This is a genomic window from Methylocystis sp. IM3, from assembly GCF_038070105.1.
Taxonomy (GTDB): Bacteria; Pseudomonadota; Alphaproteobacteria; order Rhizobiales; family Beijerinckiaceae; genus Methylocystis.
The window spans coordinates 2724799-2767500 of record NZ_JBBPBZ010000002.1 but is presented as its reverse complement, the minus strand read 5'-3'; the positions used below and the strand labels follow the sequence as shown (position 1 = coordinate 2767500).

General features: G+C 66.7%; 38 protein-coding genes, 1 tRNA gene, 2 rRNA genes, 1 other RNA gene and 1 riboswitch (2 of these 43 cut by a window edge). Of the genes, 23 read left to right on the top strand and 19 right to left on the bottom strand.

All coding sequences use genetic code 11. The annotated features are described in order from the left end of the window. The 3 genes from WOC76_RS15435 to WOC76_RS15425 form a co-directional block, all read left to right on the top strand. Positions 1-823, top strand: a 23S ribosomal RNA gene (locus WOC76_RS15435); it begins 2029 nt to the left of the window's first position. Between the two features lie 76 nt (positions 824-899). Further along, a 5S ribosomal RNA gene (rrf, locus tag WOC76_RS15430) occupies positions 900-1015 on the top strand. A gap of 86 nt (positions 1016-1101) precedes the next feature. Beyond that, positions 1102-1178: transfer RNA gene (locus WOC76_RS15425), tRNA-Met, on the top strand. Positions 1179-1390: 212 nt separating this feature from the next. Here the strand turns inward: WOC76_RS15425 and WOC76_RS15420 are convergent. Genes WOC76_RS15420 through WOC76_RS15365 form a run of 12 tightly spaced genes read right to left on the bottom strand, consistent with a single transcriptional unit; the run spans position 1391 to position 13671 of the window. After that, positions 1391-2695, bottom strand: coding sequence for a cobyrinate a,c-diamide synthase (locus WOC76_RS15420; protein ID WP_341108751.1), 1305 nt, complete (start codon positions 2693-2695; stop codon positions 1391-1393). Further along, positions 2689-3453 carry a precorrin-4 C(11)-methyltransferase gene (gene cobM / locus WOC76_RS15415; protein ID WP_341105624.1) on the bottom strand — a complete coding sequence of 255 codons (765 nt, stop codon included), beginning with the start codon at positions 3451-3453 and terminating at the stop codon, positions 2689-2691. The genes WOC76_RS15420 and cobM overlap by 7 nt, the downstream gene beginning before the upstream one ends. After that, entirely contained in the window at positions 3450-3863 is a 414-nt protein-coding gene (locus tag WOC76_RS15410; protein WP_341105626.1) for a cobalamin biosynthesis protein, read from the bottom strand. Before WOC76_RS15410 ends, cobM begins: the two co-directional genes overlap by 4 nt. After that, positions 3842-5044, bottom strand: a complete 1203-nt coding sequence (gene cbiE / locus WOC76_RS15405; protein ID WP_341105628.1) for a precorrin-6y C5,15-methyltransferase (decarboxylating) subunit CbiE — start codon at positions 5042-5044, stop codon at positions 3842-3844. Before cbiE ends, WOC76_RS15410 begins: the two co-directional genes overlap by 22 nt. 1 nt (position 5045) lies before the next feature. Then, on the bottom strand, positions 5046-5798 hold the full coding sequence (gene cobJ, locus WOC76_RS15400) for a precorrin-3B C(17)-methyltransferase (RefSeq protein ID WP_341105630.1): 753 nt from the start codon (positions 5796-5798) through the stop codon (positions 5046-5048). Continuing rightward, positions 5795-6559 carry a precorrin-2 C(20)-methyltransferase gene (locus tag WOC76_RS15395; protein WP_341105632.1) on the bottom strand — a complete coding sequence of 255 codons (765 nt, stop codon included), beginning with the start codon at positions 6557-6559 and terminating at the stop codon, positions 5795-5797. The genes cobJ and WOC76_RS15395 overlap by 4 nt, the downstream gene beginning before the upstream one ends. Next, positions 6556-7185, bottom strand: coding sequence for a precorrin-8X methylmutase (locus WOC76_RS15390; protein ID WP_341105634.1), 630 nt, complete (start codon positions 7183-7185; stop codon positions 6556-6558). Before WOC76_RS15390 ends, WOC76_RS15395 begins: the two co-directional genes overlap by 4 nt. Further along, entirely contained in the window at positions 7170-8477 is a 1308-nt protein-coding gene (gene cobG / locus WOC76_RS15385; RefSeq protein WP_341105635.1) for a precorrin-3B synthase, read from the bottom strand. The genes WOC76_RS15390 and cobG overlap by 16 nt, the downstream gene beginning before the upstream one ends. Next, positions 8461-11763: a cobaltochelatase subunit CobN gene (gene cobN, locus WOC76_RS15380; protein ID WP_341431483.1), complete on the bottom strand. Its 3303-nt coding sequence runs from the start codon at positions 11761-11763 to the stop codon at positions 8461-8463. The genes cobG and cobN overlap by 17 nt, the downstream gene beginning before the upstream one ends. Before the next feature lie 6 nt (positions 11764-11769). Further along, entirely contained in the window at positions 11770-12804 is a 1035-nt protein-coding gene (gene cobW / locus WOC76_RS15375) for a cobalamin biosynthesis protein CobW (protein WP_341105640.1), read from the bottom strand. Further along, on the bottom strand, positions 12801-13469 hold the full coding sequence (locus WOC76_RS15370) for a CbtA family protein (RefSeq protein ID WP_341431482.1): 669 nt from the start codon (positions 13467-13469) through the stop codon (positions 12801-12803). Before WOC76_RS15370 ends, cobW begins: the two co-directional genes overlap by 4 nt. Positions 13470-13488: 19 nt before the next feature. Continuing rightward, the gene (locus tag WOC76_RS15365) at positions 13489-13671 is read right to left on the bottom strand and encodes a CbtB domain-containing protein (RefSeq protein ID WP_341388911.1); all 183 of its coding nucleotides are present in this window, start codon (positions 13669-13671) and stop codon (positions 13489-13491) included. 49 nt (positions 13672-13720) lie between these two features. Further along, a riboswitch (cobalamin riboswitch) is annotated at positions 13721-13914 on the bottom strand. Positions 13915-13948: 34 nt separating this feature from the next. Between WOC76_RS15365 and cobO the strand changes: the two genes are divergently transcribed. Continuing rightward, positions 13949-14563: a cob(I)yrinic acid a,c-diamide adenosyltransferase gene (cobO, locus tag WOC76_RS15360; RefSeq protein ID WP_341105643.1), complete on the top strand. Its 615-nt coding sequence runs from the start codon at positions 13949-13951 to the stop codon at positions 14561-14563. 6 nt (positions 14564-14569) lie between these two features. Here the strand turns inward: cobO and WOC76_RS15355 are convergent, their stop codons facing one another. Both WOC76_RS15355 and WOC76_RS15350 read right to left on the bottom strand, forming a co-directional pair. Beyond that, the gene (locus WOC76_RS15355) at positions 14570-15613 is read right to left on the bottom strand and encodes a sterol desaturase family protein (RefSeq protein ID WP_341105645.1); all 1044 of its coding nucleotides are present in this window, start codon (positions 15611-15613) and stop codon (positions 14570-14572) included. A gap of 322 nt (positions 15614-15935) precedes the next feature. Further along, complete coding sequence (locus WOC76_RS15350; RefSeq protein WP_341105647.1) at positions 15936-16130, bottom strand: hypothetical protein; 195 nt, start codon at positions 16128-16130, stop codon at positions 15936-15938. A 409-nt stretch (positions 16131-16539) separates the two neighbouring features. Between WOC76_RS15350 and WOC76_RS15345 the strand changes: the two genes are divergently transcribed. The 18 genes from WOC76_RS15345 (at position 16540) to WOC76_RS15260 (ending at position 36777) form a co-directional block, all read left to right on the top strand. Then, entirely contained in the window at positions 16540-17550 is a 1011-nt protein-coding gene (locus WOC76_RS15345; protein WP_341105649.1) for a 30S ribosomal protein S2, read from the top strand. Between the two features lie 128 nt (positions 17551-17678). After that, positions 17679-18605: a translation elongation factor Ts gene (tsf, locus tag WOC76_RS15340; RefSeq protein ID WP_341105651.1), complete on the top strand. Its 927-nt coding sequence runs from the start codon at positions 17679-17681 to the stop codon at positions 18603-18605. Positions 18606-18755: 150 nt separating this feature from the next. Then, the gene (locus WOC76_RS15335) at positions 18756-19739 is read left to right on the top strand and encodes an SDR family oxidoreductase (RefSeq protein WP_341105653.1); all 984 of its coding nucleotides are present in this window, start codon (positions 18756-18758) and stop codon (positions 19737-19739) included. A gap of 81 nt (positions 19740-19820) precedes the next feature. Next, positions 19821-20546: a UMP kinase gene (gene pyrH, locus WOC76_RS15330; RefSeq protein ID WP_341388909.1), complete on the top strand. Its 726-nt coding sequence runs from the start codon at positions 19821-19823 to the stop codon at positions 20544-20546. Positions 20547-20703: 157 nt separating this feature from the next. Next, positions 20704-21264, top strand: a complete 561-nt coding sequence (frr, locus tag WOC76_RS15325) for a ribosome recycling factor (RefSeq protein ID WP_341105654.1) — start codon at positions 20704-20706, stop codon at positions 21262-21264. 76 nt (positions 21265-21340) lie between these two features. Next, positions 21341-22123: an isoprenyl transferase gene (locus WOC76_RS15320; protein ID WP_341105655.1), complete on the top strand. Its 783-nt coding sequence runs from the start codon at positions 21341-21343 to the stop codon at positions 22121-22123. A gap of 10 nt (positions 22124-22133) precedes the next feature. Then, positions 22134-22988, top strand: coding sequence for a phosphatidate cytidylyltransferase (locus WOC76_RS15315; protein WP_341105656.1), 855 nt, complete (start codon positions 22134-22136; stop codon positions 22986-22988). Further along, the gene (gene dxr / locus WOC76_RS15310) at positions 22988-24229 is read left to right on the top strand and encodes a 1-deoxy-D-xylulose-5-phosphate reductoisomerase (RefSeq protein WP_445928475.1); all 1242 of its coding nucleotides are present in this window, start codon (positions 22988-22990) and stop codon (positions 24227-24229) included. Before WOC76_RS15315 ends, dxr begins: the two co-directional genes overlap by 1 nt. Before the next feature lie 60 nt (positions 24230-24289). After that, the gene (locus WOC76_RS15305) at positions 24290-25435 is read left to right on the top strand and encodes a M50 family metallopeptidase (protein ID WP_341105658.1); all 1146 of its coding nucleotides are present in this window, start codon (positions 24290-24292) and stop codon (positions 25433-25435) included. 276 nt (positions 25436-25711) lie between these two features. Then, positions 25712-28207 carry an outer membrane protein assembly factor BamA gene (bamA, locus tag WOC76_RS15300; protein WP_341388906.1) on the top strand — a complete coding sequence of 832 codons (2496 nt, stop codon included), beginning with the start codon at positions 25712-25714 and terminating at the stop codon, positions 28205-28207. 73 nt (positions 28208-28280) lie between these two features. Next, positions 28281-29342, top strand: a complete 1062-nt coding sequence (gene lpxD / locus WOC76_RS15295) for a UDP-3-O-(3-hydroxymyristoyl)glucosamine N-acyltransferase (RefSeq protein WP_341105661.1) — start codon at positions 28281-28283, stop codon at positions 29340-29342. A gap of 49 nt (positions 29343-29391) precedes the next feature. Continuing rightward, a complete protein-coding gene (gene fabZ, locus WOC76_RS15290) occupies positions 29392-29856 on the top strand; it encodes a 3-hydroxyacyl-ACP dehydratase FabZ (protein WP_341105663.1) in 465 nt (154 codons plus the stop codon). Positions 29857-29867: 11 nt separating this feature from the next. Continuing rightward, positions 29868-30671, top strand: a complete 804-nt coding sequence (gene lpxA / locus WOC76_RS15285) for an acyl-ACP--UDP-N-acetylglucosamine O-acyltransferase (RefSeq protein ID WP_341388903.1) — start codon at positions 29868-29870, stop codon at positions 30669-30671. A gap of 5 nt (positions 30672-30676) precedes the next feature. After that, positions 30677-31798 carry a lipid-A-disaccharide synthase gene (gene lpxB / locus WOC76_RS15280; protein WP_341108753.1) on the top strand — a complete coding sequence of 374 codons (1122 nt, stop codon included), beginning with the start codon at positions 30677-30679 and terminating at the stop codon, positions 31796-31798. 119 nt (positions 31799-31917) lie between these two features. Beyond that, entirely contained in the window at positions 31918-33363 is a 1446-nt protein-coding gene (locus tag WOC76_RS15275; protein WP_341105664.1) for an amino acid permease, read from the top strand. 14 nt (positions 33364-33377) lie between these two features. After that, positions 33378-34808: a cryptochrome/photolyase family protein gene (locus WOC76_RS15270; RefSeq protein ID WP_341105666.1), complete on the top strand. Its 1431-nt coding sequence runs from the start codon at positions 33378-33380 to the stop codon at positions 34806-34808. Positions 34809-34884: 76 nt separating this feature from the next. Next, a complete protein-coding gene (gene cobT / locus WOC76_RS15265; protein WP_445730617.1) occupies positions 34885-35907 on the top strand; it encodes a nicotinate-nucleotide--dimethylbenzimidazole phosphoribosyltransferase in 1023 nt (340 codons plus the stop codon). Positions 35908-35937: 30 nt separating this feature from the next. Next, positions 35938-36777 (top strand): LysM peptidoglycan-binding domain-containing protein, encoded by an 840-nt coding sequence (locus tag WOC76_RS15260; protein WP_341105672.1) that lies wholly within the window; start codon positions 35938-35940, stop codon positions 36775-36777. Here WOC76_RS15260 and WOC76_RS15255 read toward each other — a convergent pair. The 4 genes from WOC76_RS15255 to mnmA form a co-directional block, all read right to left on the bottom strand. Continuing rightward, positions 36767-37366, bottom strand: a complete 600-nt coding sequence (locus WOC76_RS15255) for a 5-formyltetrahydrofolate cyclo-ligase (protein ID WP_341388899.1) — start codon at positions 37364-37366, stop codon at positions 36767-36769. The genes WOC76_RS15260 and WOC76_RS15255 overlap by 11 nt on opposite strands. Before the next feature lie 33 nt (positions 37367-37399). Beyond that, a non-coding RNA gene (gene ssrS, locus WOC76_RS15250) (6S RNA) lies at positions 37400-37553 on the bottom strand. 42 nt (positions 37554-37595) lie between these two features. Further along, on the bottom strand, positions 37596-38318 hold the full coding sequence (locus tag WOC76_RS15245; protein ID WP_341105676.1) for a class I SAM-dependent methyltransferase: 723 nt from the start codon (positions 38316-38318) through the stop codon (positions 37596-37598). Then, positions 38315-39556: a tRNA 2-thiouridine(34) synthase MnmA gene (gene mnmA / locus WOC76_RS15240; RefSeq protein WP_341105678.1), complete on the bottom strand. Its 1242-nt coding sequence runs from the start codon at positions 39554-39556 to the stop codon at positions 38315-38317. Before mnmA ends, WOC76_RS15245 begins: the two co-directional genes overlap by 4 nt. Before the next feature lie 248 nt (positions 39557-39804). Here mnmA and WOC76_RS15235 point away from each other — a divergent pair, with 248 nt between their 5' ends. After that, entirely contained in the window at positions 39805-40746 is a 942-nt protein-coding gene (locus tag WOC76_RS15235) for a ribose-phosphate pyrophosphokinase (RefSeq protein WP_341105680.1), read from the top strand. Positions 40747-40788: 42 nt separating this feature from the next. Here WOC76_RS15235 and WOC76_RS15230 read toward each other — a convergent pair whose 3' ends face one another. Further along, a protein-coding gene (locus WOC76_RS15230) for an acyltransferase family protein (protein ID WP_341105682.1) crosses the window boundary here: on the bottom strand, positions 40789-42702 show its 3' portion. It continues 93 nt past the right edge of the window; the window shows 1914 of its 2007 coding nt (coding positions 94-2007); its start codon lies off the right edge, out of view — the gene reads right to left on this strand; it ends in the stop codon at positions 40789-40791.

Sequence of the window (42702 nt, the reverse complement as noted above, 5' to 3'; positions counted from 1 at the left end):
CCGTGCACCTTTACTGTAACTTTGCATTGGCATTCGTGTCGGCATGTGTAGGATAGGTGGTAGGCTTTGAAGCATGGGCGCCAGCTCGTGTGGAGCCACCCTTGAAATACCACCCTTATCGTCATGGATGTCTAACCGAGGCCCGTCATCCGGGTCCGGGACAATGCATGGTAGGCAGTTTGACTGGGGCGGTCGCCTCCCAAAGAGTAACGGAGGCGCGCGATGGTGGGCTCAGAGCGGTCGGAAATCGCTCGTCGAGTGCAATGGCATAAGCCTGCCTGACTGCGAGACAGACAAGTCGAGCAGAGACGAAAGTCGGTCATAGTGATCCGGTGGTCCCTCGTGGAAGGGCCATCGCTCAACGGATAAAAGGTACGCCGGGGATAACAGGCTGATAACCCCCAAGAGTCCATATCGACGGGGTTGTTTGGCACCTCGATGTCGGCTCATCACATCCTGGGGCTGGAGAAGGTCCCAAGGGTTCGGCTGTTCGCCGATTAAAGTGGTACGTGAGCTGGGTTCAGAACGTCGTGAGACAGTTCGGTCCCTATCTGCCGTGGGTGTAGGAGAATTGAGAGGATTTGTCCCTAGTACGAGAGGACCGGGATGAACATACCTCTGGTGGACCTGTTGTGGCGCCAGCCGCAGTGCAGGGTAGCTATGTATGGACGGGATAACCGCTGAATGCATCTAAGCGGGAAACCCACCTCAAAACGAGTTCTCCCTCGAGAGCCGTGGAAGACGACCACGTTGATAGGCCGGGTGTGGAAGCGCGGCGACGCGCGTAGCTTACCGGTACTAATAGCTCGATCGGCTTGATCGCTCTCATTTATCAACGCCCATCCTCATAACAGTGAGGACGGCTGGAAAGACCCTTGCTTCAATATGTGTTTCGCCGGCCTGGTGGCCTTCGGCGAAGCGATCAGACCCGATCCCATCCCGAACTCGGCCGTCAAACGCTTCCGCGCCAATGGTACTATGTCTCAAGACCTGGGAGAGTAGGTCGTCGCCAGGCCTGCCAAACACATAAATCAGCCTCTTCCGATCCAAACATAAAAGCGCCGCCCACTTCCGCGGCGCTTTTTAGCGTCAGTCCCTCGGCGCGGGGTGGAGCAGCCCGGTAGCTCGTCAGGCTCATAACCTGAAGGTCGCAGGTTCAAATCCTGCCCCCGCATCCAAGGACTTCAAAAATTAGCAAAAAATCGAAAATAGACGGCTCGACCTGTGAGTGGTTGCGATGCAGCAAAAATCCTCTTGACACTTGTGCATTGCAGCATTACAAAAGAAACACGCAGCGAGATTGATCTCGCTTCGTAGCCCTCCTTGGGCGTTTCCTCCCTTGACTTGGGCCGCTGGACCTCCGGCGGCCCCTTTTTTTGCTCAGGGAGCATCAGCCGATCACATGGAAGAAAGAGCCGGAAACGTGCTCCTGTCGGAGGCCCTCGCGCATTTCGCTGTCGCTATAGGCGTCTCTGGCCATAACGAACGGTTCGCCTGATTGTCTGACGACCGAGGCGTAGTGAAATTCGTGGCCGCGTATGATTTTACCTTTCGGCCCGAGGCAATGGTCGGCAGGGAGGCGCGCAATGCGGTAGCCGAGATGAAGTTTGCGCGTCGCAAAACTGGTTTCGAGATCGAGCAGCCCGGCCATTGGATGCGCGTCGCCGGTCGCGTCGACGAGCGTGCGGCCGAGAACCATGAAACCTCCACATTCACCGTGAACGGGACGCGTTCGAGCGAAATCGCGCAGGCCAGCGAGGAAGGTCGAGGCCTGCGCGAGACGTCCCGCATGCAACTCGGGATAGCCGCCGGGTAGCCAGCACAGCTCACAGTGCTGGGGAGGCGCTTCGTCGGCTAGCGGCGAGAAAGGGAAGAGCTCGGCTCCGGCAGCCCGCCAACCGCGGGCAAGATGAGGATAAAAGAACGAAAATGCTTCATCTCGGGCGATGGCGATTCGTTGGGCGGGCGGCTTTATCGAAAAGTTCGGCGCAGGTAGCGAGGGGGCGACGGCGGCCGCTTGGGCGACTGCATCGAGATCGATGTGAGCTTCGGCGAAATCGGCAAGCGCATTCAGGCGCTCATGGAGCTGTGCGGTCTCTCCGGCCTGCACGAGTCCGAGATGACGCTCCGGCAGGCCGACCGCCTCGTTGCGGGGCAGGGCGCCGAAAAGGGGCAAACCCAAAGCGGCCACCCCGTCCGCGACCAATCGCCGGTGGCGCGCGCTGCCGATGCGATTGGCGATGACGCCCGCGATCGTCAGCCGGGAGTCGTGAGACGCCAGACCGCGAATGACGGCTGCGGCCGTCTGGGCCTGTCCCGAAACATCCTGCACGAGCAGAACCGGCCAACCCAGCATCGCGGCGATGTCCGCGCTCGCGCCCACGCCCGACGCGCCGCCCGGGGCGCCGTCGAAAAGACCCATGGCGCCTTCGGCGACGATGAGGTCTGCGCCCGCGCTCGCCAGCTCAGCGAGCGCGCCGATCGTCGGGGCGCTCATGGCCCAGGAGTCGAGGTTGAGGCTGTCGCGCCCGGTCGCGGCGGCGTGAAAGGCGGGATCGATATAATCGGGGCCGCATTTGACGGCGCTCACGCGCAGGCCGCGCCGCGTCAGCGCCCGCATGAGGCCAAGCGCCAGCGTCGTCTTCCCCGAGCCGGAGCGGGCGGCGGCAATCAGAAGACCAGGCGCCGTCACAATTCCCCTCGCGGCCGGAAGCGACGATCATAGCCCGCGTTATAAAGCGCGCTTTCTCGGAAATCCTCAGCGCCAAGGGCGGGACCGACGAGGATCAGCGCGGTGCGCTCCATGGGCGTCTCGGCGGCGCGGCTCTCGATGTCTGCGAGTGCGCCCCTGACGATCTTCTCATCGGGCCAGGAGGCGCGATAGACGAGCGCAACGGGGCACTCGGGGCCGTAGAAGGGCATGAGCTCCTCGACGACGCGCGGGAGCACATGGATCGAAAGATGAATCGCGAGCGTCGCGCCGGATTGCGCAAAGGTCGCGAGCTTTTCGCGCGCCGGCATGGCCGAGGCGCGGCCCGAGGTGCGCGTCAGGACGACGGACTGCGCGAGTTCCGGCAACGTCAGCTCGCGTTGCAGGGCGGCGGCGGCGGCGGCGAAGGCCGGGACGCCCGGCGTCATCGTATAGGGAATGCCGAGCGCGCGCAGGCGGCGCGTCTGTTCGCCGACGGCGCTCCAGATGGAGAGATCGCCCGAATGCAGCCGCGCCACCTCGAGGCCGGCTTCATGGGCCGCTGTCATTTCCGCGATGATGTCGTCGAGCGACAGGGGCGCCGTATCGACGATGCGCGCGCCCTTCGGGCAATGCGCCAGAACGCCCGCCGGCACGAGAGACCCCGCATAGAGACACACCGGGCAGCGCGCGATGAGATCGCGGCCGCGCAGCGTCAGGAGATCAGCCGCGCCGGGGCCGGCGCCGATGAAATGGACGGTCATTGTTCATCCTCTTCGCCGATGGCCAGCGCGCAGGCGACGGTGGGCGTCGCGACGCGGGGCGCGAGCAACCGGCTGTTGGGTCCGGCCCCGACGAGCGCGGCGGCTTCGGCGACGCTGCCCACGCCGAACATGGCCTGCACCCGCGGGGAGTGGGTGGGCGCCGCGCCCCTTCGCGCCTTGAGCGCCTCCAGCGGCAGGAAAAGGAGGCCGACGCCGAGCGTCTGGGCCGCTTCATGCAGTCCCGCTTCGTCGGCCTTGCTTTCGAGCGTGCAGAGCGTCACGCGCGAGAGCGGCGCCCCGTGCCGCGATGCGACTTCGCGCACGAGATCGACGATCGGTTGGGCGGCGACGCCCCGGCGCGCGCCGAGACCGGCGGCGTATCGCACGCTCATGGCTTCACCACGCGCCATTGCAGCACGCCCATGCCGGGATCGAGCGCGTGAAAGCGGCCGACCGGGCGCGCCCGCGCGATTTGCAGATGGATGAGATCGCCGCCTTTTTGCTCGAAGGCTTGCGCGAGCAGCGTCTGCGTTTCGAGCGTCACGGCGTTGACGACAAGGCGGCCGGACGACGGAAGCGCGCGCCAGGCGGCCTTCAGCGTCTCGGCGTTGGCGCCGCCGCCGATGAAGATGGCGTCGGGCGTTTGCAAAGTCTCCAGCGCCTGTGGCGCGGCGCCGGTGACGATCGCGAGATCGGGGACGCCGAGCGCATGCGCGTTGCGCGCGATGCGCGTCGCGCGGAGGGCGTCGCGTTCGATGGCGATGGCGCGATTGGCGGAATCGCAGAGCATCCATTCGATGCAGACGGAGCCCGAGCCCGCGCCAATGTCCCAGAGCGTCTCTCCCTTGCGCGGCGCGAGCGCGGAAAGCGTGACGGCGCGAATCTCGCGCTTGGTCAGCTGGCCGTCGTTTTCGAACCAGTCGTCGGGCAGGCCCGGCGCGCGCGGGACGATGCGCGCGCTTGCGTCGGCGACGACCTCGATGGCGACCGTGTTGAGCGTCGCAATGTCGTCGAGAGAAAAAGCGTCGGCGCGCGTCTCGCGGATGCGCTCCTGCGGGCCGTCGAGCCGTTCGAGAACGATGAGCCGCGAGGCGCCCATGCCGTTTGCCGCCAGATGCGCGGCGATGCGCGCGGGCGTGGTTTCGTCCCAGGAGAGCGCAATGATGCGCGCGCGCGGCTGCAGATGCGGCGCGATGCGCTCGAAGGCGCGCCCGTGCAGGGAGACGAGCGCGCAATCCTGCTGGCTCCAGCCGAGCCGCGCGGCGGCGAGCGAGAACGCCGAAGGCGCGGGAACGACGAAGATTTCGTCTCCCGGAACATGCCGGCTGATGAGCTCGCCGACGCCATAGAAGAAGGGATCGCCCGAGGCGAGCACGACAGTCGGTCGGCCGCGTTGGGCCATGAGGCGCGGAATGGCCTCCATGAGCGGCGTGGGCCAGGGAAGCTTTTCGGCGCGCACGTCGCCGATGAGCGACAGATGCCGCGCGCCGCCGACGATGAGCGTGGCATTGGCGACGAGCGCGCGCGCGGCGGGCGTCAAAGCCTCGAGGCCGCCTTCGCCGATGCCGATGATGGAGAGCCATTTCTCCACTCTAGAGCGCCTTTCGCGAGCTATAGACCCAGTCGCGCGCGCCCTCCCGCGCGATGCGCTTCGTGCCGCTCGCGCCGATGAGGACGAGCGTCGACATGTCGACTTGCGTCGGGTCGACCTCGTCGAGCCGGGTGAAGAGGATGTCTTCCTTCTCACGTCCAACGGATTTCGCGAGGGCGACGAAGGTCTCGCCGGGAAGGAAGCGCCGCAGCAGGGCGAAGGCGTCCGCGATGCGCGTCGGGCGGGCGCGCGAGGCCGGATTGTAAAGTGCGATGACGAAGTCGCCGCGCGCGGCGTGCTCCAGTCGCTTCTCGATGATGTCCCAGGGCTTGAGATTATCGGAAAGCGAGATGGCGCAGAAATCATGGCCGAGGGGCGCGCCGAGCCGCGCGGCGGCGGCCTGCATGGCCGAAACGCCGGGCAACACGCGAATGTCGAGATCGCGCCATTCGAGCGGCCCATGATCCACCGCCTCGAACACGGCCGCCGCCATGGCGAAGACGCCGGGATCGCCGCCTGAAACCACCGCGACGATGCGGCCCGCCTGCGTGCGGATCAGCGCCTCGCGCGCGCGGTCGAGTTCGACGCGATTGTCGCTTGCAAGCCGCGTCTGTCCTTCGCGCACGGGGACGCGGGCGACATAAGGCTCGTAGCCGATGATGTCCTGCGCTTCGGCAAGCGCCGCGCGCGCTTCGCTTGTGAGGAAGCGTTCGTCAGAGGGACCGAGGCCCACGATGTAAAGTCGGCCGCTCACGGACGCCGGCCCTGTCCCGGCACGAGCGCCATGGAGAAATAGGGCGCGACGTCGTCGTGCTTCTCGGCGAAGGGCATGATCTTCTCGCCCGCCATGGCGCCCCGCTCGACATAGACGGCGCGATCGATGACGCCAGCGCGCCGCATGGCGCGGCGCAGCTTCGCGAAGTTGCCGCCGAGCTTCATCACGACGGCGGCGTCCGTCTTGGCGAGGCGTTCGGCGAGCGTGTCTTCGTCGAGCGTCGCGGGCAGAACCGTGAGAATGTCGTCGCCCCATGTCATGGGCTGGCGCGCCGCCGCGAAACATCCGGACATGCCGGAAACGCCTGCGCAGATCTCGATGCGGAAACGGCGTTCGAGACGGGTGAACATATGCATGAAGGAGCCGTAAAGGAGGGGATCGCCCTCGCAGAGCAAGGTCACATCCTGCCCGCGCTCGAGCAGCGCGCCGATGCGCGCGGCGCTCTCTTCGTAGAAGCCCGCGAGCGCAGCCACATAGGCGGGGTCGTCGAAGGGGATTTCGGTCGTGACCGGATAGAGAAGCGGCAGTTCCTCGCAGTCTTTCGGGAAGTAGCGTTCGGCGATGCCGCGGGCGTGGCTCGCGCGGCCGCGCTTGGCGAAATAGGCGAGCGTCGTGGCTTGCCCGATGAGACGCGCGGCCTTCACCGTCACGAGCTCCGGGTCGCCGGGGCCGAGCCCGACGCCAATCAACGCGCCGAGCGTGGCGGCGCGCTCCTTCGATGTCGCCGGATGCGCGTTCATTCTTTCTCGCTCGCGAGCGCATTGACGGCGGCGGCGGCCATTGCGCTGCCGCCCTTGCGGCCCTTGACGATCGCGTAAGGCGCGCGCCCGTCGGCCGCAAGCGCGTCCTTCGATTCCGCCGCGCCGACGAAGCCGACCGGCATGCCGATCACGGCCGCGGGGCGGACGCCCTCGTCGAGCATTTCGAGCAGGCGAAAGAGCGCCGTCGGCGCATTGCCGATCGCGACGACGGCGCCGTCGAGTCGGTTGCGCCACAACTCCATGGCCGCGGCGCTGCGCGTATTTCCGAGCTCCGCGGCAAGCGCCGCGACAGTGGGCTCGGCCAGCGTGCAGACCACGGGATTTTGCGCGGGCAGGCGCGCGCGGGTCACGCCATGCGCGACCATATTGGCGTCGCAGAGAATGGGCGCGCCCCGGCGCAGAGCGGCTTTCGCCTCCGAGACGAAAGTCTCGGAAAATTCTATATCGTCGGCGAGCTCGACCATGCCGCAGGCGTGGATCATGCGCACGGCGACCTTTTCCTGCTCCGGCGTGAAGCGGGCGAGATTGGCTTCGGCGCGAATGATCGCGAAGGAGCGTTCATAGATCGCCGCGCCGTCGCGAATATAGGTCAAAGCGTCGGACATTGGTTTTCCTCTGCGCGCGCGGCGAGCGCGCTTTTTGCGGCGTCGATGGCGAGCCCGGTCAGACTGAGAGCGTCGCTCGCGCGACCGTTCACGACCAGATCGAAAAGCCCATTGTTCGCAACAAGCGTCACGGCCGCGCGCCTCGGCCGCGCGCAGCCTTTGGCGCAGCCGGAGAGATGGAGGCCGACGCCATCTTTCCCCGCAAGCTTTTGCGCGAGCGGTGCGAGTTGCGCAAGATGCGCCCGTGTCGCGCCCTGGGCCTGCGGACATTCCGGCGCGCCGGGGCAGGCCACGACGGCGAGGCGGGGATCATTCGCCGAGACGATGAGATTTTGTTCTTGCGCCTCCGCGACGATGCGCTGCGCGGCGCCAGGCGTCGCGGTCGGAATGAGAAAGGCGCGCCAGGGCGTGAGCCGCACTTCGGCGAGCCCCTCCTTCTCGGCGAGCGCCGCGAGACGCGCAAGCTGCGCCGCACGCCAGCGGCCGAACGGCGCTGCGACGCCGGCATAGCAGACGCCTTGGGAGAAAGCGCCGAGAACGGCGGGACTGGCCTGCGTGGCGCGCGCATGAGGCGACGTGACGAGTCCCGCCTGTCTCATCACCGCCTCGGCGCCGATCGCGGCCACGAGGCGGCGCATGCGGCGCAGCTCGAACGCGCCGTCGCGCAGCGTTACAAAGGCGCGCGCAAGGGCGAGCGCGGCCTGAACGGCTTCCGCAAGAGAGACGACGGCCGCGCCATCGTCGCAGCCCGCGAGGCTCAGGGCCACGCTTTCGGCGCCGGCGGCTTCGATACGTATATCCGCGCCCACATCGCCAAGCGTCGGCGCGCCGCCGTCGTCGACCGCAAGGAAGAACTTTGCCGGAAGGGTGCCGAACTCCGGCTCGTCCTGCACCGCCTGCGCAAGTTCGGCGGCGAGGGCATTGGCGTCGAAGGCGCCGCCATCGAGGCCGGCGAGCGGCGAGGCGACGATATTGGTCACGCGCTCGGCCGCCGCGTCTCGCGCCAGTAGCCCGGCGCTATCGAGGCCCGCGCGCGCCTCGCCGAGCGCGCCCTCGCGCACGCCGCGCAACTGTAATTGCGCCCGCTGCGACAGATCGACGAGGCCATTGCCGCATTCCGTGGAGACAGCGGCAAGAGCGGCGAGCTGCGCGGCGCCGATGCGCGAGCCGATGACCTTGGCGCGCATGAGCAACCCGTCATTGCTCCGCATGGGCGCAAAGGCCCCCGGACACCAGCCCTTCACCTCGGGGGCGCCCGATGGGCGGAGCGCGGTCTCAGGCGCGTGCGGCATCGACGCCTCCGACATCGGCCAGAAGATCGCGCACGCTGTTGCGGCCCGTGCGCCAGAGCCCGCGCGCGAGCGCATCGGTGAAGGCGCGCGCCATCGCCTCCATGGCGCGGGGATTCTCGCGCGCCAGAAATTCTCGCACCTCGTCGTCCCCGAGCGTCGCGCAAAAAGCGAGGTCGTATTGCGCGTCGGTGACGAGGCCGCTCGTCGCCGCGAAGGCGTGGAGATTGTCGATCGCCTCGGCGATCTCGGCGCCGCCGCGATGGCCATGGCGCATCTGGCCCTCGAGCCAACGCGGATTGCAGACGCGCATGCGCAGCACACGCGCGATTTCGTCCTTCAAGGGCCGTGCGCGCAAGGTCTCGGGCCGCGTCGCGTCGAGATGCACCAGAGCCGCCGCGCCGCCCAGCATCCGGTTCGCTGCGGCGAAGCCGCCTTCATAATCGACGAAGGCGGGGCCGGTCAGAACGTCGACTTCCGCCATGTCCTGCACATGCACGTGAACGTCGGCGCGCGCGACCTGCGCGCTGAACGCGTCGAGCGCCGGCGCGCTGTCGCCCGCGCGGTCGAGCGCATGGCCGCCAGAGGCGAGAAAGGCGCGGGCGAGATCCTCGCGCGAAGCCCATTCGCCGCGCACCACCTTGTCGCCGATGCCGAGGCCATAGGCTCCCTGCGCCGCGCCGAAGACGCGGGTGAGTTCCGAAGCCTCCTTCAGCGGATTGAAGTCCGCGTCTTCGTCCAATGCGGCGACGGCGCGCACGGCGTCGTCGAAGAGTGCAATGAGGCCGGGAAACATGTCGCGGAAAAGCCCCGAGACATGGAGCGTCACATCGACGCGCGGGACGTCGAGCCGGGCTTGCGGCAGGATTTCGAACCCGATGACGCGCGCGCTCGCATCGTCCCAGCGCGGCGCAACGCCCATCAAGGCGAGCGCCTGCGCGACATCCTCGCCGCCGGTGCGAATGGTGGCGCTGCCCCAGAGATCGAGCATGATCGCGCGCGGGAATTCGCCGTGCGTCTGAGCATGGGCGGTCATGATCTCGCGCGCGGCGCGGCGGCCGATCTCATAGGCCGTCCGCGTGGGCGCGTGGCGCGGGTCGATGCAATAGAGGTTGCGGCCGGTGGGCATCACGTCGGCGCGGCCGCGCGAGGGCGCGCCGGCGGGGCCGGGCTCCACGAAACGGCCCGCGAGCGCCGCGATCAACGCCTTTCGCTCGGAGGCGGCGCAGGCGTTGCGCGCCGGGTCGGCGTCGGCGCGGCCGAACACATGCAAGCCGTCGCCGATGCGCAGCTCCTTCAGATCGCACATCCAGGCGTCGAGCCGCGCCAGCGTCTCCGCGAGATCGGTCTCGCGCGTAACGCCGCATTCCTCGGCGAGCCCGATGCGCTCGGCTTCATCCAGAATGGCTCCCGCGATCAACTTGGCCCGGCGCGGATCGAGCGCGGCGGCGGAGGCGTATTCATCGAGGAGCGTCTCGATCGTCTGCGCCTTGTCGTAAAGGTCGGCCGTCATGAGCGGCGGCGTGAGATGGCCGATGACGACGGCGCTCGTGCGGCGCTTGGCCTGCGCGGCCTCGCCCGGATCGTTGACGATGAAGGGGTAGACGAGCGGCGTCGGCCCGAGGACCGCCTCCGGCGCGCAGCCTTGCGACAGCATCACGGATTTGCCCGGCAGCCATTCGAGCGTGCCATGCGCGCCGAGGTGAATCAGCGCGTCGATCTCGCGGACGTGACGCAGCCAGAGATAGAAGGCGACATAGGCGTGGCGCGGCGCCCGCTGCATGTCGTGATAGGTTTCGTAACGCTCTCCGCGCGCGCCGCGATCCGGTTGCAGGGCGACGACGAGAGCGCCGGCCGTGACGCAGGAGAAGCGGAAGGCGCCGTTTACGACCGCCGGATCGTCGTCGGCCGCGCCCCACGTCTCCTCCACGGCCCGGATGAAATCGGTGGGCAGGGCCGCGTGGAGGCGGCGGTAATCGGCGAGCGGGAAATCGACGCAACAGGCGCCGTCTTCGAGCGAGCGGACGAGCGAGCGCCCGTCTCCTGCGCGCGCAAGCGAGGCGTCGCCGAGCCTGTAACCCGCAATTTGCAACGCCGAGACGATTTCGCTGGCGCTCGCTTCGGCGTCCAGCCCGATGGCGTAACCGCCGCGTCCGCGACGCGCGGGATAATCCGAAAGGACGAGCGCGAGGCTTTTCTCGGCGTTGGGCTTGCGGCGCAGCCGCGCCCAGTTGGCTGCGAGATCGGCGACGAAGGCGATGCGCGTCGGTTCGGGCGCATGGCGCGGCTCGTCGAACTCGGCGGCGCTACGCGCGGCGATTTCCTTGAAGGAGATGGCGCGGGTGAAGATGCGGCCGTCGACTTCCGGCAGCACGACATTCATCGCCAGATCGGCCCCATTGGCGCCGCGCGCGGAAGCGGTCCAGGCGTCGCGCGTCGAGGTCGCGAGCGCGACCTGCAAGACAGGCGCGTCGGCGCGGTCGAGCACGCCGCCGCCGTCGCGCCGCGCCGAGAAGGCGGTGGCGTTGAGGATGACGTCGGGCGCGAAGCGATCCAGCGATTGCGCGACGAAGGCTTCGCTCTCGGGCTCCTTCAGGCTCGCGACATAGGTCGCCTCGACGCAGAAGCCGCGTGCGCGCAAAGCCTCGGCGAGCGCCGCGATCGGCGCGACATCGTCCGCGAGATAGAGCGAGCGGTAGAAGAGGATCGCAGCGCGCGGCGCATCCGCGGGCGCCTCGCGGCAAGCGGCCTCGAAGCGGCCGGCGCTCGCGACAGGGACGCTCTCGCGCCAGACGGCCGGGCGCCCGGAGAGTGTGGACGCATAGCCGAGAAAGGATCGCAGATTATCCGGCCCGCTATCCTGGAAGTAACGCCAGATGCGCGCGAGCGCCGCGTCGTCCAGCGTCGACGCATTGGAGAGGCGCATGTCGGCGACCGTGTCGCCAGGCACGATCGCGAGCGCGAGGCCTCTGCGCCGCGCGAGCGCCTCGAGCTGCCCGACGCCATAGGCCCAGTAATCCTTGCCGCCGAGCAGGCGCACCACGACGAGCTTCGCATGGCGCGCGACCGAGTCGAGATAGAGATCGACGGAGTAGGGGTGCTTCAGCTGTGCGAGCTGTGCGCAGCGCAGGCTCGGTAGCGCCGCGCGCGCTTCATCATGCAGGCGCGCGACGAGACGCAGCTCCGAATCCGAGAAGGAAAGGAAAACAATTTCGGCCGGAGACTGGCCGAGATCCGTCGCCGCGCCGGCGTCGTCGAGACTGTGAAGATCGCGCGGGAGAAGATGCATGGCGCGTCACGGCTGGGCCAGCGCGGCGATGATGGCGTCGCGGTCGAGCCCCTTTTCGCCGATGACGACGAGACGGCTGGCGCGATTCTCTCCCGGCTTCCAGGCGCGATCGAAATGATGCTGGATGCGCGCGCCGACGCCCTGCACGAGGAGCCGCATCGGCTTGCCGGCGACCTCGACGAAGCCCTTTACGCGCAACACGTCGTGATCGCGTGCGACGGCGGCCAGTTTCTCGGCGAGCGCCGCCGGTTCGGAGATGGCCGGCAGGCTCACGACGAAACTGTCGAAATCGTCGTGGTCGTGATCAGGCTCGGCGTCGTGGTGCGAGGGACGGTTGTCGAGATCGCTCTCCGCGGCCGCCGCGAGGCCGAGCAGAACCAGCGGATCGACCCGACCCTGGCGCGCGCGCACGAGTTTGACGGCTGAGCGGGCGCCCGAGGAGAGCTGCGCCGCGACGTCGCGCTCTTCCGTTTCGTCGAGCAGATCGGTCTTGTTGAGAATGACCAGATCGGCGCAGGCGAGCTGATCCTCGAAGACTTCTTCCAGAGGATTGTCGTGGTCGATCGTCTCCGTGGCGGCGCGCTCCTCGGCGATCGCGTCGGGATCGTCGGCGAAGCGGCCTTCCGCGACAGCTTTCCCATCGATCACCGCGATCACGCCGTCGACGGTCAGCCGCGAGCGGATGGCCGGCCAGTCGAAAGCCTTCACCAGCGGCTTCGGCAAGGCGAGACCGGACGTTTCGATGATGATGTGGTCGGGCCGCTTCTCATGCGCGAGCAGCGCCTCGATCGCCGGCACGAAATCGTCGGCGACCGTGCAGCACAGGCAGCCATTGGCGAGTTCGACGATGTTTTCTTCCGGGCAGTTCTCGACGCCGCAGGCGCGCAGGATCTCGCCGTCGACGCCCACATCGCCGAACTCGTTGATGACGAGGGCGAGGCGCCGGTCGCCGGCGTTCTCCAGCACATGGCGGATCAGCGTGGTTTTCCCCGCGCCGAGAAAGCCGGTGACGATGGTTGCGGGAATTTTCTGCGCGCTCATGCCGCCTCCGTTTCGTCGCGTGACGCCAGCCGCCAGACAAGGCCGGCGAGCGCGCCGGCGAGCACCCAGCACGCCGCCTGCACGGCGAGCGAGGCGGCGGCGAAGCGCGCGGCGAGTTCGGCGGGAACCGTGCTCTCCGGCGCCGCCGGCGTGGGCCAGAAGAAATGCGGCGCAACGAGCAGCGCGGCGCCGAAGGCGCGGGCGGCGACGGACTCGCCGCGCAAAAGCGCGAATAGTCCGACCCCGGTCGACGCGGCCGTCGCCAGCCACCAGAGCTGACGGCCGGCGAGATCGGTCTCGGCCGCGCCCGGAAGCTGCGGGGCGAGGCCGAGGCTCGTCGCGAGCCCGGTCGCGGCGAAGGCGCAGGCGCCCCAGAGCGCGGCGCGGCGCGGGCCGATGGCGTCGCCGGAAAAGAGCATGCCGGCGAGCAGGATCAGCGCATAGCCGGTGGAGACGGCGATCGTCGCGACGCTTGTCGCCGCCGTCCGGCGCAGGCCCTCGAAGGCGGGCGCGGCCTGTTCCGCGGCGTCATGCGCATGCTGCGCCGCCTCATAGACCTCGGCGGCGAGGATGAGGGGAGTCGTGGTGACATGCTGCAGGGCCGCGACGGCGAGGCCCGCAACAATGCCGGCGACGAGGCCGGCCGCCAGAAGGCGCGCGATCACGGGTCGCGTGGCGCGGCGGCTAGTGGCAGGGGAAGGAAAGCGCGTGGCGCGAATCATGCGCCGCGTCGTGGACGCCCTCGGAATTGGCGAAACCCGCGCCATAGACCAGGCCGAGGCCGAGGAGGAAGGCGACGAAAGCCGCCTTGAGGGTGTCGGCCTTCGAGGTCGAAAGCGAGCGGACGGCGGCGGTGTTCGTGTTCATCGAGCGTCTCCCTGCCGCCCCACCGGCGGCGAAATATTGTGACAGGCGACAAGGCGTCGCCGCGACGGCAGGTCTCCTGGCTTCCGGGTCCACCATCCGCGCCGCCTTCCCAAGCTCTGGAGCTCAGTGGCCGATGGCGCGGCCTTCCCGGATACAGTTGCGGGGGCAGCCGCGGCTTTGGGCGTGCCCGCACCGCGTTCCCTCTTCGCCTTCTTGCGAAGGACCGTCGCAATCAGTCATATGCGCAGGCGCCATAGACGTCAAATGGGAGCCAGCCTTGACCGAAGAAGAAAGCGACGCGGCGCGCCGCCACCGCGCCAAGATGGAAAAGCGCAAGGCCGTTCAGGACGCGGAGGTCGCCGGCAAGACCATCGCGCAGAAGGGCCTGCTGATGGTCCATACAGGTCCGGGCAAGGGGAAATCGACCGCGGCCTTCGGCCTCGCCTTGCGGGCGCTCGGCCATGGCTGGAAGGTCGGCGTCGTGCAGTTCGGCAAGGGCCAGTGGCGCAGCGGCGAGCGCGAAATGCTGGAAAAGCTCGGCGCCGTTTCCTGGCATACGCTCGGAGAGGGCTTTACCTGGGAGACCCAGGATCGCGCGCGAGACGAAGCCGCCGCCCGCCGCGCCTGGGAGACAGCCTGCGAACTGATGGATGATCCCGAGATCCGCCTGCTGCTGCTCGATGAATTGAATATTTCGCTGCGCTACGACCATCTGCCGATGGATGAGGTTCTCGCCAGGCTCGCCGCGCGCCGCGCCGATCTTCATGTCGTCGTCACAGGGAGAAATGCGAAGCCGGAACTTGTCGCGGCAGCCGATCTCGTCACCGAAATGACTCTGGTGAAGCATCACTTTTCGGCTGGCGTGAAAGCGCAGGAGGGAATCGAATTCTGATCGACGTCAGCCCTGGCGCGTCTGCTGCAATTTCTCGGTAGCTGCTGTCCATGTGTCGGCGATCGACCGTTTGACCGAAGCGACTGCGCGCCACAGCGCCGCCGCCGCCTTGACGGGCGGCGTGACGAGCATTCCCAGAGCGGAGTGCGGGTCGACGCTTTCCTCGTCCGCGCCATAGACGAGCCGTGGGTTTTTTTCCGGAGGGATTTCAAGCGTTCCGAACATCCAGTCCCACACCGCGAGCACGCTGCCGAGGTTGCGATTGAAATGCTGAGGGTCCTTGGAGTGGTGAATTTGATGATGCGCCGGGCTCAGGACGAAATGGCCCCAGAGGCCTCGGAACGGAATCCAGAATTCGGAATGCTGGAGATGTCCGATCGTCCAGAGGAAAATGATGAAAAGGACATTCTTCCCCTCCACGGAGAAGAACTCGGCTTTCTGCCCGTAGAGATATTCGAGCACGCCGGACGCGGCGCCGATGAACAGGGCAAGCATATAGCCGAAAACGACGCTGTCGATGGGATGGTTTCTGTAGTTCGTCAACGGCGTAAGGACGTCGGCAGTGTGGTGGAGCTTGTGAAGCTCCCACAAGAATGGAACCCTATGCTTGAGATAGTGGTCCAGATAATAGCCGATCTCATAGGCAAGAAAGAGAACAACGGTCGAGACAGCCTTCATCTTGAAGTCGCAGCACTCGACAGGCTCGGCCGGGCCGAACGCGCTGTTGAGCATCGCGTGCACGCCAGTCGAGACGGTATTCAATGAAACGACCAGCGCGCCGACGACGACCGGCATGAAAACCACGCTCAGAACGAAAAGCTTGATGTCCGCGTGAACAGAGGCGCGCGTCAGAATTTTCTTGGCAAGAACGGCCCGCGCGATGACCCTCGGAAAAACCCGGCCCCGCCGTTTTTTCTGGCGGTAGCCCAATGCAAGGAGCGCGACGCCAAAAGAGGTCGCCAAAGAATAGACCGATAGGACCGAGCCCGCCGAAAATAATTCGTTCCCGACCCTGTGAAGGGAAACGTGGAGGGCGGCGTTGAGGTCCATCTTGTGTTGTTGCGTCCGAAGGAGGCGGCGCTCGCGGACTTGCTCCGCCGCAGATGATGCCGCCCTTTATAGCCCCGATTTACCCATCGGGCGAGGGTTCGAGCGGGCGAGTTGCGGTTCAGGCGTTCTCGGTTCTCGAGCAATTTGAAGAACCGGCGTTCCGTCGTCGGCAGAGCGACGATGTGGGTTCAAAAAGCAGAAGCCGACGCCCGATCAAGTCGATAGCGTCGGCTCCAGATCGGCCTCGCCGTAAGACGGCGGACCGCCCTTGCGCGAGGACGAAGCCGGGGAGGCCACCCCGGCAAGTCCTCAGGCAGGGGTATTACTGAATCATGCGGGCGGTCGAGCCGGTGCCGGCGGTGCCGAACTGCTCGCGGTTGTTGCCCGTGCCGTTGGAGCCTTCCGGAGAGATCCAGTCCGGAACCCAAGTGAGAGCCACGACAACGAAGCCGATGAAAGCAGCAGCCCAGATCAGCATCTTGCCGAGGTCGCCGGAGCTATGAACGTTGACGGCCATGCGTTTTCCCCCTGTTGTTTTTTTACCAGAATGCTTGCCGCATCGAGGTAACCCTAGCTCGATTCAAAACGCTTGGCAATGCGCCTGACATAGCTATTTTTGGACGCTCAAAAGTGGCACGTATGCGTGTAAAAACAATGATGTAATGTGCGACAACTGGTCGCGGCTCAAATAATTTTTGCGGCGGAAAAACGAAAGTCTTCGAGCTCCCGAGGCCTTTCCCCGCGCCTCCGCCGGCGGGGGGTCCGCGACTGTTGTGGCCAGCCTATTGCTCCCTGCGAGCGCTTCGCCTATAAGCGCGCGCATTCCACAGGCGAGGATTTCGTGGCGTCTGATCAAAGACGTCGCTTCCGGTGGCCGGTTCCCGGCTTTCCCAACCTTCGCCGAGGCTCAACCGGAGAAAAGAACCATGGCGCTTCCTGATTTCAACATGCGCGGCCTTCTCGAGGCGGGCGCTCATTTCGGTCACCAGGCGCATCGCTGGAACCCGAAGATGGCCCCCTATATCTTTGGCGCGCGCAACAACATCCACATCATCGACCTCGCCCAGACGGTGCCGCTGCTGCATCAGGCGCTGAAGCTCGTCTCCGACACCGTGTCCAAGGGCGGCCGCGTTCTCTTCGTCGGCACCAAGCGTCAGGCGCAGGATCAGATCGCGGACGCCGCCAGGCGCAGCGCGCAATATTACATCAACTCCCGCTGGCTCGGCGGCACGCTGACCAACTGGAAGACGATTTCCGCCTCCATCAACCGGCTGCGCAAGCTGGACGAGCAGCTCTCGGCGGGCGCCCAGGGCGTCACGAAGAAGGAGCGCCTGCTCCTGACCCGCGAGCGCGACAAGCTGGAAAAGGCGCTCGGCGGCATCAAGGACATGGGCGGCACGCCCGACCTGATCTTCGTCATCGACACCAATAAGGAGCAGCTCGCGATCAAGGAGGCGAATCGCCTCAAGATTCCGGTGGTTGCGATCCTCGATACCAATTGCGACCCGGACGGGGTGAGCTACCCGATCCCCGGCAATGACGACGCCGGCCGCGCCATCGCCCTCTATTGCGATCTTATCGCCAAGGCGGCGATCGACGGTATTTCCCGCAGCCAGGGCGCCCTGGGCGTGGATCTGGGAGCCGCCGAGACGCCGGAGGCCGAGCCGGCCGTCGCGAGCGAAGCCGGCGCGTATGCGTCGACGGAAGCTTTCGAGCTTCTTGCCGCGCCGCGCGGCGCGCCCGACGATCTTGCGAAGCTCAACGGCGTTGGTCCGCAACTCGTCAAGAAGCTCAATGACGCCGGCATCTTCCATTATTGGCAGATTGCCGCGATGACGCCGGCCGATAGCGAAAAGATGGACGCCGAACTCAAGCTCAACGGCCGTATCGCCCGTGATGGCTGGGTCGATCAGGCGCGCGCGCTTCTCTCCGCTTAAAGCCGGACTGTCATTTCCTGATCCGACATCGGGCGCCGGCTCTTTCCTGAGCCGGCGCCCGTCGCAATAAACGCACCCGAGAGCCGGGAGGCCGCGCGGCGCGCGCTCCCAAACAGGAGGATTTCAACATGGCCACGATAACCGCCGCCCTTGTCAAGGAACTGCGCGAGAGCACCGGCGCCGGCATGATGGACTGCAAGGCGGCGCTGACCGCGACCGAGGGCGAATTCGAGGCCGCGATCGACTGGCTGCGCAAGAAGGGCCTCTCCAAGGCCGCCAAGAAGGCCGACCGCGTCGCGGCCGAGGGTCTGGTCGCGGCGCTGACCGGAGACAAGACAGGCGTCGTCGTGGAGGTGAACTCCGAAACGGACTTCGTCTCCCGTAACGCCGACTTCCAGACGCTCGTCAAGAACATTGCCGAAGTCGCGTTGACGACCGGCAAGACCGCCGCGGAGGAACTCGGCGCGCAGGCCTATCCGGGCGGCGGCACGGTGGCCGAGAACATCACCAGCTCCATCGCCACCATCGGCGAGAACCTCACGCTGCGCCGCGCGGCCGCTCTCACCGTGGGCGAGGGCGTGGTCGGCCGCTACGTGCACGGCCAGGTCGTCGACGGGCAGGGCAAGATCGCCGTGATCGTCGCGCTGGAGTCGACGGGCGACAAGGAAGTCCTCGCCAAGCTCGCCCGCGAGATCGCCATGCATGTCGCCTCGGCCAATCCGCAGGCGATGGACGCCTCGGGCCTCGATCCCGCCGTGGTCGAGCGCGAAGCCAATCTGCTGCGCGAGAAGAACGCCGGCAAGCCGGAGAACGTGCTGGCCAAGATCGTCGAATCCGGCATCAAGACCTTCGCCAAGGAAGTCTGCCTGCTGGACCAGGTCTCGAACCACCCCGAGCACGCCGGCAAGACCGTGGCCCAGGCCGTGAAGGAGCTCGAGGGCAAGGCCGGCGCGCCGATCGCCATCAAGGGCTTCATCCGCTATGCGCTGGGCGAAGGCATCGAAAAGCAGTCGAGCGACTTCGCGGCGGAAGTCGCTGCGGCCGCGAAAGGCTGAAATAACGAAGTTCCGCTTAGTCGAGGCAAGGTTTCAAGGGCCGGGGCGCACGCTCCGGCCTTTTCGTTTGGCCCAGCCACGGCAGACCGCTTGAAACATTTATGATTCCCCCGCGTTTCGCCGGATTGGCGGGGCGGCGGGAGGGTCGCGATGCCTGCGCATGAACAGTCGATAGAAGAAACCATCCGGGAAAATGTCGCGGTCAACGGGATAGAAAGCGCGCCGGCGGCTCCTCCCGCCATGCGGCCGGTGGACGGCCTGCGCGACCCGCGCGAGCTCTATCCCAAGCCGCCCTTCGATAAGCAGCCCCAGCCCTGGCCCGGCCTCGCGTGCAAGATGAACCCGCGCCCCGACCATGGCGAGAGGAGCTATCGCGGCTCCGGGCGGCTCGCCGGTCGCCGGGCGCTGATCACGGGCGGCGACTCGGGGATCGGCCGCGCCGCGGCGATCGCTTTCGCCCGCGAGGGCGCTGACGTCGCCATAAATTATCTGCCGGACGAGGAGCCGGATGCGCGGGAGGTCGCGGAGTTGATCAACGACGCCGGCGGCAAGGCGGCGATGCTTCCCGGCGACATACGCGAGGAGGCATTCTGCAAGCGCATGGTGGAAGACGCCGTCAACGAACTTGGCGGTCTCGACATCCTCGTCAACAACGCCGCCCGCCAGCACGTCCACGAATCCATCCTGGAAATCACGACCGAAGACCTGGATTGGACCTTCCGCACCAATCTCTACGCGCTGTTCTGGATCACCAAGGCGGCGATTCCCCACATGCCGCCCGGCTCGACCATCATCAACACCACGTCGATCAACGCCTACCAGCCCTCGCAGCATCTCCTCGACTATGCGGTGACCAAGGCCGGCATCCTGAACTTCACCTGGGGGCTCGCCAAGCAGCTCACGTCAAAAGGGATTCGCGTCAACGCCGTCGCGCCGGGTCCCTTCTGGACGCCGTTGCAGCCTTCCGGCGGGCAGACGCAGGAGCATCTGACCGAATTCGGCGGCGACACGCCGCTCGGCCGCCCCGGCCAGCCGGCGGAAATCGCCCCGCTCTACGTGCTGCTGGCGTCGACCGAGTCGAGCTACGCCACGGGCCAGGTCTTTGGCGCGACAGGGGGCGAGGTCGGGCCGTGACCCCGGCGCGCGCACTTGCGAAGGCGGCGCATGGTCCGTATGTAAAGCGCGCCCCGCCCAAGCAAGACAGCGAGATACGCCATGCCCGACTACGCTTCGAAGCGATACAAACGCGTGGTCGTGAAGCTTTCGGGCGAGGCGCTCCAGGGTTCTTCTCCTCATGGGCTGGACGCCGTCACGCTGGAGCGAATCGCAAAGGATCTGGCGACCGCCTCGGAGAACGGCCACGAGATCGCGGTCGTTGTCGGCGGGGGGAATTTCTTTCGGGGGATCAAGGGCGCCGAGACGGGAATCGAGCGCGCTCGCGCCGATTCGATCGGCATGCTCGCCACGGTTATGAACGGTTTGGCGCTGGAGCAGGCGGTGGAGGGGCAGGGGCGCCAGGCGCGCTGCCTTTCGGCCGTGCCGATGCCTTCCCTGTGCGAATCATTCTCGCGCCGCGCCGCGCTCCACCATCTCGCCAAGGGCCGCGTCGTGATCGCCGCCGGCGGCACGGGAAATCCCTTCTTCACCACGGACACGGGCGCCGTGCTGCGCGCGGCGGAGCTCTCCGCCGACGCTGTCTTGAAGGCGACTCAGGTCGATGGCGTTTATACGGCGGATCCCAAGCGCGATCCGTCGGCGCGCCGTTACGAGCGCTTGACCCACGACGAGGCCATCGCGCAAAATCTCGCGGTGATGGATACGGCGGCTTTCGCGCTGGCGCGCGAAAACCGGATTCCAATCATTGTTTTTTCAATTGGGGAGCTCGGGGCGATCGCCTCGGTTCTTTCTGGCGGCGGGCGTTCGACTCTCGTCGCCCCATAGGGACGGAACGCTTTCTCCGCGCGTCGGCTTCGAAAACATGCCATAAGGGGCCCCTTGCTTCGCGCACGCCGGCCTCCGATGGGTTCGGGTCGCAAAAAGAATCGCCCTCGTGCGTGCGCCCTTGCGGCGGCGGGGGAGCCAAACAGGTTTGGAGATCATGACGGACAAATTCGACCTCGCGGATTTGAAGCGCCGCATGCAGGGCGCCATCGCGACGCTGAAACACGAGTTTGGCGGCCTGCGCACCGGGCGGGCCTCGGCGAGCCTGCTCGATCCCGTGCATGTCGACGCTTATGGCCAGGTTTCTCCACTCAATCAGGTCGCCACGGTGAGCGTGCCGGAGCCGCGCATGATCGCGGTGCAGGTATGGGACAAGGCCTTGGTGATCGCCGTCGACAAGGCGATCCGTGAAGCGAATCTGGGCCTCCAGCCGACTGTCGAGGGACAGATTCTGCGCATCCGTATGCCGGAGCTCAACGAACAGCGCCGCAAGGAGCTGGTCAAGGTCGCTCACAAATACGCTGAGGAGGCGCGCGTCGCGGTGCGGCACGTGCGCCGCGACGGGATCGATATCCTCAAGAAGCTTCTGAAGGATCACGCCATCCCGGAGGACGACGAAAAGCGGCACGAGACGGAGGTCCAGAAGGCGACCGACGAGTCGGTGAAGGAGATCGACGCCGCGCTGGCCGCCAAGGAAAAGGAAATCATGCAGGTCTGACGACGGCTCGGGCGCGCCCATAGTGGCCGGGCCAGGGTTTTCCGGAAGAGTTTTTCCCGCGAACTGGAACGTGAGAATGGCGGAAACCGAGATTCTCGACATGGCGGCGACCGCCGTCGCCGTTCCGGCGGCTCCGCGGCACGTTGCGCTCATCATGGACGGCAACGGCCGCTGGGCCGCGGCCCGAGGCCTGCCGCGCTTCGAGGGCCACCGGCGCGGGGTCGAGGCCGTGCGCCGGGCGGTGCGCGCCGCGATCGACCTCAAGATTTCCTATTTGACGATCTATTCCTTCTCGGCCGAGAACTGGTCGCGCCCGCGCGAAGAGGTGCAGAGCCTGCTCGGCCTGCTGCACCGCTTCATCCGCAACGATCTCGCGGACCTACACGCAAACAATGTCCGCGTTCGCGTGATTGGCGCGCGTGAGGACCTTGCTCCTGAAATTTCCGATCTCCTCAGGGAGGCCGAACAGGTCACCCAAGCCAATGCCGGTCTGACGCTGGTCGTGGCCTTCAATTACGGGGCCCGCCAGGAGATTGCGGCCGCCGCGCGCGCGCTCGCTCAGATGGTCGCCGAGGGGCGATTGTCGCCGCAAGAGATCGACGCCGACGCCATTTCCGCGCAGCTCGACACGGCGGACATACCCGACCCCGATCTGATCATCCGCACCTCGGGCGAACAGCGTCTGTCCAATTTCCTTTTGTGGCAGGCGGCCTACGCCGAATTCGTGTTTCTGCCGATCCACTGGCCGGACTTCGACCGTGCGGCCATGTCGGCGGCGCTCGAGGAATACGCGCACAGGGAGAGGCGATTCGGGCGGGTCGAGTCGCCGCGGCGCAACGCCAGGACCGCGTCACGATGAGGCCCAAAGCATGAGCGCCACGCCAAAGAGCGCAGGCGCCGGAGCCGGCGGGTTCGCCGACCTCGGTCCGCGCGTGATTTCCGCTCTCGTCATGGTCGCGGCGGCGCTGGCGGCTCTCTATCTCGGGGGCGACGTGTTCGCCTCTTTCTGGATCGTCGCCGGCTTCGCGATCAACTGGGAGTGGCAGGGCCTCATCGGCGGCGCCCGCCGGCGCTGGCGCGTCGCGGCGGGAGGCGTCGCCGTCGCGGCCGCCGCCGCTTTTGGCCAGACCGGCCTTGTCGGCCCGGCGGCGCTCTCGCTCGGCGTTCTTGCCTTTGTTGCGGCGCTGCTCGCGGGGCCGGAGCGCAGGCTATGGGCGGCGGCCGGCGTCTTCTACGCCGGCGCGCCCATCTTTTCGGTCTGCTGGCTGAGGCAGTCGCCCGACCATGGACTCCTCGCCATCGCCTTTCTTTTCGCCATCGTCTGGGGCACGGATGTTTTTGCCTATTTTGGCGGCAGGCTGATCGGCGGGCCGAAGCTGTGGCCGCGCGTTTCCGCCGGCAAGACCTGGTCGGGCACGATCACCGGCGTCGTGAGCGGGGCGGCCCTGGGGCTCGCGACGGCCTGGTTCGGCGGCGGTCCGGCTCTCGCGGGCGGGAAGACCTTTCTCGTCGCTCTGCTGGCGGCGGCCGTCTCGCAAATGGGCGATCTTGCCGAATCTTCGGTGAAGCGGCGGTTCGGGGTCAAGGACTCGAGCCGGATCATCCCCGGCCATGGCGGGGTGATGGACCGGCTGGACGGTTTCATCTTCGCCAGCATTCTGGCGGCGGCAATCAGCGTCGTGGGCGGCAAGCCATCCGCGGCGGATAATCTGTTTCTCTGGTGATGAAGGGCATGGGTTTGAGCAACGGACAGGCGAACGGGCGCGCGCGGCCGCCGCGCCGCATCGTTCTTCTCGGCGCGACGGGCTCCATCGGACGCTCCACTGTCGATCTTCTGGAGCGTGATCCGGAGCGTTTCTCGGTCTCGGCGGTGGCGGGGGGGCGTGACGCTGCGGCGCTCGCCGAGATCGCACGGCGCGTCGGGGCCGAGTTCGCCGCAATCCGGGACGAAAACGCCTATGCGGCGCTCAAGGAAGCGCTTTCCGGCACGAATATTCAGGTCGCCGCCGGCCGCGACGCCGTGATCGAGGCGGCTGTGCGGGACGCGGATCTGGTGGTCTCGGCCATTGTCGGCGCTGCGGGCGTGGAGCCCACTCATGCGGCGATATCTCTGGGGCGGGCGGTGGCGCTCGCCAACAAGGAATGCCTGGTTTGCGCCGGCGCGCCCTTCATGCGTACGGCCAACCGGACGGGGTCGCAGCTTCTCCCGGTCGACAGTGAGCACAACGCCATATTCCAGGCGCTCGGCGGGGAGGACCCCTCTCGCATCGAGCGCATGATCGTCACCGCCTCGGGCGGCCCGTTCCGAACCTGGAGCCGTGAGCGCATCGCCTCTGCGACCGTCGACGAGGCGCTCAATCACCCGAATTGGGCGATGGGCCCCAAGGTGACGGTCGATTCCGCAGGCCTGATGAACAAGGGCCTCGAGTTGATAGAGGCCCATCATCTTTTCCGCGTGCCGGCCGAGAAGCTCGAGGTGGTGGTGCATCCGCAGTCCATCGTGCACGGGCTCGTCGCCTTCGCGGACGGCTCTGTCACGGCGGGCCTCGCGCCCCCGGACATGCGCGTGCCCATTGCCCATTGTCTCGCCTACCCTGAGCGTCTGACGACGCCGGCGCGGCGACTGGATTTCGCGCAGATCGGGTCGCTGACCTTCGAGGCCCCTGATTTCGATCGCTTCCCGGCGCTGAGGCTCGCGCTCGACGCGCTGGCGCAGGGCGGGGGGCTCGCGACTGTCCTGAACGCTGCGAACGAAATCGCCGTCGAGGCGTTCCTCGATCGCCGCATCCCCTTTTCTGGCATCGCGAAACACGTTGCCGAGGCCTGCGACGCCGCGTTGCGGGACGGCTATGCGAGGGAGCCCGAGAGCGTGGAAGAAGCCCTTGGCGTTGACCATATTGTCAGGGAAAGGTCGCGGAAGGGCTTGGCCGTGGACGCGCCGTCGGGCATGTTAACGCTTCAGTAACCAGATCGCGCCCCCGCGGTTCTGGCGGCGTGAAGCGTTGGAGGGGACAAAGTGCTGGCCATGTTGACAACTTTCGCGACCTACGTCGTCCCATTCGTCATCGTTCTCAGCGTTGTCGTCTTCTTTCATGAATTCGGCCATTTCATCGTCGGTCGCTGGTGCGGGGTGAAGGTCGACGCGTTTTCCATCGGCTTCGGACCCGAGCTCTTCGCGCGGGTCGATCGCCATGGCACGCGGTGGCGGGTCGCCGCCATTCCGCTCGGCGGCTATGTAAAATTTCATGGCGACGCGAATGCGGCGAGCGGGCCAGACCCGGACGCGGTCGCGGCCATGCCGGCGGCTGAGCGCGCTGTGACCTTCGCGGCGCAGCCTGTCTGGAAGCGGGCGGCGATCGTCTTTGCCGGGCCCTTCGCCAACTTCATCCTCGCCATAGCGATTTTCGCGGGCATTTTCAGTTACTACGGGCGGACGGCGCTCGTGCCCCGCGTCGGTTCTGTGGTTGCGGGCGGCGCGGGCGAGAAAGCCGGCTTCAAGGCGGGCGATCTCGTGCTGACGATCGACGGCGCCCCTATTCCAACCTTCGCCAAGTTGCAGGAGATCGTCTCGAGCTCCGCCGACGCCCGGCTGCTCATCGTCGTACGGCGTGGAGACGCGGACGTAACCCTCGAAGCGACGCCGGCCTGGCGCGAGGTCGAGAGTGCGGTGGGCAAGGTTCGCATCGGCATGCTGGGCCTGAAGGCGTCGACAGCTCCGGCCGATGTGCGCGAGGAGCGTTTCGGACCGCTGGGGTCCGTCGTAGCCGCAGTCGAGGAGACCTGGCAGGTTGTCCATCGCACGGGCTCCTACCTTGGCGGCTTGATCAGCGGCCGGGAGAGCGCCGAACAGTTGTCCGGTCCGATCGGCATCGCCCAGATTTCGGGCCATATGGCTCAGGCCGCGCCCAAGGTGGGGCTCGGGCCCTTTCTCAATCTCATCGCCATTCTGTCGGTCTCGGTCGGCCTTCTTAACCTGATGCCGGTTCCCCTGCTGGATGGCGGGCACTTGCTGTTTTTCGGCATTGAGGCGATCCGCGGCCAGGCGCTCAACGAGCGCGCGCAGGAAGTCGCCTTCCGGCTCGGTCTCGCAATGGTCGGCACGTTGATGATCTTCTCGACCTACAATGACATCGCCAGGCTCATCCAGCGGTTCGCCGGCGGGGCGTCCTGAGACCCGTGACCCTTTTGGGGCGAATCCGTGGCGGCAAGCCGCGGGTTCGCTTTTTCGGCGGCGAGATGCCCGCCTGTTAACGATCTTCTCACCATGAATCGTGGCTTTGCGGCCACGCCTTCGACAAATTGCTGGAAGAGATTTTATTCTGCGTTTGCAGGGTAGGTTAAACCCTGTAGAAGATTCAATGGGCCTATGGCGCCGTTCGCCATTTGCATATCATTGTAATCATGCCGCGCTCCGGGCGGCGGAAGTTGCGACGAGGACCTGCTTTACATGCGATCCATCTGCGGCATTTGGAAATCTTCGTCATTGCTCGCCGCGCTGCTGGCGGCGCTGGTCGTCCTGTCCACGCCCGCCGCCGCCGCGATCATCGTGCAGGGCAACGCCCGCGCCGACGCCGAGACCATCCGCTCCTATTTCACCGGCTCGAGCCCTGAAGAGGTGGAGAAGGGTCTGGAGGCGCTTCGCGACAGCGGCCGCTTTGCGACGGTCTCTGCGACCCGGAAGGGTAATGACGTGATCGTCCGCGTCACCGAGGGCAATCAGATCAATCGCGTGGTCATCGAGGGCAACAGCAAGGTCAAGACCGAGAACCTGCAGCCCGAACTGCGCACGCGGGCCCATGGCGCGTTCAGCCAGCAGGTGGCCGAGGCGGACGTGGCGCGTCTGATGGAGATCTATCGCCGGGCTGGCCGCGCGGCCGCCAAGGTCTCCTATCGCACCGTCGAGCTGCCCAATGGCCGCATCGACGTCGTCTTCACGGTCGCCGAGGGAGACAAGACCGGCGTCAAGGAGATTCGTTTCGTCGGCAACAATGTCTACTCCAACCGTCGCCTGGTCGGCCTGATGGAGACGACGGAGATGAATCTCCTGTCGTTCCTGAAGACCAGCGACGTTTACGATCCCGACCGCATCGCGTCGGATCTCGAGCTCGTGCGCCGCTTTTATCTGAAGAACGGCTACGCCGACTTCCGCGTGGTGAGTTCGGACGCGCAGTTCGATCCGGCTCTGGGCGGCTATGTCATCACCATCGTCGTCGAGGAAGGTCCGCAGTATCATGTGTCTTCCGTCGACGTGGAATCGCACTTGCCCGATATCGACGGCGCCGCGCTGAATGGTCTGCTGCGCCTGTCGCCCGGCGATGTCTATAATGGCGACGCCGTCGAGAAATCGGTCGAGGCGTTGACGCGTGAAGCGGCCAAGAAAGGTTACGCCTTCACCCAGGCGCGTCCGCGTGGCGAGCGCAACCCCGCCGCCCAGACGGTGTCGATCCACTTCGTCCTGGACGAGGGGCCGCGCGTCTATATCGAGCGCATCAACATTCACGGCAACACGCGCACCCGCGACTATGTGATTCGTCGTGAATTCGACCTCGGCGAGGGCGACGCCTACAACCGCGTGCTCATCGATCGCGCGGAACGCCGGCTGAACGGCCTCGGCTATTTCAAGAAGGTCAAGATCACCAACGAGCCGGGGTCCGCGCCGGACCGCGTGGTGCTCAATGTGGACGTCGAGGATCAGCCCACCGGCAACTTCGGCGTCTCGGGCGGCTATTCGACCAATCAGGGCTTCATCGCGGAAGTCTCGGTCTCGGAGAGCAACTTCATGGGCCGCGGTCAGGCTGTCCGTCTGTCGGTGCAGGCGGGCCAGATCGCGCGCGGCGTGAACTTCAGCTTCACCGAGCCCTATTTCCTCGACCAGCGCATCTCCGCCGGCTTCGATGTCTTCGCGCGCCGGCAGGACGCCTACAGCTACTCGATCTATTCGTCGACCTCGGTTGGCGGCACGATCCGCTTCGGCGTTCCGATCACGGACGAACTGAGCTTCTCCCCGCGCTATTCGCTCTATCAGACGACGATCTCGATCCCGAATTCGATCAGCAAGCCGTACAACGACTGTACTGTTCCCACGGCGATCACCCCCGGGCCCTCGCCGTTCTTCCCCTATGATCAGGGCTATCCGAACCTGCAGGTCAACTGCTTGTCGAATGGCGAAGCGTCGCTGGCGATCAAGGAATCGGAAGGCACGATCACGACCTCGTCGATCGGCTATTCGCTGAATTACGCCACGATCGACAATTTCATGAACCCGCACAATGGCTGGATGGTCAACTTCAGCCAGGACGCGGCGGGTCTCGGCGGCTATTCGCGTTACCTGCGCACGACGGGCGATATGCGCTACTTCCACGAAGTCCCCTATCTGGATGACGTGGTCGGCATCGCGCGTCTGCAGGGCGGCAACCTCACGCCGTTCGGCGGTTATACGCCCCGCATCCAGGACAACTTCAACCTCGGCCCGAGCCTCGTTCGCGGCTTCGCGCCCGGCGGCATCGGCCCGCGCGACTCCAATCTGTTCACGACCTGGAACGCGCGCGCCGGCAACTCCTTGGGCGGCACCGACTATGTCGGCGGTTCGCTCGAGGTGCAGTTCCCGTTGTGGGGCGTGCCGAAGGATCTTGGCCTGAGGGGCGCGCTTTTCGCCGACGCCGGCAGCCTCTGGAACTTCCAGGGTCGCACCAATTACAGCAACAATCTGCCCACCATCCCGGGCGTGACCTGTCTGGCGGCCTACACGCCGGAAGCCGGTTTCGGCCAGGGCACCTGCGTGGTGCCGGCGTCGAACGGCTTCCGCATCCGTTCGTCGGTCGGCGCCTCGATCCTGTGGAATTCTCCGATGGGCCCGATCCGCTTCGATTACGCCGTCGTCACCTCGAAGGCGAATTCGGACATCACGCAGAACTTCCGCTTCTCGGGCGGCACCAACTTCTGATAGTTGCATGGGCTCGCCGGGCGACATCCGCCCGGCGAGCCCTTTTTGCGTCCAGAGACGGCGAGCGACCCGAATGAGTGTTGCAGCCTTTTTCCATGTGTCCCGGCCCTTCTCCGTCGCCGAGATCGCCGAGGCGACCGGCGCGGCGATCAGGGAAGCGCGCGCCGCCGGCGCGCCGCCGCCCGTCATCACCGGCGTCGCGCCGCTCGCGGCCGGGCATCATGGCGACCTCTGCTTCTTCTTTTCTCCGCGTTACATCGAGGCGCTGGCCTCCTGCCGGGCGACGGCCTGTTTCCTGAACCCCCGCCACGCCCATCTTCTGCCGGATCGCATCATCGGCCTTCTCGTGGACGATCCCCAGCGCGCGATGACGCTCGCCGCCTCTCGTCTCTTCCCGGAGGCGCTTCGGCCGGGGTCCCTGTTTCGGGGCGGGGGCGTCTCGCCGAGCGCCATCGTCCATCCGGAGGCGCGGCTGGAGCCGGGCGTCACCGTCGATCCCTGCGCCGTGATCGGTCCCGGCGCCGAAATCGGCGCGGGCACGATCATCGGACCGCAGGCCGTCATCGGCCCCGATGTGCGCATTGGCCGCGACTGTTCCATCGGCGCGCAGGCGAGCGTGATCTGTTCGCTGATCGGCGACCGGGTGATCATCCATCCCGGCGCGCGGCTAGGGCAGGACGGCTTCGGCTTCGCGCGCGGGGAAAATGGCTGGCTCAAGACGCCGCAGCTCGGCAGAGTGATCGTGCAGGACGATGTGGAGATCGGCGCCAACACGACGATCGACCGCGGCGCGACGCGCGACACGATCATCGGCGAGGGCGCGAAGATCGATAATCTCGTGCAGATCGGCCACAATGTCGTCATCGGCCGCTTTTGCGCGATCGTCGCCCAGACGGGGATCGCCGGCTCCTGCGAAATCGGCGACCATGTGGCGATCGGCGGCCAGGCGGCGATCGGCGGCCATTTGAAGATCGGCGAGGGCGCCTCCATCGCCGCGAAATCCGGGGTCATGCGCAACGTGCCGGCGGGCGCGCGCCATGGCGGCTCGCCCGCCCGGCCTCTGCGGCGTTATTTGCGCGGAGAGGCCCTGCTCGATCGCATGGCCCGGCGCGACAAGGGCGACGAGGCGATATAAAAGAGCCCCCACGAGGGCGGCGGACGCTCGTGAACAAGGGGGACGATTCATGTCAGAGACTGATGCCGGCGCAACGCTTGAGAGCGCGGATATTCTGGAAATCATGCGCCTCCTGCCGCATCGCTATCCATTCCTGCTTGTCGATCGCATCACGAATATTCGCGGCGACGAGTCCTGCGTCGGCGTCAAGAACGTGACGATCAACGAACCCCAGTTCATGGGTCATTTTCCCGAGCGTCCGGTGATGCCGGGCGTGTTGCTGGTCGAGGCCATGGCGCAGACGGCGGGCGTCATCGTCATGCGCGCGCAGGGGCAGAGCGAGCGGCCCAAGCTCGTTTATTTCATGACGATCGACGGCGCGAAATTCCGCAAGCCGGTGACGCCCGGCGACCGCGTCGAATTCCACATGACCAAGACGGCGCAGAAGCGAAACATCTGGTGGTATCAGGGTCGCGCGATGGTCGATGGCGCGCTCGTCTGCGAGGCGCAGATCAGCGCGATGATGGGCGTCTGACGCGCACTCGCATGACGGCGTCGGTGCATCCAAGCGCAATCGTCGAACCGGGCGCGCGGCTCGGCGAGGGCGTCGTGGTCGGCCCCTTCTGCCATATCGGCGCATCGGTCGAGATCGGGGCCGGCGGCGTGCTGCACTCGCATGTGGCGGTCGCCGGACGCACGCGCATCGGCCCCGGCGCGCGCATTTTTCCCTTCGCGTCGATCGGCGCGCCGTCGCAGGATCTCAAGGCGGCGCTGCGCGAAGGCCTGGTCGTCATCGGCGCGGATTGCATCATTCGGGAGGGCGTCACCATCAACGCGGGCGCGGACGCCGGCGCCCGCATCGGCGACCGATGCGCGTTCCTGGCTTATTCCCATGTCGCGCATGACTGCCGCATCGGCTCGGATGTGGTGCTCGCCAATCAGGCGCTGCTCGGCGGCCATGTCGAGATCGGCGACCATGCGTCGGTTGGCGGCGGCGCGGCGATCCATCAGAATGTGCGCATCGGCGCCCACGCATTCGTGGGCGGCCTCGCGGGCGTCGAAGGCGACGTCATTCCCTTCGGTCTCGCGGGGGGTAATCGCGCGCATCTATTCGGTCTCAATCTGGTGGGCTTACGGCGGCGCGGCTTTTCCGCCGAGCGCATCGCGCATTTGAAAGCCGCTTATCGGAAGCTCTTCGGAAAGGAAGAGGCGCGAGCCTTGCGCCAGCGACTCGAAGAGGTGGCCGCGACATATTCCGGCGATGCGGATGTCATGCAGATCTTGGATTTTCTGCGGGCGCCGGCGCAACGTCCGCTCTGCGCGCCACGCCCGCGCCCGCAGAACGCGTGACCTGCATCTTCCTCATCGCGGGCGAGGCCTCGGGCGACGCTCTCGGGGCCGCGCTCATGCGCGCCCTGCGCGAGAGATCGCCCGCCATTCGCTTCGCGGGCGTTGGCGGCGAGGCCATGGCGGGGGAGGGGCTCGTCTCGATCTTCCCCATGACCGACATTGCGGTGATGGGGCTGACGCCCGTTCTCGCGCGCCTGCCGAAGCTGGTCGCCCGTATCGCCGGAGCGGCCCGCGCGGCCATAGCTGTTAGACCCGATTGCCTCGTCATCATCGACTCGCCTGACTTCACCCATCGGGTCGCGCGCAAGGTTCGGCAGGCGCTGCCGGATCTCCCCATCGTCGATTATGTGAGCCCGACCGTGTGGGCGTGGCGCCCGGGACGCGCGCGGGCCATGTGCGCCTATGTCGATTGCGTGCTGGCCCTCTTGCCCTTCGAACCCGAGGCGCATCGACGCCTGGGCGGCCCCCGCTGCGTCTATGTCGGTCATCCGCTCGTCGAGCGCCTCGGAGAGTTCGCGCCCGCGCCTCAAGGCAAGCGGCCGCTGCTTCTCGTCCTCCCCGGCTCGCGACGCGCCGAGATCGCGCGCATGACGCCGCTTTACGGCGAGGCGCTCGCATTGCTCCTGCGCGCGCGAAACGATCTCGATGTCGCCATCCCCGTCGCGCCGGACATGGACGCGCCCTTGCGTGAGGCGTTGCGCGGCTGGCCGCTCGAACCCCGGCTTTTGTCGCAAGCCGAAAAATTCCCGGCCTTCCGGCAGGCGCACGCCGCGCTCGCCACGTCGGGGGCGGCGACGCTGGAGCTGGCGCTCGCCGCGGTCCCGATGGCGGTCGCCTATCGCGTTTCGGGTCCGGAGTCGCTGCTGCGCTTTCTCGTGACGGCGCCCTCCATTGTGCTGCCCAATCTCGTCATCGGCGAAAACGCAGTTCCGGAATACATACAGGAGGCCGCGACGCCTCGCGCGCTCGCCGACGCGCTGGCGCCGCTTCTCGACGAGACGGCTGCGCGCGCCGCGCAGCTTGCCGCATTCCGGCGCGTGCGCGCCCGGTTGCTCGAGGCCGGCTGGCGCCCCAGCGCGCGCGCCGCCGAGGTCGTCCTCGATTATGCGGCGCGCGGGCGCGGCTGACGCCGTCTGCGAGCGGTGGACGGCAAAGCCTTTCCGCTTGTATCTTTATGCGCCGCACTCATAATCGCGTCAAAGTTTCAAAGGGCGACGCCGCGTCGTCCGGGTGAAAGGGAGACGCGTTGAGCGCCGTGGCGAGGAAAATCTATTTCACCCGCAAGTCCCTGCACGCGATCATCGAGGCGCATGAGGCGCAGGGCGAGGGCGGACTGAAGCGCGCGCTCGGCTGGGCGTCGCTCATGTCGCTCGGCATCGGCGGCATCATCGGCGCGGGCATTTTCGTGCTCACGGGCACGGCGGCCGCGAATTACGCCGGGCCGGGCGTGATGATTTCCTTCATCCTCTCGGGCGTGGCCTGCGCCTTCGTCGCGCTCTGCTACGCAGAACTCGCCGCGCTCATTCCCGTCTCGGGCAGCACCTACACCTATACCTACATCACCATGGGCGAGATTTTCGCCTGGATCATCGGCTGGAACCTCATCCTCGAATATGCGGCGGGCGCGGCGACGGTCGCGGTCGGCTGGGCCGGATATTTCAATCGTGTGCTGCATGGTTTGGGCATCCATGCGCCAGAGGCGCTCACGACCGCCTATTTCGCGCCGCTCGCCAGCAATCCGTCAGCGCATGGGCTTTTCAACGCGCCGGCGGCGGGCGTCATCTTGCTGCTGACGGCGCTCCTTGTGCGCGGCACGTCGGAATCGAGCCTCTTCAACAACATCATCGTCGCCATCAAGGTCACCGTGGTTCTGATGGTGATTTTCTTCGGCGCCGCGCATGTCGACGCGGCCAACTGGACGCCGCTCATCCCTGAGAATTCGGGCGAGTTCGGCGTCTATGGCTGGAGCGGCGTCGCGCGCGGCGCCTCGGTCGTGTTCTTCGCCTATGTCGGCTTCGATTCGGTCTCGACCGCCGCGCAGGAGGCACATACGCCGCAGCGCGACATCCCCATCGGAATCATCGGTTCGCTCATCGTCTGCACGATTCTTTATGTCGCGGTCGCGGCGGTGGCGACGGGCGTCGTCAACTATAGAGAACTCGGCGTGCCGGACCCGATGGCGCTCGTCATGGACCGCACCGGCATCGCCTGGCTCGCCTGGGTCGTGAAGTTCGGCGCGCTCGCCGGGCTCACCACGGCGATTCTGGTGCTGCTCTACGGGCAGACGCGCATTTTCTTCACCATGGCGCAGGACGGGCTGCTGCCGGCGGTTTTCGGCAGGCTGCATGAACGCTACCGCACGCCGGCGGTGAGTCAGATTCTCGTCGGCGTCGTCGTGGCGCTCGCGGCGGGGCTTTTCCCCATCGACATTCTCGGCGAGATGGTGAGCATCGGCACGCTCGCCGCTTTCGCGCTCGTCTGTATCGCGGTGATCAATCTGCGCCGGATGCATCCCGAGATGCATCGTCCCTTCCGCGCGCCCGGCATTCCTGTGATGCCGCTGCTCGGCATTCTGTCCTGTCTGGCGCTGATGGTGGCGCTGCCGCTCGACACATGGTTGCGGCTGCTGATCTGGACGGCGCTCGGCATCGCCATTTACATGGGCTACGGGATTCGGCACGCGAGACGCTAGCGCGAGGAGGCGCCATGACCGCGCCGCTCATCGTCTGGTTTCGTAACGACCTGCGCCTCGACGACAATCCGGCGCTTCGCGCCGCCGCCGACAGGGGCGACCCGATCGTCGCGCTTTATGCGCTGGACGACGAGAGCGCCGGCGACTGGCGCATGGGCGCGGCGAGCCGCTGGTGGCTGCATCATTCGCTCGCGGCGCTCGCGGAAGATCTGTCGCGTCTCGGGCTTCCGCTCACGCTGCGGCGCGGGCGCGCGGAATTCGTGCTCGAAGGCCTGATCGAGGAGACGGGCGCGCGGGCCGTCTACTGGAACCGGCTCTACGAGCCCTGGGCGATGCGGCGCGACAGTGAGATCAAGGCGTCCTTGCGCGCGCGCGGGCTGACGGCGGAAAGCTTCAATGGCGCGCTGCTTTTCGAACCCGCGCTGATGCGCAACAAATCGGGCGAGCCCTTCAAGGTTTTCTCGCCATTCTGGCGCGCCTGTCTCGCTTCGGGCGGGCCTGCGGCGCCGCTGCCCGCGCCTGAATGGCTCGAGGCCGCGCCGGCGCCGGAGAGCGACGCGCTCGACGACTGGGGACTCCTGCCGACAAAACCCGACTGGGCCGGCGGACTGCGCGAGACGTGGCGCGTCGGAGAGGCGCCCGCGCGGGCGCGGCTCGCCGAATTCGCCCGAAGCCGCGTGCAGGAATACAAGACCGCGCGCGATTTCATGGCGGAGGAGGGCGTCTCCCGGCTTTCGCCGCATCTGCATTTTGGCGAGGTCTCGCCGCGTCGCGTCTGGGCCGAGGTGACGCGCGAGGCGGGGGAGGCGGGGCTCCCCTATCTTCGCGAACTCGGATGGCGGGAGTTCTGCCATCATCTGCTCGTCGCGTCGCCCGACATGCCCGAGCGCCCGCTCGACCGGCGCTTCGACGATTTTCCCTGGCGCGACGATCCGGCGGCGCTGGCGGCCTGGACGAAAGGCCGCACCGGCTATCCGCTGGTCGACGCCGCCATGCGCGAATTATGGCTCACGGGCTACATGCACAATCGCGCGCGCATGGTCGCCGCGAGCTTCCTCGTCAAACATCTGCTCATTCCCTGGCAGGTCGGCGAGCGCTGGTTCTGGGACACGCTCGTCGACGCCGATCTCGCCAACAACAGCGGCGGCTGGCAATGGGTCGCGGGCTGCGGCGCCGACGCCGCGCCTTATTTTCGCGTGTTCAATCCCGTGCTGCAGGGCGAGAAATTCGATCCCGATGGCGCTTATGTGCGTCGCTACGTTCCTGAACTCGCAAAGCTCGACGCGCGCTACATCCACCGGCCCTGGGAGGCGCCGACGGAGATATTGCGCAAGGCGGGCGTGCGGTTGGGCGAGACCTATCCGCATCCCGTCGTCGACCATGCCGAGGGGCGCGCGCGGGCGTTGGCTGCCTTTGAGGAGCTGCGGGGGAACAGGGATTCATGACCTACCGCCTGCCCCGGCTTGCCTTGCCGCGCGCGGAATGACAAACCCGCTGGCGTAGGCCACCCATCGGACGCACATGCCCCCGGACATCAGACCCTTCGAAGAAATACGCATGCTCTTCGCCGCCCTGCCGGGGCCGAGCCTGGAGAGCGTCGCGGCCGTACGGGCGCGCGACGCCGAATTGACCAAGCCGCCGGGCGCGCTCGGCCGACTGGAGGACATTGTCGAATGGCTCGCCGCCTGGCAGGGCGCGTCCGAGCCGAAGATCGAGCGGCCTCTGGTGGCGGTCTATGCGGGCAATCACGGGGTCGTCGCGCAGGGCGTCTCGGCCTTTCCGGCGAGCGTCACCGCGCAGATGGTCGAAAATTTCCGCAGCGGCGGCGCCGCTATCAACCAGATTTGCAAGGCGCATGGCGTCGGGCTCAAGGTCTATGAGCTCGCGCTCGAGCGCCCGACGCAGGACTTCACAGCGGCGCCGGCAATGGACGAGCGCGAGGCGGCCGCGACCTTCGCCTATGGCTTCGAGGCGATCGAAGGCGGGATCGACCTGCTGGCGCCCGGCGAAATGGGCATCGGCAATACGACGAGCGCGGCGGCGATTTACGCGGCGCTCTACGGCGGCCCGGCGTCGCGCTGGACCGGGCGCGGGACGGGCGTGGACGACGCGGGGCTTTCGCGCAAGAACGCCGCCATCGAAAAGGCGCTGGCGCTTCATGGGCCGCATCTTTCCGATCCGCTGGAGATCATGCGCCGCCTCGGCGGGCGCGAAATCGCCGCCATGATGGGCGCGATCACGGCGGCGCGGCTCAACCGCGTGCCGGTGGCGCTCGATGGCTATGTGGCCTGCGCGGCGGCGGCGCTGCTGCACGCCATGGCGCCCGACGCCATCGACCATTGCATCGCGGGCCATGTGTCGGCCGAAGGCGCGCACCGGGACGTGCTGGAGCGGCTCGGCAAGAAGCCGCTGCTCGATCTCGGCATGCGGCTCGGGGAAGGCTCCGGGGCTGGCCTCGCCATCGCGCTGATCAAGACCGCGCTCGCCTGCCATCGGGGCATGGCGACTTTCGCCAGCGCGGGCGTGAGCGAAAAAAGCGACTAGACCCAGGCCGCCGCGCGGGAGCCCTTTTCCATGAGCCCGGACCTTCTGTCCGCCCCTGTTTCCATGCTGTTTGCGGCGATCGCCGGCGCGGCCCTCGTCGCGCTTCTCGCCATCGCCCGCGCGCGACGCCATCCCGCCCTTTACCTCACGGACGCCGCGGCGGCGGCGGGTCTCCTTGATCTCTTCTCGGCCAGCGCCTTTGGCTGGACCCTGGCGCCGCGCGAACTGCTGTTTGCGCTCTATGCGGCCGTCTTCTCGGGGGTCTCGGCGCTCACGCTGTCGCGCATGGCGAGAGACGCCGCCATCGGCTTCCCGGTGCGGACCATTCTGATCCGGCAAGGCGCGATGGCCTATATCTTTGCGCCTGTCGGCTTCTGGCGGCCGCTCCTTTCGCTTCTGCTGATGGGGTATTTCCTGTTCGAGGCGATGGGCTGGCTGAGGGGAAGCGAGGCGCCCATTCCGCAGACTGGGGAGAAGGACTTTCGTCCCCCGCTCTTTCCGCCCCGGCGCATCCGTGGCCCGCGCGAATTCGCCCTTGCGGGGCTCAGCGCAGCCTTTGTCTATGTGTTCGCCATGGGCGTAAACAGGCTTCCTGACGCGCCGCCGCCCGAGCCGCCGCGTCAGGAGGAGGCATCCGTCAGCGATGAGCCGGCGACGGCCGCGCCGGTCGAAGAGGCCAGGGCGCCCGAGGCGGGGCAAACCTACACGGCCGTTGCGGGCGAGACGCTCAAATCCATCGCCAAAAAACTCTACGGCGATCCCGCCAAATGGCGCGCTCTCGCCGCCGCCAATCCCGGCCTCAGGGCGAAAGCGAAGCTGAAGGCGGGGCAGACGGTCAACTTGCCGGAGCCGCCGACGATCAACCGATGATGTCAGCCGGAACGATGGTCTCGCGCTCGGTCATCAGATAATCGAGCCGCTCGTCATGCGTTTCGGTGGGAACGCGGTCCGCCTCCTGGCAGGAATAGGCGACCCCGATCGCAGCGACGGGCTTCGTCGCCCGCAATCCGGAAAGCGTGGCGTCGTAGATACCGCCGCCATAGCCGAGCCGAAAGCCCCGCCGGTCGAAGGCGGCGAGCGGGGAGAAGAGAATGTCTGGGTCGCGCGCGGTCTTGTCCTCCGCGGGCTCCGAAAGGCCGAATGGTCCCTTCACCAGATCGTCGCCCGGCGCGAAGTCGCGAAACACCAGCGGATGCCTCACCTTGTGCATGACGGGCAGGACCACGCGATAGCCCTGCGCGGCGAGGGCGTCGATCAGCGGGCGGGTGTTGAGCTCGCTGCGAATCGGCCAGTAGACCGAGACGACGGGCATGGAAAGACCGGCGTCGGCTGCGATTTTCGCGACGAGAACCACCCCCCGCTCGGCTACGGCCGCCGCTGCGGCATGAGCTTCATTCGGCGCCACGAGGTCGCGGCGCGCCAGCGAACGCCGGCGCAGGTCGGTTTTCGGATCGGTCATGGGAAACGGGCCGGGAGAAGAGCAGCTGGAAAGCGCGGGCCACGTGAGCCGTGGGACATCGATCCCGGGAACCTACAACGTAGGTGGGCGCCATGTAGCCAAGCCCACGGGCAAGGCCAGGGACAGCTCCCTTAAGGATCGATAAGGCCCCGGGGAATAAAGTCCTGCACGCACCCCGCAGCGCCGCATTCGTATTTTAGCGCAGCGCCGCGCGCGGCGCCAGTCGCCTTCAGGCGTATTCCGGCTCCGCCGGCGCTTCCTCGGCCTGCGCGGCGATATCGACCGGCAGGCGTTTAATGCGGATAAGCGTGAAGAGGCCGAAGGGCGGGAGCAGGCGGCGCTCGACGAGCTGCATGTCCGCGCGCTGGTCGATCCAGTCGCCGATGATCGACCAGGGGAATTGCGGGCGCCATCCGAGCCTGGGGGCGACATGCCGATCGAGCCACGTCTCGAGAATGGCGAAAGGATCGTCCTTGCGGCTGACATGGTTGACGAGGACGATTTCGCCGCCGACGCGCACCACGCGGGCCAACTCGTCGAGCATGGCCTCGGGCTCCGGCGCGACGGTGAGCACATAGGGCGCCACGACGCAGGCGAAGGAGCCGTCCGCAAAGGCCATGCGCGTCGCGTCCATCTTGGAGAGACCGGCGACATGGCGCAGCGATTCGCGATCGACGCGCTGGGCGGCGCGGCGCAGCATCGGCTCGGAGAGGTCGACGCCGTAAACCTCCGTGTGGGGCTCGAACATCGGCAATTCGAGGCCGGTGCCGACGCCCACGTCGAGAATGGGGCCGTCCGCCCTGGAGGCGGCGGCGGCGGCGGCGCGGCGTCCCGGCTTCAGCACGGCGGTGAAGGTCAGATCATAGATGGGAGCCCAGCGCGCATAAGCCGCCTCGACGTCGCAATTGTCGAGCGTCTCGGCATCGCGGGTGTAATCTCTGGCTTCGCTCATCTGGGCGCCCCTCGCGCGGTTACGGCGCGCGGCGTCGGCGCCATGACTGAAATCGTCTGTTTTGCAGGCTCGACAGCCGAGATGAAGCCGCCGCCCAGCACGCGGGCGGCGTCGTCGCCTCGGTCGTAAAAAACGCAGGCCTGGCCCGGCGACACTCCGAATTCGCCGGCGGCAAACACGACCGTCGCCTCATTCCCCTCGCGCGCAATGAGCCGCGCCGGAACGGGCGGGCGGGTGGAGCGGACACGGGCCATGATGTCGATCCCCTGCGGCGGCAGTTTCGAGAACGCGCCGGGACCGATCCAGTTCACATCGCGCAGCGCGAGGGCGCGTGTTTCGAGCGCCTCGCGCGGGCCGACCACGACCTGCGCCTTGGCGGCGTCGAGGCGGACGACGAACAGCGGCTGCGCGTCGCGGCCCGCGACGGCTGCGCCCAGTCCAAGCCCACGGCGCTGGCCGATGGTGTAATGAACCACGCCCGCATGGCGGCCGAGCACGCGGCCGTCGACATGCACGATCTCGCCGGGCACCACCGCCTCCGGCGCGAGGCGCTGCACAACGTCGGTGTAGCGGCCGCTCGGCACGAAGCAGATGTCCTGGCTGTCGGGCTTTTCGGCGACCTCCAGAGAGAAGCGGCGGGCCATCTCGCGCACTTCCGTCTTGGCGTAGTCGCCCAGCGGAAAGCGCAGCATTCGGAGTTGCTCGCGGGTCGTCGCAAACAGGAAATAGCTCTGGTCGCGGCTGGCGTCCTTGGCGCGGTAAAGGGCGCGGCCGCCCTCGCCGTCGTCGCGCGAGGAGATGTAATGTCCCGTGGCCAGGAAATGCGCGCCGAGATCCTTCGCCGTCTCGAAGAGATCGGCGAATTTGATGAACTGGTTGCAGGCGATGCAGGGGACCGGGGTCTCGCCGCTCGCATAGGAGGCGGCGAATTCGTCGATCACTTTCTCCCGGAACTGCCGTTCGTAATCGAGCACGAAATGCGGAATGCCGAGGCGGGCCGCGACGGCGCGGGCGTCCTGGATGTCCTGACCGGCGCAGCAGGCGCCCTTGCGGTGGGTCGCCGCGCCGTGGTCATAGAGCTGAAGCGTGACGCCGACGACGTCGTAGCCCTGTTCCTTGAGCAGGGCCGCCACGACGCTCGAATCCACGCCGCCGGACATGGCCACGACAACGCGCGTCTCTCCCGGGGACGCCGGCAGGGTCGGCAGTTCGTCCGAAGCAAGGGTGCAGAGCGTCATAATTTCGAGGAGGATACGCGTTCGAGTGGCACAGGCCGACTATCCCGCCCCGCGGTGGGCTGGCGCCGGAATACTGACATTTAGAGCATTATGCGTCTGAGACGCAATCGCGTCGGACGAGATGGCGGCGGGACGCCGCCCCGCGCGTCGGACGAGATGGCGGCGGGACGCCGCTCGGGTCATATTGATCCCCCGGCCGCATGGCTGCTAAGACGCCGCGAGCTGTAGAGGGGTGTGGGGACAAGTCCATGGGCGCAATGAAACTTCTGGCGGGCAACTCGAACCGGGCGCTCGCGGAGGCGATTGCAGCGCATCTTAATGTGCCGCTCTGCCGCGCCCATGTGCGGCGCTTCGCCGATCAGGAAATCTGGGTCGAGGTTCTGGAGAACGTCCGCGGGCAGGACACTTTCGTCATCCAGTCGACATCCTTCCCGGCCAACGACCACATGATGGAGCTGCTCATCATGACCGACGCGCTGCGCCGCGCGTCGGCCCGCCGCATCACGGCGGTGATTCCCTATTTCGGCTACGCCCGGCAGGATCGCAAACAGGGGCCTCGCACGCCGATCTCGGCCAAGCTCGTCGCCAATCTCATCTCCCGCGCCGGCGCCGACCGCGTGCTGACCGTGGACCTGCACGCCGGCCAGGTGCAGGGCTTCTTCGATATTCCGACCGACAATCTCTTCGCAGCGCCGGTCATGGTCTCCGACATCAAAGCCCATCGGCTGCTCAGGAATGTCATGGTCGTCTCTCCGGATGTGGGCGGCGTGGTGCGCGCCCGGGCGCTCGCCAAGCGCATCGACGCCCCGCTCGCCATCGTCGACAAGCGCCGCGAGCGCGCGGGCGAATCCGAGGTGATGAACATCATCGGCGACGTGCGCGGCCACAACTGCATCCTCGTCGACGACATCGTGGATTCGGGCGGCACGCTCTGCAATGCGGCCGAGGCGCTGCTCGCCGCCGGCGCGGAGTCGGTTCACGCCTATATCACCCATGGCGTGCTGTCCGGCGCGGCGGTGGATCGCATCGCCGCCTCCAAGCTCAAGGAGCTGGTGATCACCGACACGATCCGCGAGACGGAAGCGGTGAAGGCCGCGCACAATATCCGCGTGATCCCCATCGGCCCGCTGATCGGCGAGGCGATCGCCCGCACCGCGCGCGAGGAAAGCGTCTCCAGCCTGTTCGACTGACGCCTCGGGAGAGAAGGGGGGGCTACGCGCCCCCTTCGCGCCTCAGAGCCACCCCCGCGCCTTCATCGCCGCGACGATCTGTCTCGCGACGAGGGTCGCGCCGTGCTTGTTCACGTGATTGTCGTCGGCAAAGAGCGGCAGGCCGTCCCGTTCGAGAATGCATCGTCCCGAAACGGGGCCGTTGCAGAAAAGCTCGGCGGGCCGGACGCGCAGAAGCGCGGGGTTCTCGCCGAGCATGTCGAGCTGCTCGACGACGGCGGCGGTGCGTTCCCTGAAAAAGGCATAGCTGACGCTGAAGGGCGCATCGCTGGTCGCGCCGTATAATCTGCTGCGCGCGACATAGGGGGCGACGTCCCGCCCGGCTTCCGGCAGGGGGTAAACCAGAGTGACGTTCCTGCCCATGGCGAGCAGCGTCTCGATGCTCTCTCTGAAGATGGCGCCGACCGTCGCGACCCGGCCGCTGTCTTCGTAATAATCGAGGCCCTTGGACGCGGGCAGGGCGAGGAGAAACTTCTTTCCGCCTTCTTTTACGCCGCCTTCGCCATTGTCGTAGCCGAAGCCGTCGAAATAGACCGGCCAGCGGGCGACGAGGATGATGTCCTTCAGCTCCTCGTGCCGCTTCAGGTAATCGAAGACCAGTCGGTTGTATTCGGGGCAGAGCTGCCGCTCGATTTCGGCGAAATGGACGCCGAGGATCGGCGGGCACCCCGAGAAGCTGAATTGCTGAAGCGCAACCCGCGCGTCGTTCAACTGCTCGGCAAGGTCATTCGCGAGAGCGGCGCTGTGGCTGTCTCCCCAGATGACGACCCTTCTGCCGCGCCCCTCATTGTAGAGGCACGATTTCTCCGGCGGCACGAAGGTGAGCACATCGCCGAAACATTCGCTCGCGCGCGGGACGCGATAGTCGAGCTCCGAGGCGAGGGCCGCCATTTCGGGCGAATATCTGCCCGGCAGGCCGCCCGTCGCGGCGGTCACGGCTGCAAAGGCGAGCAGCGACAGGGCCGCAAGCCCGGCGTTGGCGAATATGGCCCGTCTCGAAAAGCGGCGGATGTCCCGGAAAGGGGTTTCGACGTAGCGCCAGGTCAGAACGGCGAGCGCGGCGGTCAAGGCGAGCAGGAGCAGGCTTTCCGTCGCCGTCGGAACCGCTTGCAGGCGCAAGCGGGCGAAAGCGAGCACCGGCTGATGCCAGAGATAGAGGCTGTAACTGACGAGTCCGATGCCGACCGGAAGAGGGTGGGACAGGATTCGGGCGCCCGGCGTTCCCTTCACCGCGAAGACGAGGACCAGACCGGCGCCGATGACCGGGACGAGCGCATAAAGAGAGGGAAAAGGCGTGGTCTTGCCGAAGAGAAAGACCGCAGCAAGAATGAGGCCGAGGCCCAGAATCGACAGGACGCTATCGAGCGCCGGGCGTCGTTTCATGGAGACGAAGGACGCGAGCGCGCCCGCCGCCAGCTCCCAGACGCGCGTCGGCGCGAGATAGAAGTCGAAGAAGGGATCGATGCGCGATTCGTGCTGGCAGAGCGCGAGGCTGAGAACGAAACACACCCCGATCGCCGAGATGACCGCGGCGCGCCCGTATTTCCACGTCGCCAGCAGCGCCAATGGGAACAGGATGTAAAACTGCTCCTCGATCGCGAGGCTCCATGTGTGCAGCAGCGGCTTGAGTTCCGAGGCCGTGTCGAAATAGCCGCTCTGGCTCCAGAAAAAGAAGTTGGAGACGAAGAGGCTGGCGGCCGCGACGCTTTTCGAAAGCTCGTCGAACTCACGCGGAAGCATCCAGAACCAGCCGAACAGGATGCAGGCGGCCATCACCAGAACGAGCGCCGGCAGGATGCGCCGGGCTCTGCGCTCGTAGAAGCGGGCGAATGAAAAAGTCCCTTCCGCCATTTCCGAGCAGATGATGGTGGTGATCAGATAGCCTGAAATGACGAAAAAGACGTCGACCCCGACGAA

Bases quoted from the DNA above. Each gene is read 5' to 3' on its own strand.
- WOC76_RS15395 (WP_341105632.1), bottom strand. From the start codon at position 6,559: ATGAACGCGCATCCGGCGACATCGAAGGAGCGCGCCGCCACGCTCGGC.
- WOC76_RS15365 (WP_341388911.1), bottom strand. From the start codon at position 13,671: ATGAACACGAACACCGCCGCCGTCCGCTCGCTTTCGACCTCGAAGGCC.
- fabZ (WP_341105663.1), top strand. From the start codon at position 29,392: ATGTCAGAGACTGATGCCGGCGCAACGCTTGAGAGCGCGGATATTCTG.
- lpxA (WP_341388903.1), top strand. From the start codon at position 29,868: ATGACGGCGTCGGTGCATCCAAGCGCAATCGTCGAACCGGGCGCGCGG.
- pyrH (WP_341388909.1), top strand. From the start codon at position 19,821: ATGCCCGACTACGCTTCGAAGCGATACAAACGCGTGGTCGTGAAGCTT.
- WOC76_RS15315 (WP_341105656.1), top strand. From the start codon at position 22,134: ATGAGCGCCACGCCAAAGAGCGCAGGCGCCGGAGCCGGCGGGTTCGCC.
- mnmA (WP_341105678.1), bottom strand. From the start codon at position 39,556: ATGACGCTCTGCACCCTTGCTTCGGACGAACTGCCGACCCTGCCGGCG.
- WOC76_RS15255 (WP_341388899.1), bottom strand. From the start codon at position 37,366: ATGACCGATCCGAAAACCGACCTGCGCCGGCGTTCGCTGGCGCGCCGC.
- cobT (WP_445730617.1), top strand. From the start codon at position 34,885: ATGCCCCCGGACATCAGACCCTTCGAAGAAATACGCATGCTCTTCGCC.
- lpxD (WP_341105661.1), top strand. From the start codon at position 28,281: ATGAGTGTTGCAGCCTTTTTCCATGTGTCCCGGCCCTTCTCCGTCGCC.
- cobW (WP_341105640.1), bottom strand. From the start codon at position 12,804: ATGAGCGCGCAGAAAATTCCCGCAACCATCGTCACCGGCTTTCTCGGC.
- WOC76_RS15270 (WP_341105666.1), top strand. From the start codon at position 33,378: ATGACCGCGCCGCTCATCGTCTGGTTTCGTAACGACCTGCGCCTCGAC.
- cobG (WP_341105635.1), bottom strand. From the start codon at position 8,477: ATGCCGCACGCGCCTGAGACCGCGCTCCGCCCATCGGGCGCCCCCGAG.
- WOC76_RS15390 (WP_341105634.1), bottom strand. From the start codon at position 7,185: ATGTCCGACGCTTTGACCTATATTCGCGACGGCGCGGCGATCTATGAA.
- cobN (WP_341431483.1), bottom strand. From the start codon at position 11,763: ATGCATCTTCTCCCGCGCGATCTTCACAGTCTCGACGACGCCGGCGCG.
- cobM (WP_341105624.1), bottom strand. From the start codon at position 3,453: ATGACCGTCCATTTCATCGGCGCCGGCCCCGGCGCGGCTGATCTCCTG.
- WOC76_RS15410 (WP_341105626.1), bottom strand. From the start codon at position 3,863: ATGGCGCGTGGTGAAGCCATGAGCGTGCGATACGCCGCCGGTCTCGGC.
- WOC76_RS15235 (WP_341105680.1), top strand. From the start codon at position 39,805: ATGGGCGCAATGAAACTTCTGGCGGGCAACTCGAACCGGGCGCTCGCG.
- frr (WP_341105654.1), top strand. From the start codon at position 20,704: ATGACGGACAAATTCGACCTCGCGGATTTGAAGCGCCGCATGCAGGGC.
- WOC76_RS15350 (WP_341105647.1), bottom strand. From the start codon at position 16,130: ATGGCCGTCAACGTTCATAGCTCCGGCGACCTCGGCAAGATGCTGATC.
- tsf (WP_341105651.1), top strand. From the start codon at position 17,679: ATGGCCACGATAACCGCCGCCCTTGTCAAGGAACTGCGCGAGAGCACC.
- WOC76_RS15320 (WP_341105655.1), top strand. From the start codon at position 21,341: ATGGCGGAAACCGAGATTCTCGACATGGCGGCGACCGCCGTCGCCGTT.
- WOC76_RS15345 (WP_341105649.1), top strand. From the start codon at position 16,540: ATGGCGCTTCCTGATTTCAACATGCGCGGCCTTCTCGAGGCGGGCGCT.
- WOC76_RS15355 (WP_341105645.1), bottom strand. From the start codon at position 15,613: ATGGACCTCAACGCCGCCCTCCACGTTTCCCTTCACAGGGTCGGGAAC.
- WOC76_RS15260 (WP_341105672.1), top strand. From the start codon at position 35,938: ATGAGCCCGGACCTTCTGTCCGCCCCTGTTTCCATGCTGTTTGCGGCG.
- bamA (WP_341388906.1), top strand. From the start codon at position 25,712: ATGCGATCCATCTGCGGCATTTGGAAATCTTCGTCATTGCTCGCCGCG.
- WOC76_RS15335 (WP_341105653.1), top strand. From the start codon at position 18,756: ATGCCTGCGCATGAACAGTCGATAGAAGAAACCATCCGGGAAAATGTC.
- WOC76_RS15305 (WP_341105658.1), top strand. From the start codon at position 24,290: ATGTTGACAACTTTCGCGACCTACGTCGTCCCATTCGTCATCGTTCTC.
- WOC76_RS15245 (WP_341105676.1), bottom strand. From the start codon at position 38,318: ATGAGCGAAGCCAGAGATTACACCCGCGATGCCGAGACGCTCGACAAT.
- dxr (WP_445928475.1), top strand. From the start codon at position 22,988: ATGAAGGGCATGGGTTTGAGCAACGGACAGGCGAACGGGCGCGCGCGG.